The following is a 55,566-nucleotide window of genomic DNA, read 5'->3' on the forward strand; positions in this document are numbered from 1 at the left end:
TCCCCACCCGGCCCCACCCCCCCCGGGTCCCCCCTTTTTTTTTTCCGCCTCGGGCGGGGTGGGGCGGGCCGCCCTCCACCCCACGCGGGGGGCTACCTCTGCCTGATCCGCAGGAAGGTGACGGAGTTCGCCGGGAAGGTGTACGTGAACCGGTCGGCGACTCCGGTGAAGGTGGACGTGACCGGGGCGACCGCGGTGGACGTCTCGGTGTTCACCGCGTCCGGCGCGGCCGCGAGCGTGGTCACCTTCGCCTTCCTCGACACCTCGGCGCCCCCGAGGTCGATGGCCGTACGGGCCGCCGCCGACTGGGCGTTGACGACCTTGACGATCAGGTCGCCGGTCTTCTTGTCCCTGGTGACGACCTGCCGGAACGGCTCGGCCGGCCTGTCGTCGGTGAAGCTGCCCCACTCCTGCCCGTCGAGGGAGAGGGTGACCTGCCGCCCCCGCACCTTGATGCCGACGTCGTAGGTCCGGCCGGTCTGCACCGACCCCGGCTTGGCGATCAGCGTCGACTTGCCGCCGCCCACGGCCTGCTCGACCGCGGTCTGGGTGTTGTTCCAGCCGCCGATGTTCCACCAGTAGTAGGTGCCGGTGTCCTTGACCCCGAAGGCGACGAGGAAGCCCTCCTTGCCGGATTTCTTGGTGGCCTTCACGTGCAGGTCGTAGTCGTGCCAGGAGGGGTCGCCGGCGGAGACCATGGTGTTCTCGGCGGTGTCCGAGGTCTCGACGTACTGCCCGTCCTGGACGGCCCAGCTGCCGGTGCCGGTGTGGGTCCACTGCGCCGCGTCACCGGAGAAGTCGTCGCTGAGCAGGGTGTTCCCGTCGGCGTCCGTCACCTTCACGTCGTCGTAGGCGGCGCTGGTGTTCCAGGTCGACAGGCCGACGGCGCCGCTGATCGGGGCGAGCAGGGAGGGGGTGCCGGTGGCCGTGGAGGGGACGACCCGGTCGCCGACGTTGTTCATGAAGAGCTTCTGGACCTCGTAGTCGGCCGAGCCCCAGGAGGCGTGGTTGTTGAACCACACCATGTCCGGGCGCCACTGCACGTAGTCCTCGTTGGCGAACAGCGGCGCGTAGGAGGCGAGCTTGACGACGTCCGCGTTGCGTTCGAGGCCGGTCATGTAGGCGGCTTCGGCGAGGCCGTTCTTGAAGGTGTTGCCGCCGGATGCGTACTCGCCGAGGAAGACCTTGGGTCCGCTCCGGTCGTAGGAGTCGTAGCGGTCGTTGTTCTGCAGGAACCACTGCGGGCTGTTGTAGTAGTGCTCGTCGACCATGTCGACCTTGGCGTCCTTGTTGAGCTGCCAGACCGTGTCGAAGGTGGTGCCGGAGTCGTCCGGGCCGGCGTTGGAGATGACCTGCATGTACGGGTACGCGGCCTGGACGGCGGCCCGGAACCGCGTGAAGCGGGCGAAGAAATCGGTCGGCAGGTTCTCCTCGTTGCCGACCTCGATGTGGGTGAGGTGGAAGGGCTTGGGGTGGCCCATCTCGGCGCGTTTCCGGCCCCACTCGCTGGTCACCGGCCCGTTGGCGAACTCGATGAGGTCGAGGGTGTCCTGGATGTGCCGCTTCAGCAGCGCCTCGTCGTCGACGGCCTTGTTCTGGCCGCAGCCGGTGACCAGGGCGGGGACGACGGGCAGCGGCATGGCGCCGATGTCCTCGGCGAAGCGGAAGTACTCGTAGTAGCCGAGGCCGTACGACTGGTTGTAGCCCCAGAAGTTGGCGTTGGTGGCGCGGGTCTCGACCGGGCCGATCGTGTCCTTCCACTGGTAGGACCGCTTGCGCTGGTAGCCGGAGGCCGCGCTGTAGTCCTGCATCGAGCCGGTGTTGACCAGGCAGCCGCCGGGGAAGCGGACGAAGCCCGGGTGCAGGGCGGCGATCTTCTCGGCGAGGTCCTTGCGCAGGCCGTTGGGCTCGTGCCGGTAGGTGTCGCGCGGGAAGAGGGAGACCATGTCGACCGCGGCCGCGTCCGGGGCGGCCACGGTGAGGCGGCCGGCGGAGCTGGTGCGGGTGGCGGTGAAGGTCGCCCTGTACCGGGCCCAGCCGTTCTTCCTGACGGCCACCCGGCGGGCGGTGGCGAGCGTGCCGCCGGAGTCCGCGAGGCTGACGGTGAGGGTCGTACGGCCCTCGGCGCGGGCCCAGACCGAGAAGTCGTACCTCTTGCCGTCCTCGACCCGGATCCCGGTGTTGTAGCCGGAGTTGGTGACGGCCGAACCGGCGGACAGGGCGAGGTAGTGGCGGTTGCGGTCGTCGAGGCGGCCGGAGTCGTCGACGACCTGGGCGGTGCCGGTGACCGTCCAGGCGGTGAGCGGGGTGTACGACTTGTTGTCGTCGGTCGTGTACTCGAAGGACCGGTTCTGGACCAGTTCCGCGTAGAGGCCGCCGTCGGCGGCGCGGTTGATGTCCTCGAAGAAGACGCCGTACATCGTCCTGTCGATCTCGGCGCCCCGGGCCGCGGGGTCGACGGTGATCGCGTAGTCGGTGACGTCCTCGGCGTGTGCGGGGGCCGGGACCAGGCCGGCGGCGAGCAGGAAAGCGCTTGCTCCAAGGCCGAGTCTCAGCCGGGTGCGGTTGGTGCGTGACATGGATACTCCGCGGCTCGTGAAGGAGTTGACCTGGATCGACCAGGCGGAACCAGGTTCATTCAGGTTCGAAATATCGGACAGCGGTCAGCACTTCGAACGGAAAGATAGGTACGGGGCATGAGCGCGTCAATGGGGCGGACGTCGGCCGGCTCCGGAACGGGCGACACGGCGGGCGTAGGGTCGGGGGATGCAGACCCTGCTGCCGTACCTGATCCTGGTCGCCGGACTGGCCGTCACCCTCACGGCTTTCACCTGGCTCGCGGGGTACATCCGGCGGCGGGGCACGGCGGGTGGCGGGCTGAGCGGGGCGCTGGCCGCGTACGAGGAGGCGTTCCGGGCGACCGGCCACGCCTCGCACCACGAGATCCGGCAGCAGGCCGAGCGCAAGGCGCCGACCGGCTCTCCCCGACCGAAGAAGCCATGACCGAAACGATGACCGAAGGCATGACCGTGGATGATTTCTGGCCGGTGGCGGATGTGCTCGCGCATCTGGCCGGGCGGTGGCGTGTCGAGCGGAGCGTGCGGGATCTGGCGAGCGGTGACGAAGGGTGGTTCGAGGGGGCCACGGTGTTCCGCGCACTGGACGGGGGCGGGCTGCTGCACGCGGAGTCGGGGACGTTCACCTGGCAGGGGGTGGCGCGGCCGGCCGAGCGGACGCTCAGGTTCCTGCCGGGGCCGCGGCCCGGGACGGCCGACGTGCGGTTCGCCGACGGGCGCCCCTTCCACGACCTGGACCTGACCTCGGGGCGGTATGTCGCCGACCACCCGTGCGCGGCCGACCTCTACCGGGGCGAGTTCACCGTCCGGGACACCGACCGGTGGCGCACGGTGTGGCGGGTCGGCGGCCCGGCGAAGGACCTGGTCCTGACCACCGACTACGTGCGCGAGGCCTGAGACCGGACGAGCGGATCGGACGTCGGCCCACCCCGTCACATGGGCCCGGCCGGCCACGCGGCGCCGCACCCCGGCCGACCGCAACCCCGGCCGACCGCGCGGTGCGGCCCTCCCGGCGGAGCGCTCAGATGCGTGAGGCCTGCGCCGGCGACACGTCGAACCGCAGGTTCCAGCGGCCTCCGTGGCCCGTCACCGTGGTCGTGGACAGCGGGCGTACGTCGATGTTCCAGTAGGTCGACGGCGGCGCCTTGAGGGCGTAGACGAGTGCGGCGCGGATCACCGAGGGCTCGGCGACGGCGACGATCCTGCCGCCGTCGTCCACCGGGCGGGTGTCGAGCCAGCCGCCGACCCGGGAGATGAACGACAGCAGCGACTCGCCGCCGTGCGGGGTGGCGCGCGGGTCGGAGAGCCAGGCGTCCACCTGGTCCGGCTCCCTGGCCATCGCCTCCCCCAGCGTCAGCCCGCGCCAGCGGCCCATGTCGCAGTCGCGCAGGGCGAGCTGGACCAGCGGGGCGTACCCCAGACCCTCGCCGGTCGCGCGGCTGCGCGGAGTCGGCGAACAGTAGCGCAGCTCGGCCGCCGCGAGCGGTAGCAGGTCGGCGGCGACGCGCTGCACCTCGTCCCAGCCCGCCTGGTCCAGGGGGCGGGCGTCCTCGAAGCGCTCGGCGAGCAGCGGTGAGCTGCGTGCGGCCGCGACGAACGTGACCCGAAGTGACATGCGGCGATGGTGTGACGCTTAAGTGCGCAGGTCAAGGGCTCTTGGTACGTGAATTACGCGAGGTGGGGGAAACGTTACCCAAAGGTCAGGAGGAGTCCGACAAGTCAACCGGAATGTCACTTCGGCGCCTCGTAGTAGAGCGCCATCCACTGGTCCGGGTGTTCGAGCGGGGCAAATCCGAGCTTCCCGTAGACCCCGTGGGCGTCGTGCGTGGCGAGCAGCACACGCCGGATTCCGTACGGCCGCAGGTGCTCGCGGATCGCCCCGACCATCGCCGTGCCGACGCCCTTGCCGCGCACCGACGGGTCGACGTACACGTCGGCGAGCCAGGCGAACAGCGCATGGTCGGTGACCACGCGCGCGTACGCCACCTGCTCCCCGGTGACCGTGTCGTACACCCCGAAGTTGAGGGAGCCCGTCATCGCCCGCCGCTGCTGCTCCAGCGGGCGGCCGGTCGCCCAGTAGGCGTCGGTGGACAGCCAGCGGTGGACGCGTTCGACGTCCACCCGGTCGGTCTCGGCGGAGAACTCGTAGCCCTCGGGGAGGCTGGGTGCGTCGCTCATGGGGGGATCCTCGCCGGTCGGCGGCGCCGGCGTCGACCGGATTTCAGGGTCCGTCAGGGTCCGGGGCGCAGTACCTCGTCGCAGGCCGTCCGCAACCGTCGTACGCCCTCCAGGAGCTCCCCCGTCCCGGCGACCGCCGCGAAGCTCAGGCGGACGTGGGCGGCCGGGGGTTCGGCGCTGAAGTAGGGGCGGCCGGGGGTGACGGCGACGCCCGCGCGCAGGCCGGCGGCGGTCAGGGTCCCGTCGTCGACGCCGTCGGGGAGGCGGAGCCAGAGGTGGTAGCCGCCGGAGGGGATGTGCGGGAGGGCGAGTTCGGGGAGGTGGTGGGCGAGGGCGCCGGTGAGGGCGTCCCGGCGGGTCTTCAACGCGGCCGACAGGGCACGCAGATGGCGGGGCCAGGCCGGGGAACCGACGAGTTCGAGGGCGGCCTCCTGGAGGGGGCGGGGGACGAAGAAGGTGTCGACGATCTGGATGGCGCGCAGGCGTTCGAAGACCGGGCCGCGGGCGGCGAGCGCGGCCACCCGGAAGCTCGGCGAGGTGGCCTTGGTCAGCGAGCCGACGTGGACCACGACTCCGTCGGGGTCGTCGGCGGCGAGCGGGCGGGGCAGCGGGCCCGCGTCGGTGTGGACCAGCCGTCGTACGAAGTCGTCCTCGATCACGAACGCGCCGACCTCACGGGCGATGCGCACCACCTCGGCGCGGCGGTCGGGGGCGAGGACGGCGCCGGTCGGGTTCTGGAAGAGTGGCTGGCAGACGAAGACCCGGGCACCGGTGGCGCGGAACGCGTCGGCGAGGAGGGCGGGCCGCACCCCGTCGGGGTCGACCGGGACCGGGACCGGGCGCAGTCCCGCGGCCCGGGCGATGGCGAGCATGCCGGGGTAGGTGGGGGACTCGACGAGGACCGGGGCGCCGGGCGGGGCGAGCGCGCGCAGGGCGGTGGCGAGGGCGGACTGGCCGCCGTTCGCGATCAGCACCTCGGCGGCGGTGACCGCGCCGCCGATGTCCCGCGCGAACCATTCGCGCAGCTCGGGCAGCCCGTCGAGGGGCGGCCGGGCCCAGGCGCCGGGCCGGCGGCCGGCCCGCGCCAGGGCCGCCGCCATCGCGCGCTCGGGTTCCAGGGAGGCATGGAGGTAGCCGCCGCTGAGTTCCAGCACGCCGGGCGGCGGGGCGGCGAGGCAGACGGTGACCCCGGACGCGTCGACCGTGCGCGGTACGACGTCGAGGGCGCCGTCGGCGCTGAGCGCCACCTCCTGCCAGGAGGTGTCCCCGGTGGGCACGGCCGTGGCACGCGGCCTGGCCTTGAAGGCGCCGGCGCCTGGCCGGGTGACGACCAGCCCCTCCGCGACCAGCTGGGCCAGCGCCCGTGAGACGGTCACCGGGCTCACCCGGAACCGCTCGACGAGCGCCCGGCTGGACGGGAGCTTTCCTCCCGGGGAGTAGCGGTCGAGATCCCGTCGCAGCTGTTCTGCCAGTTCGAGGACACTGCTACGCTCATGCATGAGAGTACAGAGTAGCGCTACCGAGCCGAGTTCGATAGCGGTCGGCACTCCCCCGGCCGCCCCCGCCTCCCACCGCGCCGGCACCCTGCAGGCCGCACTCGGTGTCGTCGCCTTCTCCCTCACCTTCCCGGCCACCGCCTGGGGCCTGGAGGGCTTCGGGCCCTGGGCGCTGGTGGCGGTGCGCAGTGTCCTCGCGGCGGCCCTGGCAGGCGGCTGCCTGCTGTTCCTCCGGGTACGACTGCCCGAGCGCCGGCACTGGGCGGGGCTGGCGGTCGTCGCGGCCGGAGTCGTGCTCGGCTTCCCGATGCTGACCACGCTCGCCCTGGAGACCTCCACCACCTCGCACGCGGCCGTCGTGGTGGGCCTGCTCCCGCTGACCACCGCCCTCTTCTCGGCCCTGCGCACGGGCGTGCGCCCCTCCCGCACCTTCTGGGCGGCGGCCCTCGCCGGCGCGGCGGCCGTGCTGGCGTTCACCGTCGCCCAGAGCGGCGGGGCGCTCACGACCGCCGACGGCTACCTCTTCGCGGCGCTCGTGGTGTGCGCGGCCGGCTACACCGAGGGCGGCCGGCTGGCCCGGATGATGCCGGGCTGGCAGGTCATCGGCTGGGCGCTGGTGTGCTGTCTGCCGCTGACCGTGCCGGCCGCGGTGGTCGCGCTGTCGTACGAACCGGTCGTCTGGAACGCGCACGGCGTGGCCGGTGTGCTGTGGGTGGCGGTGGGCTCGCAGTTCCTCGGCCTGGTGGTCTGGTACCGGGGCATGGCCGCCGTCGGCATTCCGAAGGCCAGCCAGTTGCAGTTGGCGCAGCCGCTGCTCACACTGGTGTGGTCGGTGCTGCTGCTGGGCGAGCACCTCACCGCGGCCGCTCCACTCACGGCCGCCGCCGTGCTCGTGTGCATCGCCGTCACCCAACGATCGCGATCGTGAGGAGGCCCTGGAGATGCGTGCATCCGAGGGCGACCAGCTTGTCCAGCACGGCAGGGTGGTCGGACAGCACGACCAGGTCTCGGAAGTCGTCCAGGTCCTGGGCCCCGAGGGCACTCCGCCCTACCGGGTCCGCTTCGAGGACGGCCACGAGGCCATCATGTCTCCCGGTCCCGACTGCCAGGTCAGGCACCAGGAGACCCACCACCACCAACCATAGGCGCGGCGACGGGGTCGCCGGCCGCGCGCCGGTCAGCTAGGCGGGAGCGCCGGCTGCCGGTAGTGGTCGGCGACCACCCGTGACAGTGCCCCGACCGGATCGGCGGCCACGTCCTGGGCCGCGAAGTACACATGCCCGCCGACCTGCGTGTACCGGTCGGCCAGGGTGAGATGCCGGGACAGCTCGGCCGGGTCCTGCCAGGCCGAGGGCGCGCCGGCGGCCCCGGCCCGGTACAGCGCCTCACCGATGTAGAGCCGGGTCGCGGAACCCTTGGCCACCCCCGCCCACCAGTCGACGACCTTGGCGTAGTCGGCGGCCGCGTTGCCGATCTGCCAGTACACCTGCGGGACGACGTAGTCGATCCAGTTCTTCTGCACCCACTTCCGGGTGTCCGCGTACAGGTCGTCGTACGTCTCCACGCCCGCCTTGGTGTCCGAGCCCCGGGAGTCGGTGGTGGCGTTGCGCCACACCGCGAACGGGCTGATCCCGAACCGGGTGCCGGGCCGGAGCTTCTTGATCCCGGCGGCGGTCTCGGTCACCAGTTTGTCGATGTTGTCCCGGCGCCAGGCCGCCCGGGAGGAGAAGTCGCCGCCGTGGGTGTCGTAGGCGTCGTCGTCGTCGAAGGTCTGGCCGGCCACCGGGTACGGGTAGAAGTAGTCGTCGAAGTGGACGGCGTCCACGGGGTACTTGGCGACCGCGTCCAGGATCGCCTCCTCCACGAAGGCGCGCACGGCCGGGATGCCCGGGTTGTAGTAGAGCTTGCCGCCGTACGGCACCATCCAGTCCGGGTGCTTGCGGGCGGGGTGCGAGGCGACCAGCTTGCCCGGGTCGGTGTGGTTGGCGATCCGGTAGGGGTTGAACCAGGCGTGCAGGTCCAGGCCCCGGGCGTGCGCCTCTTCGACAGCCGCGGCGAGCGGGTCCCAGCCGGGGTTCTTGCCCTGGGTGCCGGTGAGGTACTGGGACCAGGGCTCGTGGGACGAGGGCCAGAACGCGTCGGCGGTGGGCCGCACCTGGAACATCACCGTGTTGAGCCGGTAGTCGACCGCCTTGTCGAAGAGGGCGGTCAGCTCCTTGCGCTGGGCGGAGGCCGACAGCCCGGTCCGCGAGGGCCAGTCGCGGTTGGAGACGGTCGCCAGCCACATGCCCCGCATCTCGGTGGCCGCGCGCCGGGGCCGGGCCGCGGCCGCCACCCCCGATGCCGTCACCCCCGGTGCCGCCAGCGCCAGCGTCGACAGCGTCGCCACCGCAAACGCCCTGCGAGACACTTGTGCCATCGTGACACCCTCTAACTCTCCGGATCCGTACGGTCACGGATCGCCTCCGCGCCACAGGATGCCCGCACCCGCACGATCGATCATCGATACTTACGGGTAACGTGCACGAACGGAGCAGGCACCGGATCCGGAGGTCCTGCCGGCCGCCCGTAGATCAGCGAAGGGGACGATGTGACCGACATCGAGAAGGTCGGAGTCGTGGGCTGCGGCCAGATGGGAGCGGGCATCGCCGAGGTGTGCGCCCGCTCCGGTCTGGACGTGAAGGTCGCCGAGACCACCGGCGAAGCCCTGGAGATCGGCCGTACCCGGCTGTTCAACTCCCTGGCCAAGGCCGCCGAGCGCGGCAAGATCAGCGAGGAGGAGCGGGACGCCACGCTGGCGCGGCTGAGCTTCACCACGGACCTCGGCGAGTTCGCCGACCGCGACCTGGTGGTCGAGGCCGTCGTCGAGAACGAGCAGGTGAAGACGGAGATCTTCCAGGTGCTCGACCAGGTGGTGACCCGCCCCGACGCGATCCTGGCCTCCAACACCTCCTCGATCCCGCTGGTGAAGCTGGCGGTCGCGACCTCCCGTCCCGACCACGTGATCGGCATCCACTTCTTCAACCCGGCCCCGGTGCAGAAGCTGATCGAGCTGATCCCGGCGCTCACCACCTCCGAGGGCACCATCAGCCGCGCCCAGGTCTTCGCCGAGAAGGTGCTCGGCAAGCACGCGATCCGCGCCCAGGACCGCTCCGGCTTCGTGGTCAACGCGCTGCTGGTGCCGTATCTGCTCTCCTCCATCCGGATGTTCGAGTCCGGCATCGCGAGCCGCGAGGACATCGACAACGGCATGGAGATGGGCTGCGCCCACCCGATGGGCCCGCTGAAGCTGTCCGACCTGATCGGCCTGGACACCATCGTCTCCATCGCCAACAGCATGTACGCCGAGTACAAGGAGCCGCTGTACGCCGCTCCCCCGCTGCTCCAGCGCATGGTCGAGGCGGGCCGGCTGGGCCGGAAGACCGGTTCGGGCTTCTACACCTACGGCTGAGCACACCCCCGCTGACTACAGGGAGCGATGCTCCACGGGCCCGGCACCGTCATCGGTGCCGGGCCCGTGTGTTTCACACACCGTGTGCGCCCCGGGCACGCATATGCCCTTCGCACACTCTCCCCACGCGCTCACCAGGCGAGTTCACTCTTCATGCGCATGCAAAGGGATGCGGAACGACATCTTCGACTACGCAAAGGAGTGGACCCGTGGCCACCGAACCAGAGCATCCCGTGGTCCAAGGAGAACTCGCAGAGTTACGTCGCCGCCTCGATGTGGCCTACGCCCAGGTCGAGGGCGGGCTGAACCTGCTCAGCCACCGCACCAAGGAGACGGCCAAGGAACTGGACGACCTGAACACCCGCCTCGCCCTGCTGGAGAACGCCCGCTGGCCCCTGCCCTCGATCGCCGCGCTCACCGCACTGGGCGCCCTCGTCGTCACCGTCTGGCAGGCACTGGCCCACTAGTCGCCGGCAAGGCGCATGTGGTGCAGCAGGAGTAACGCGGCCGCCATGTTGGCGGCCGGGACCTCCCCACGGGCGATCATGTCCGGGACGAGCTTGAGGGGGACCCACTCCCGGCGGTCCGACTCGAAGTCGTCCACGGGGTGTCCGACGTACTCGCCCTCGTCGGACCAGTAGATGTGGTGCCGGGCGTCGGTGAGGCCGTTGGACGGCTCCACGGTCATGAGGTGGTGCAGGGTTCCCGGCCGCCAGCCGGTCTCCTCCTCCAGTTCCCTGGCGGCCGCGACGGCGATGTCCTCCCCGTCCTCGACCACCCCGGCCGGGAGTTCCCACCCCCAGCTGTCGGTGATGAAGCGATGGCGCCACAGGAGCAGGACCTCACCCGCCTCGTTGACCACCGTCGCCACGGCCACGGGCCGCAGCCGTATCAGGAAGTGGTCGAGATGCCGGCCGTCCGGCAGCTCGACATCTGCGAGATTGACGCTGAACCAGCGGTTTTCATACACAGTTTGTTCGTTCAGTTTCGTCCACTGCACGGTTCTGCCACCTTCCGCCGAGTAAGTGGCAATATCGCAGCAGGGACTCCTCAGGCCTACCGTGCGCCTCGCTCGACGGGGGTGTGGTCTACAGCGGTACGCGCAGTGCGCTGTCGATGAGCTCGGCGGCCTCGGCCGTTCCGGCCGAACCGCTGCGCACCAGGTGCTCGCGCACCGCGCGGAGTCTGTCACGCAGCCGCTGGGACTCCATTCCGCGGGCCTGTTCGGCCATCTGCACGGCCGTGGCCACCGCGTTGTCCGCGTTTCCCTGGCGCAGTTCGATGGTGCTGAGCATGGCCAGCCGGTGCACCCGGCCCCGGTCGTGGGCCGGGTTGTCGACGGCGGCCGCGGCATGCTCCCGGGCGGCGGCGAGTTCGCCGAGACTGAGCAGGGCCTCGGCCACCTGCACGTTGACCAGGCCGGGTTGGACATAGCCGGTCTCGTCGGGTTCATAGCCCCGCCGGATGCGTTCGGCGGCCGCCTCCGCCCGCCGGATGCAGGACAGCGCGCTCGTGCCGTCGCCGAGGTGGGCGTACGCCTTGGACTGCATCGCGTAGAGGTCGGAGGCGAGCGCCGGGGTGATGTGCTTGCCGGCGGCGCGCAGCGCGGCCTCCGCGAACGCGACGGCCTGCCGGAACTCCCGCATGAACAGGGCCTGGTTGACAAGGAGTGCGATGACGTAGGCGCCGAGCCCCCGGTCGCCGCTCGCCTTCGCCAGGCGAAGGGCCTGGTGGAAGTAACGCTGCGCGAGGCCGTGGGCGTCGGAGTCGTAGGCGCAGATCCCCACGATGGCGACCAACCCGCCGGTCGCCCGGTGCAGTTGACGCCCCGTGGCGTCCGTGTAGCTGCCGCGCAGCAGCGGTGCCGCCTCGGCGTTGAGGAAGCCGACGACCCGGGTGCGGGTCGCCATGCCGCCGGCCTTGCGGTACATCTGCTCGTAGTGGGCGCGGGCGGCCCGCAGCATCTCCAGGTCGGCCGGGGTGACCCGGTGCCGGCCGCCGCGCGAGACGTCCACGTCCTCAGGGGGGTTCTCCCACTCCCACACCGGCATCACGGCAGGCGTGCCGGTGACGGCGGGGGCGCCGAGTATGTGCGGGCGCTGCTGTTCGTCGGACCGCCACAGGGCGGTGGCCCGTTCGACGAACCCGGAGAGCGAGGTGGTGTGCGGGACGCTGGGCTCGCCGGGCACACCGAGGCCGATGTCGTCGAGGGTGACCGTGCGGTGCAGCCGGGCGGCGAGTACCTCGCAGATCAGGTCGGGCACCTGGCCGCGCGGCCGCTGGCCCTTCAACCAGCGGGCCACGGCGGTGTGTTCGTAGCGGAGCGAGAGTGCACGGGCGCGGCCCGCCTGGTTGACGTGGGCGGCGAGACCGGCGTGCGAGATCCCCGCCTCGTCCAGGATCGCGTCGAGCAGAGAGTTGGGCTGCATGGATGCCCCCCGAGTGGCCTGGTGTCGTCAGCGTAGTGCGTGGGTGTTCACACGGGGTGTGAACGGAGTGCGCGAATCCGCAGCGTACGCGCACTGTTGCGGAGCGTGTCGGACCGGTTGACTGAACTGCCTCGCAAGAGGCCGGCCGGGCCGCCGGCTCCCCCCTCGTACAGTGCGGTGGCCTGGCCGTCGGCTCGGCGGAACGACTAAAGAAGGGGCCGTTGTAGGTAGTTCGTCGGCTGCGGGTCGTATGTGGCTGATCGCGCAGTTCCCCGCGCCCCCGAGGTAAGCCGGTGCTGACGCTCGTTGCGAAGGACCAGGAGCGCGATGTCGTCGGTCGGGCGGCCGTTGGTGTGACGGAGCAGGGCGGTGAAGACCGCGCGGAGGATGGTCTGGGGCGAGACCAGGCGGTCTCGCCCCGCTTTAGTGAGCGCTTCCGGCAGGGAGAAGAAGTGGCCCTGCGGGCTTCTCGCGTCCTCCGCCCCGTCCGTGTAGAGGACGAGCGACTCGCCGTCGAGCAACTGGCCGCAGTCAGTGGCGGCCAGGTCCGTCGGCAGCGGGAAAGGCCCGAGGGGCGGTAGCGGATCGGCCCGTGACAGGGGCTCTACTCGCGCACCGCTCAGCAGGTACGGCCATGGGTGGCCGCAGTTGATCGCCCGGAGCTCGCCGTCTCCCGCGATCTCCAGGAGCAGTACGGTGACGAACTCCTCGGCGACCGGGTTGTCCGGGTCCAGGCCGCTGGCGGGGTGTTCCGCCCTGGCTCGTTCTCGTAGGTGTCTGGCCAGGGCGCGGTCCAGCCGGCCGAGGACGCGGCCCAGTTCGGGCTCGTCGTGGGCGGCCTCGCGGAAGCTGCCGAGGACGGCGGCGACGGTGCCGATGGCGGCGAGTCCGTGGCCGCGTACGTCGCCCATCACGACCCGTACGCCGTGCTCGGTGGCGACGGCCTCGTAGAGGTCGCCTCCGATGGAGGCGCCCCGGTCGGCGGAGAGCTGGGCGGCGGCGATGTTCAGCCCGGCGAGCCGGGGCGGCAGAGGCCGCAGCAGCACGCTCTGCGCGGCGCCGGCGACCTTGCGGGCCTGCCGTAGCTCCCTGAGCAGGGCCCGCCGGACATGGATTATCAGCCCGGTGCCGACCGCGAAGAACACGGCACTGGTGACGATGCGCGCGCCGAGCCCGTTCTGCTCGGCCAGCGGGCATCCGAACTTGTACGAGACCGCGACGGCCCCCCACACCGTGGGCAACCCCAGGGTGAGCGCACAGCGCGAGCGCCGAGAGCTGGTCCGGGGCCGCCTTCTGTGGGGAACCCCAGCCTTGATGCGGATCATGCCGATGGCCCCCAAGTAGGCCCTGACAGAACAGACGGACCGACCCCGAAAGGCCGGTCCGATTCTGTCGACGGCATGCCCCGAAAGGGCCATGTCCGGGTTGGATCTCACCCAAATGAGTGACCAATAACAGGACACCCGCATTTATGCAGGTGGCAGCACCCGCCAACGCCCTGATGGACGCGCCCCTCAAGGGGCACTGGGGGTACCCCCGGCCGAAGGCTGGGGGAGGAACTGCGCGACCAGCCACACACAACCCGCAGCCGACCGACGACAGTCCCCCTACGGCGGCTAGCCTCGCAGCACCGCTCCCGTACGCTCACCGGCAAGGGCGATGGCCGCATCCCGCGCGGCCGACGCCTCGTCCACGGTCAGCGTCCGGTCACCCGCCCGGAACCGCAGCGCGTACGCCAGCGACTTCTTCCCGTCGCCGAGCTGCTCGTCGTTGACATACACGTCGAACAGCCGGATGCCTTCGAGCAGTTCACCCGCGCCGTCGCGCAGTGCGGCCTCGACCTCGGCGGCCGGTACCGGCTTGTCCACCACGAGGGCGACATCCTGCGTGGCCACCGGGAACGCCGAGATGCTCGGCGCCTGCGGCGTGCCGTCGCCGGCCTGCTCCAGCGCGTCCAGGTTCAGCTCCATCGCACAGGTGCGCGCGGGCAGGCCCAGCGCCTTGAGCACCCGCGGGTGCAGCTCACCGGCGTGGCCCACGACCCGCTCGGTGCCGTCGGCGACGACCACCAGCTCGGCGCACCGGCCGGGGTGCCACGGCCCGTACTGGCCGGACCGCACGATCAGCTCGGCGCCGGCCTCACGGGCGACCGCGCGCCCCGCCTCGACCGCGTCGGCCCAGTCGGCCGGACGGCCCTTGCCCCACCAGCCGGCCTGCTCGCGGGCGCCCGCGAGGACGGCGGCCACGTGCCGGGGCTGCTCGGGCAGCACGGCGTTCAGCGCGGCGAGTTCCTCGTCGGTCGGGCGGCGGTCGACCGGCGGATGACCGGCGACGCGCTGCTCCTCGCGCGGCAGGAAGACCAGGCCGGTCTCGAACAGCGCCAGGTCGTGGGCGCCCCGCCCGTCGTTGCGGCGCAGTGCCCCGAGCAGACCCGGCAGCAGCGAGGTGCGCAGCGCGGGCTCCTCGTCGTTGAGCGGGTTGGTCAGCCGGACGGCACGGCGGGCCGGGTCGTCGGCGGCCAGGCCCAGCTGGTCGAAGACCTGCTCGCTGACGAACGGGTAGTTCGGCGCCTCGACGTAACCGGCGCCGGCCAGCGCGCGGCCCACCCGGCGGTGCAGCCGCTGACGGTAGGTCAGACCCCGGCCGGACGGCGGCTTGGGCAGCGTGGAGGGCAGGTTCTCGTAGCCCTCCAGACGGATGACCTCTTCGGCCAGGTCGTTCTGTTCGAGCAGGTCGGGCCGCCAGGACGGCACGGTGACGAGCAGTTCGTCCTGCCCGTAGACGTCGCAGCCGACCTCCTGGAGGCGGCGGACGACGATCTCCCGGCCGTACTCGACACCCGCGACCTTGTCGGGGTGGTCCGCCGCGACCGTGATGGTGTGCGGCGCGGACGGCGCGATGGCCTCGGTGACGCCGGCCTCGGCGGTGCCGCCGGCGAGCAGCACCAGCAGGTCGACCGTGCGCTGCGCGGCTGCGGCCGCGGCCTGCGGGTCGACCCCGCGCTCGAAGCGGCGGGAGGCCTCGGAGGACAGCTTGTGACGGCGGGCCGTGCGGGCGATCGCGACGGCGTCGAAGTGGGCCGCCTCGATGACCACGTCGGAGGTGGCGTTCTCGGTGTCCTCGTGGTCGGCGATCTCGGTGTTGGCGCCGCCCATGACGCCCGCGAGGCCGATCGGGCCGCGGTCGTCGGTGATCACCAGGTCCTCGGCGTGCAGCTTCCGCTCGACGCCGTCGAGGGTGACGATCTTCTCGCCCTCGGCCGCGCGGCGGACGCCGATGGTGCCCTGGACCAGGTTGCGGTCGTAGGCGTGCAGCGGCTGGCCGAGCTCCATCATCACGTAGTTGGTGACGTCGACGGCGAGCGAGATCGGGCGCATGCCGACCTTCTGGAGCCGACGCTGGAGCCAGATCGGGGAGCGGGCCTCGGGGCTCAGCCCGGTGACGGTGCGCGCGGTGAAGCGGTCGCAGCCGAGCGGGTCGGAGACCTGGACCGGGTAGCCGAAGGCGTTCGGTCCGGGCACGTCCAGGAGCGCGGGGTCGCGCAGCGGCAGGCCGTAGGCGATGGCGGTCTCGCGGGCCACGCCGCGGATGGACAGGCAGTCGCCGCGGTTGGCGGTGACGGCGATGTCCAGGACCTCGTCGACCAGTTCGAGGAGCTCGATGGCGTCCTTGCCGACCTCGGTCTCCGGCGGCAGCACGATGATGCCGTGGGTGCCGTCGGAGCCCATGCCCAGCTCGTCGCTGGAGCAGATCATGCCGTGGGAGGTCTTGCCGTACGTCTCGCGGGCGGCGATCGCGAACCCGCCGGGCAGGACCGCGCCCGGCAGCACGACGACGACCTTGTCGCCGACGGCGAAGTTACGGGCGCCGCAGACGATCTCCTGCGGCTCCCCGGTGCCGTTGGCGGTGCCGACGTCGACCGTGCAGAAGCGGATCGGCTTCTTGAAGCCCTCCAGCTCCTCGATCGTCAGCACCCGGCCGACGACCAGCGGGCCCTTGAGGCCGTCGCCGAGCTGCTCGACGGTCTCGACCTCCAGACCGGCCGAAATCAGCTGGGCCTGCACATCGCGGCCGGTCTCGGTGGCCGGCAGGTCGACGTACTCCCGCAGCCAGGAAAGCGGGACCCGCATCAGATCTCCATCCCGAACGGCCGGGTGAACCGGACGTCACCCTCGACCATGTCTCGCATGTCCTCGACGTTGTGGCGGAACATCAGCATCCGCTCGATGCCGAACCCGAAGGCGAAGCCGCTGTACTTCTCCGGGTCGACGCCGCAGGCGATGAGCACCCGCGGGTTGACCATGCCGCAGCCGCCCAGCTCGATCCAGCCCTCGGAGGAGCAGGTACGGCAGGGGCGGTCGGGGTTGCCGACGGACTCGCCCTTGCAGACGTAGCACAGCATGTCCATCTCGGCGCTGGGCTCGGTGAAGGGGAAGAAGTTCGGCCGCAGCCGGGTCTCCATGCCCTCGCCGAACAGCGACTGGACCATGTGGTCCAGGGTGCCCTTGAGGTCGGACATGGTCAGGCCCTCGTCGACGGCGAGCAGCTCCACCTGGTGGAAGACCGGGGTGTGGGTGGCGTCCAGCTCGTCGGTGCGGTAGACGCGGCCCGGACAGATCACGTAGACCGGCGGCTCGCGGTCGAGCAGCGAGCGGATCTGGACCGGCGAGGTGTGGGTGCGCAGTACGGCACCGGACTCGGTGCCGCCGTTGGGGCCCTGCACGAAGAAGGTGTCCGCCTCGCCGCGCGCCGGGTGGTCCGGGCCGATGTTGAGGGCGTCGAAGTTGAACCACTCGGCCTCGACCTGCGGGCCCTCGGCGACCTCGTAGCCCATGGCCACGAAGATGTCCTCGATACGCTCCGAGAACGTGGTCAGCGGGTGCCGGGCACCGGCCGGGACGCGGTCGTAGGGCAGCGTGACGTCCACCGCCTCCTCGACCAGCACCCGGGCGTCACGCTCGGCCTCCAGTTCCTCCTGGCGGCCGGCGAGGGCCTTGTTCACGGCGCCGCGGGCCTGGCCGACCAGCTTTCCGGCGGCGGCCTTGGCGTGCGGGGGCAGGGCGCCGATCTCGCGGTTGGCGAGCGCCAGCGGGGAGGTGCCCCCGGTGTGGGCGACCTTGGCCTCCTGGAGCGCGTCGAGGGAGTCCGCGGCGGCGAAGGCGGCGAGCGCCTCGTCCCGCATGCGCTCGATCTCTTCCGGTTTCAACGCCTCGACCTCGACAGGGTCGTACGACTTATTGGGTGCCGACATCTCTTCCCGTACTTCCGATTGGCTGGCGGTGGTCCCCGAGACCGTTGGTGGGCCGTGTGAAGGACACAAAGGTGCCAAAGGCCGAGTCTAACGGGGTGGAGGAATGCGAAGCGCCCGCGGGCGGCTCAGGCGGTCTCCGTGATCACGGACGGTGTCTGTGATCTCAGGTGAGATACGCCGGTGCGCTCACGGGCAACGTAAATCGGAACTCGGCGCCGCCGCTCGCGGCGCGTCCGACGGTGATGGTGCCGCCGTGGGCCTCGACGATGCCCTTGACGATGTACAGCCCGAGGCCGGTGCCACCGCGCTTGCTGCCCCGCCAGAAGCGGGTGAAGACGCGGTTCATGGACTCCTCCGGGATGCCTGGTCCCTCGTCGCTCACGGTGACCGACGTGGCCGTGTTGTCTGGGTCTTCCCCTTCGCGTGGGGACGCCGAGGGCGTGACGTCAATGGTGACGGTTCCCTCGCCGTGCCGCACGGCATTTTCGATGAGGTTGCTGAGGACCTGGTCGACCTTGTCGGGGTCCGCCCACAGCGCGGGCAGCGGCTGCTCGATGCGGAGCAGGAAGCGGTCGGCGGGCTGCCCGGCGGCGACGTACGCCTGGATGTGCCGCCCGACGGCCGCGCCTATGTCGACGGGCTGCCGGCGCAGTTCAAGGCGTCCGCTGTCGATCCTGGAGATGTCCAGCAGCTCGGCGATGAGCCGGGTGACCCGGTCGGCGTCCGCGTCGACCGTCTCCAGCATCAGCCGCTTCTGGTCGTCGGTGAACCGTTCCCATTTGGCGAGCAGGGTGGCGGTGAACCCCTTGACGGAGGTCAGCGGGGAGCGCAGCTCATGGGCGACGGTGGCGATCAGCTCGGCGTGACTGCGTTCGGTACGGCGGCGGGCCTCGGTGTCCCGCAGGGACACCACGACCCGGCGGACCGGCCCGGTGGGCTCGGACCGCACGTAGGTGGCGGACACCAGCACCTCCCGGCCGCCGGGGAGCAGGAGGTTCCGCTCCGGCTGGCCGACCCGGATGGCGAGGCCGCCGTAGGGATCGGTGAGCTGCCACCAGCGCCTGCCCTCCAGGTCCTCTAACGGCAGGGCCTTCTCCAGCCGCTGCCCGAGGGCGTCGGCGGGGGCGGTGGCGGTGATCCGGGCGGCGGCGGCGTTGAAGCGGACGACGATGCCGTGCTCGTCGGCGACCACCAGGCCGTCGGGCAGTTCGTCGGGGTCGATGCCGAGCCCGGTGAGGTCGCCGTGCCGGGGTGCGGGTACGCGTCCGGTGCCGCGGCCGCCCGGCGCGTTGCTGGTGCCGACACTCATCCCCGTACTCCACCTCTCAGACGGCGCAGCAGGCCCCCGAGCTGGTCACCCTACTAGCTCTCGGTGACGGAACGGCACCCTCCGGAGGCACGCTGTGCACGGGCCGTTGCGTAGAGACATACGGCGGCGGCGGTGGCGAGGTTCAGGCTTTCGGCTTTCCCGTGGATCGGAACGCGTACGACGGCGTCCGCCAGCGCGCGGGTCTCCTCCGGGAGCCCCCAGGCCTCGTTCCCGAACACCCAGGCCGTGGGCCCGCCCATGGTGCCCTTGTCGAGCTCGTCGTCGAGGTCGTCGGTCCCGGCGCCGTCGGCGGCGAGGATCCGCACGCCGACGCCCTTCAGCCCGGCGACGGCCTGCTCGACGGGCACGCCGACGGCGACGGGCAGATGGAAGTGCGACCCGACGGAGGCGCGCACGGCCTTGGGGTTGTACAGGTCGACGGAGGCATCGGTCAGTACGACGGCCTCGGCACCGGCGGCGTCGGCACACCGCAGCACGGTCCCGGCGTTGCCGGGGTCGCGGACGTTGGCGAGGACGGCGACGAGCTTGGGGCGGGCGGCGAGGATGTCCTCGAACGGGGTGTCCAGGAACCGGCAGACACCGACCAGCCCCTGCGGGGTGACGGTGGTGGAGATGTCGGCGATGACCTCTTCGGAGGCGAGGTGGATCCGGGCGCCGACGTCACGGGCCGCCCCGACGATGTCCGCGTACCGCTCCGCGGCCTCGACGGTCGCGAACAGCTCGACGAGTGTCGGCAGATCACCGACCCGATGCCCCGCCGCCTCCCGCACGGCCTGCGGCCCCTCGGCGAGGAACAGCCGGTCCTTCCCCCGGAAGTTCCGCTTCTCAAGCCGCCGGGCGGCGGCGACACGCGCGGAACGGGGGGAGATCAGCTCGGGGCTGGGCATGTGCTGGTCACTTTCAAAGAGACGCATCGAGAAGCGCCCCCGAAGGGGCGCGGGGAACTGCGCGACCAGCCCCCACCAGGCCGCGGCCAAACACAAAGCCGTGGACCCCAACAACAGGACCCGCAAGCCCTAAAGCCTGCGGGTCCTCAAGTCACGTCGGCCAGGGCCAGCGCCAGCGTCACGCGGCCTTCGGCGCGTTGACGTCCGCCGGCAGCGCCTTCTGCGCGACCTCGACGAGCGCGGCGAACGCGCCGGCGTCGTTGACCGCCAGCTCGGCCAGGATCTTGCGGTCGACCTCGACGTTCGCGGCCTTCAGACCCTGGATGAAGCGGTTGTACGTGATGCCGTTGGCGCGGGCAGCGGCGTTGATGCGCTGGATCCACAGCTGACGGAAGTCGCCCTTGCGCTTCTTGCGGTCGTTGTAGTTGTAGACCAGCGAGTGGGTGACCTGCTCCTTGGCCTTGCGGTACAGGCGCGAACGCTGACCGCGGTAGCCGGAGGCCGCCTCGAGGATCGCCCGGCGCTTCTTGTGGGCGTTGACTGCCCGCTTGACGCGTGCCACTTGTTAACTCCTTGTAGCGGGGCCGCGGTTGGACTCACGCGGCCCGGAAACGACTGGGTCCCGGATCTGACTTCAGGGCGCCGGCCGGCGCCCGCGCGTCACTTGCCGAGAAGCTTCTTGATCTTCGCGGTGTCGCCCGGGGCCATCTGCGCGGTGCCGGTGAGGCGGCGCGTCACGCGGGACGACTTGTGCTCGAGCAGGTGGCGCTTGCCGGCGCGCTCACGCAGGACCTTGCCGGAGCCGGTCACCTTGAAGCGCTTGCTGGCACCGCTGTGCGTCTTGTTCTTCGGCATAGCGCCGTTATCTCCTCGTCGATGGCGCTCCGGTGCCCGGTCGCGAAACCGGGCACAGTGGAACGTCGCTCTTGTATCGGTTACATCCTGAGGCTTTCGCCCCTGGGTGCTGACCTGGGGCGGTTGCCCCGGGATCACGCCTCGGCAGGCTCCTCGGCGGGCGCCTCGGCCTCGATCTCGGCGTCGGCATCCAGCTCGGCGGCGTTCTGCGACTTGCCGGGGTTGGCCTTCGCTTCGGCCTTGCGGGCTTCCTGCGCCTGCCGGGCCTCGGCCATCGCCTCGGTCTTCTTCTTGTGCGGACCGAGAACCATGATCATGTTCCGGCCGTCCTGCTTCGGGTTCGACTCCACGAAACCGAGGTCCTGGACGTCCTCCGCGAGACGCTGCAGCAGTCGGTAGCCCAGCTCGGGCCGGGACTGCTCGCGACCACGGAACATGATCGTGATCTTGACCTTGTCGCCCTGCTTGAGGAACCGTACGACGTGACCCTTCTTGGTGTCATAGTCGTGCGGGTCGATCTTCGGCCGGAGCTTCATTTCCTTGATGACCGTGTGCGCCTGGTTCTTGCGCGCCTCACGGGCCTTCATGGCCGACTCGTACTTGAACTTGCCGTAGTCCATGAGCTTGCAGACCGGCGGGCGTGCGCTCGCCGCCACCTCGACCAGGTCGAGGTCGTACTCCTGCGCAAGCTCCAGTGCCTTGGCCAGGGGGACGATGCCCACCTGCTCGCCACTGGGACCGACAAGTCGCACCTCGGGAACGCGAATCCGGTCGTTGATGCGGGGCTCGGTGCTGATGGATCCTCCTCGGTAGCACCACGCGACGGTCTGGCGGACAGCCGCGTAACGTCTCTTCTCGTAAGACCTAACCGCACCGAAGCACAAAAAATGCCCCGGACGATCACAGGCAGGGCTCCTCGAACTACCGGAGCACCGCCGCGGGGATCGCGGGGCGCACTATCGGACGGAACGCCGTCGCCATAGCGGCGAAGCGACCGTCTGACCGGTGACCCGCCGCCCGGCAGGGCGGTCAGGTGGGAGTTCGAAGCCTCCACTTGTGGGCCGGGTCGGTGAGCCGTGAGGCATACCTGTTCGGCCGGTCGTCACACAAGGTTAGCAGCAAAGCCGAGAGAGGACCAATTGGGGCGTCCTGGGGCCTGGTCGGAGCCCTGCGCCCGCTGCGCCTATCGTGTGCGTCATGAGTGAAACGCCCCTTCCTGGCACCGGTGACGCCGGTCAGCCCGACTTCGACGAGATGACCCGCGACATCGCCGAGGTCCCCGCGGTCGAGGTGATCGTGACGGTCGCCGTCAACCTGATGAGCGCCGCGGCCGTGAAGCTCGGCCTCACCGAGGAGGGCGACAAGTACAAGGACCTGGACGAGGCCCGCAAGCTGGTCACCGCCCTCGCCGGGCTGCTCGACGCGTCCGCGACCGAGATCAGCTCCTTCCACGCGGCCCCGCTACGGGACGGCCTGAAGTCGCTCCAACTGGCCTTCCGCGAGGCCTCGATCGTCCCCGACGAGCCCGGACAGGGCCCCGGCGAGAAGTACACCGGCCCGGTCTACGGCTGACGGTCAGTTCCGCACGTACAAGGGCTCGCCCGGCGGCACGGCCCCGGCCGGCAGCAGCGCCAGGTCCAGGCCGCGGACCAGGCGGGCCCGCAGTGTCTCGTCGGCTGCGAGCCGCCCGGCGAGAGCCTGGGCGGTCTCGGCGGGCGGTGCGGCCGGGTCGAGGACCAGGGCGAGGGTGCCGTCGGCCTGACCCGGCCCGAGGTGGGCCCGGCGTACGGCGGGCTCGGCGGCCACCACCGTACGGACGGCCTCGATCACGGCCGGGTCGGCGAGCGGATCGACCGTGGTCCGCCCCTCCGCGAGCGCGAGCAGCGCCGGTCCGGTCAGTTCGAACGGCACCGGCCCCGCCAGGTCCAGCACCACGGTGTCCGCCTTCTCGTGCACGGCGGCCTGGAGCGCCTGGTGCAGGGGTACGGCGACGGGCCGCGCCGCCGGGTCCCAGCGGGCCAGCGACTCGGTGGAGGTGAAGGCGGGCAGGGCGGTGCGGTGACCGGCCTTCAGGGTCGGCACGGCCATGTCGCTGGTCTTCTCGCGGCGCAGCCCGTTCCCGTCCTCCTCCACCTCGCCGAGGACGGCCACCACCGGGACGAGCAGCCGGGCGCCCTTCAGCGCCGCCAGGACGGGTCCCACCGCCGTGCGGTCCTCGGCCCAGGCGGCCAGCGCGGCGGCCAGCCGGGGGTCGGCGGAGCCGTCGTCGGCGGAGTAGCCGGAGTCGGGAATGTTCTTGTTCGCCACGGTCCCCGACCCTATCGGGGGGATGCTGCTGCGGTTGTGCGGCCCCCGAAACCGGATCGACACGGCTTTCACGGAATTCTCAGATATCCCTGATCTGCTTCTAACGTCCGGCAAACGGATCGCACAGTCCCCGCCCCGAGCATCGCGGGCATGGAGTCCCCCAGAGCCACCCCAGGATCGCGGCGGACCCGCCGCCGTGCCCGGCCCAGGCGCCGGGCTCTTCTCTACATCTCCCTCGCCGCGGTCGCCGTCCTCGGCGTCACCGCGGCGGGGACCGTGTACGTGAAGGCGCACGCCCGCGACGGCGGCGCCGTATCCTCGGCTGCGTCGCCGAAGCCCTCTTCCCCTGCTTCCAGTTCCTCTTCATCGGCCTCGGCGAGCGGGGAGGCATCGGTGGAACCCGTGACGGAGCCGGCGGTGGACCGGGACGCGCTGCTGGGCACGGCGATGGAGACGGTGACCGTGCCGTCCGGGGCGAAGGTGTCGGCGGCCGTCCTCGATCTGGACTCGGGTGACAGCGCGGTCTACGGCGACGCCGCGTTCGACACCGCGAGCATCGTCAAGGTCGACATCCTGGCGACGCTGCTGCTCCAGGCGCAGGACGCGGGGCGGCATCTGACGGCGACGGAGAAGGCGTACGCCACGAAGATGATCGAGAACAGCGACAACACGTCCGCGTCGGAGCTGTGGGACGTCATCGGCAAGGCGGCGGGCCTGGACGCGGCGAACAAGCGCTTCGGGCTGACGGACACCGAGGGCGGCGACGGGGCGTTGTGGGGGTTGACCCAGACCACGGCGGCGGACCAGCTCACCCTGCTCCAGCAGGTGTTCGGGGACGACTCGCAGCTGAGCGAGGCCTCGCGGTCGTATCTCCAGGGCCTGATGAAGACGATCGAGTCCGACCAGCGGTGGGGGGTTTCGGCCGCCGCCGACGGTTCGGAGTTCGCGCTGAAGAACGGGTGGCTGGCGCGGAGTACGACCAAGCTGTGGGATGTCAACAGCATCGGGCGGGTGACGGTGGGCGGGACCGACTATCTGGTCGCGGTGCTGTCCAACGGGACGGTGAGCCAGGCGAAGGGGATCTCGCTGGTGGAGGCGGCGGCTAAAGCGGCGGTGGGGTCCTTGGCGGAGTCTTCTTCGGCTTCGCCGTAGGGGGAGGCTTCAGCGGTTCGTGGGCGGCTGCGGGCCGGTGGGGGGCTGGTCGCGCCCACGCGGCGGAGCCGCACATCGGCACAGCCCCGCGCCCCTGAGGGGGCGCTTGTCCTGAGGGCGTTTCAAAGTCCGGGGGGATCAGATCGTCCTGCGGCGGTTGCGCCACAGCACTCCCGCCGCCACCAGCAGCACGCCGCCCGCGCCGCCGGCCAGGGGGGCCGCCCAGTCCGTCGCGCTCGTCGTCTCTTTCGCCGTGTCCGGGCCCGGGCCGAAGTACTTCTTGCCGTACGACGCCGAAGTCAGGCTCCGCGTCTTCAGCTTGGCCGCGTCCTTGATCGCCGCCGCCGGGTCGATCATGCCGAAGCCCCGGGAGTCGTCACGGCCGCCGGACGGGGCGTCGCGGGCCGTGTCCTCCAGGAGCTTCTTGATCTGGGCCGGGGTGAGGCCGGGACGGGCGGCCTTGATCAGGGCGACGGCGCCCGACACGAAGGCGGAGGCGGCACTGGTGCCCCACCCCTCGTAGTACTTGTGGTCCGGGTCGGCGATGACGATGTCGACGCCGGGCGCACTGACCGTGGCGTACCAGCGGCGGGTGGAGAAGGCGGCGCGGGTGCCGAACTTGTCCACCGCGGTGGCGGCGATGACGCCCGGGTAGGCGGCCGGATAGGAGATGTGGTCACCCTTGTCGCCGCCGTTGCCGGCCGAGGCGACGACCACGACGTCCTTCTTCAGGGCGTACTGGATGGCCTCGTCCTCGCTGGGCTCGGGGTGCGCGGAGTCGGAGTCGTCGCCGAGGGAGAGATTGATGACGTCGGCGCCGTGGTCGGCGGCCCAGCGGATGCCCTCGGCGAGGGCGTTGCCCCGGGTGGAGCGGGCCTTGCCGCGGGCGCTGTCGCCGTCTTCGAGGATGACCCGGACGGGCAGGATCTTGGCTTCCGGGGCGACCCCCATCACGCCCTCGTCGTTGCCGATCCCGTGGCCGTGACCGGCGATGATGCCGGCCATGGCGGTGCCGTGCCGGGCCCAGGTGCGCTCACCGGGCCTGGCGCCGAAGCCGATCATGTCCTTGGCGGTGAGGACGTTGCCGACCAGGTCGGGGTGGTCGGCCTCGACACCGGTGTCCAGGACGGCGACGGTGACGCCCTTGCCCTTGGTGGTCCCCCAGGCCTCGTCGAGGTGCAGGGCGGACAGGCCCCACTGCTGGGCGCGGATGCTGTCGGCGTAGGCGGTCGTGGACGGCAGGAGGGCGAGCGAGCCGGCCAGCAGCAGGCTCACCGCGGCCCCGGTTGCGCGGCGCTTCATGAGGGCTTCTCCGTTGCCGGGCCTGCGGTGGTCTGCCGCAGTCGCCGTTCGATGCGGTCGGCCAGGCCCTGGGCCTCGTTGCCGAGGCCGGCCTGGGCCGCGGCCGTGGTGGCGCCGGACGCCTCCGCGTCGGCGGCGGACTGCGGGGTGTCGACGGTACGGCCGTCGGCCCAGCCGGAGACGGCGTAGGCGACGACCGGGGCGTCAGTGAGCACGGAGATCGTCCAGGAGGCGCGCTGGTGTCGGCCGAACCGCTCGGCGGCGGTGCCCTTCGCGGCGTACGGGAGGGGCATCAGGTCGGTACGGCGGTCCAGGTGCTCGTCCTTGAACCGCTTGGCGAGGGCGGTCATCGCGGCCGGGTCGGCCTTGGTGAACAGCAGCCCCACGGTCGTCACATAGCTCTGGGTGGCGTCGGTGTAGGTGGCCCGGATCAGGCGCTGGCAGCCGACGGGGGCGAGCGCCTTGCGCAGCAGCGGGTCGAAGGCGTCGGCACAGCCGGTGGCGGGGGCGACGGCGATCCGTGTCCAGGCGCGGTCGGCTCCGCCGGGGCCGGCGCCGGTGCCCAGCACGGTGGGCGGGAAGAGTTCGTCGACGGGCACGTTGTGCCAGATGCCGGCGGCCGCGCTGAAGCTGCTCGCCGCTGCCACGTCGCTGTCGTCGTCGACGATCCAGCTTCCGGTCACCGCACCGCCGATGAGGCCCAGGCCGAGCACCATGCAGGCGGCGGCAGCGGCGGTACGGGGCGCCACCCGACTGACCAACGACCGCCCCCAGCCCCGCTCGTCGTACCCTTCGGGCTCGCCGAACGTGACAACGGGCCGGTTGCTGCCGGGAGTTCCCGCGGCGGCGGTCCAGGACATCGCGGGGTCCGGCAACGGGCCGGGGCCCTGCGGCGAGGAGGCGGTGTCATGGGACGGCGGGGCCACGCCGGGGTCCGGGGGTGCCGTGGGCCGGGGCGGGAGCGGCGGGGTGGCCGGCTTGGGGGGCTTCGCCGGGCGGGGCGGCGGGGCCGCCGTCGGAGGCGTCGCGGGGCGCGGCGGGGCCGTCGGCATCGGGAACGTCCGCATGTGCGGGCTCCAGGCGGTCCCCGACTCCGGCGCACCGAAGGAGGCCGGGTAGTCACTGCGCGCCCGCTCGGGCCGCCTGGCCCCCGGCACGCCGGAGGAGCCCCGGACCGTCTCGCCGGCGGCCGCCGACCCGGCGGCACCGGTCCGCCCGTCCGACGACACCTCCGGTTCCTCCGCGGCACGGACAGGGCGAAGCGAGGCGGTCGACTCCGCGGCGGACTCGGGACGCCGCTCCGACAGCCCGGGCCCGTACGGCGGCCGGGACTGCGCACCGCGACCGCCCTCCCTTGCGGGAGACGCCGGCCGTTCGTTGCGGCGATCCTCTCCGGGCGTCACCGACGATTCGGTCCGGCGGACCCCCGGGCCCGGAAACACGGGCGGCACACTCCGGCCGCTCTCCCACCCGGAGGCACCGGACGGTGTGACGCCGCCGCCCTCCCGCCCCGGAGACACGAACGATTCGGGCCGGCGGTCCTCACGACCGGCCGACACGGACGGCCCGGAGCGACCGCCCTCCCACCCGGAAGCCGCGGTCGGTGTGACGCCGCCGGTCTCCCGGCCGGGGGACGCGGGCCGGCCGGTCTGTCCGGCGGGGGTGGCGGGCCGGCCGGTCTGTCCGGCGGGGGTGGCGGGCGGTGTGGTGCGGGCGGTTTCCCGGGGGGAGGTGGTGGGTGGGGTGTCCGGGAAGCGGGCCGAGGCGGGGGGTGGGGGCGCGGTGGGCGGGCTCTGCGGGGGGCGGAGGTCGGGGTAGCGGGGGCGTGTGATGCGTTCGGCGGACGTCGGGCGGGCGCCCGTCCTGTCCCCCGCACCCTGCTCGCCCTGCGCCACCGCACCGCCCCGACTCGTCCGGTCCTCACGACTCTGCTGCACGCCGGGCCGTCCCGGCAGCTGGTCCTGCCCGGTGGTGTCGGCCCTACCAGTGGATACGTCGGACCCGTGCGACCAGTTCACTCGGTTCGGCCGGTCGAAGAACCCCGGGCCGCCGGTCCGGCCGTTCGCGTCGGCGGTACCCGGCGCCGCATCCTGGCCGGCCGCCCCGTCGGCCCCGCCGTCGGCGGTCGGCGCGGGATCGGGCGAAGGGCGTCGCGGGATCGGGGCGTGCCGCGCTTCCGTGCTCATGCGCCCCCCGTTTCCTCGTGCCCGGGCCAACTCCGCGTACGGGCCGGCGTGCTCCCCGGCGCGAAAGACGTCCGCCCCCGGGCACGCATACCCGCACGCGCGGATCCGCATCCCGGCGCGGGTCAGGCGGCCGGGGTCGTTCCGCCGTACGTGCGCGTCACTCTACGGGTTGTCCGAGGGCGAACGGGAACCAGTCCACGACCGCGGGGTATCTGCCCGTATCGTCCCCCTACCCTGCGGTAATCCTGTCTGGCAGGCTGCGTTCATGACTGCGCGCGCCGCCGACCGGGCCCGTTACGACCGGGCCACCGCCCATCTGGACGCCCCTCTCGCGATCGTCGATCTGGAGGCCTTCGACGCCAACGCGGACGATCTCGTGCGCCGGGCCGGCGGCAAGCCGGTACGGGTCGCGAGCAAGTCCGTACGCTGCCGGCACCTGCTGGAACGGGTCCTCGCGAAGGACGGTTTCGCCGGGATCATGTCCTTCACGCTCGCGGAGTCGCTGTGGCTCGCGCGCTCGGGGTTCGAGGACATCCTGCTGGCCTATCCGTCCGCCGACCGGGCCCGGTTCGCCGAGCTGGCCGCCGACCCCAAGCTGGCCGCCGCCGTGACGGTGATGATCGACGACCCCTCACACCTCGACCTGATCGACACGGCCCGCGCCGGCGGGAACGAAGTGGTGCGGGTCTGCCTGGAGTTGGACACCTCGCTGAAGCTGCTCGGGGGCCGGGTGCGGGTCGGGGCCCGGCGTTCGCCGCTGTACTCCCCCGCCCAGCTCGCCGACCTGGCGCGGACCGTGGCCGGGCGGCCGGGCTTCAAGCTGGTCGGGATCATGGCGTACGAGGGGCACATCGCCGGGGTCGGGGACCGTGTCGCCGGCCGGCCGCTGCGCTCCCGAGCGGTCCGGCTGATGCAGGCCACCGCCCGCCGTGAGCTGGCCGAGCGGCGCGCCGCGGTGGTGCGGGCGGTCCGGGCGGTGACGCCGGACCTGGAGTTCGTCAACGGCGGCGGCACGGGCAGTGTGCAGACCACGGCGGCGGAGGACGCGGTCACCGAGATAGCGGCCGGGTCGGGCCTGTACGTGCCCCGGCTCTTCGACAACTACACGTCGTTCACCGGCCGGCCGGCCGCCCTGTTCGCCATGCCGGTGGTCCGGCGGCCCGGTGTCGGGGTCGTCACCGTCCTCGGCGGCGGCTACCCGGCCTCGGGCGCCGCGGGCCCCGACCGGCTGCCGGTGCCGTACCTCCCGCAGGGGCTGTCGTACGACCCTCAGGAGGGCCCCGGCGAGGTGCAGACCCCGCTGCTCGGCTCCGCGGCGGACGACCTGCTGATCGGCGACAAGGTGTGGTTCCGGCACGCCAAGGCGGGCGAGCTGTGCGAGCGGTTCGCGGAGCTGCAGCTGGTCGAGGGCGACCGGGTGACGGCGACGGTGCCGACGTACCGCGGGGAAGGTCACACCTTCCTCTAACCCTCCGGCTTCCGGTCCACCGGACGGATGCCGCTGGTGATCTCGTCCATGTCGGACAGCGGTGGTCCGTCCGGGCCGGCGTCGAAGACGAACCGGACGACGACCGGGGCCGGGATGCCGGTGCGGGAGGGGAAGGCGAGGGACTGGACGTAGCCGCCGGGTCCCTCGGCCGTCCTGACCCGCCAGCGCACCAGGTATCCGTCGCCGCCGGCGACCGCGACCCGCCCGGCCTTGACGACCTGGTGGGACCGGATGCCGCCGAAGGGCCGCCGGCCGCCGGAATCGTGGCCGTAGGCCGTCTCCGCCGCGTCCGGTACGTCCCGTTCGGCGACGGTCCGCGCGGAGCTGCCGTCGGCGCTGCCCGCCGTACGGCTGATGACCTCGCCGTGCCGGCACCGGCCGGTGTCGGCCGGGCAGTCGTAGGTGCCGTCGGTGGTCATCACGACGTCGTCCTGGGCGAGGTACGAGGGGCTGGTCCAGCCGGTCGGGACCGGCAGGGTGATGCCGTTGAGCTGGTCGACGACCAGGGGCGGGGGCGGCGGGCCGGTGGGGGCGGTGTTGATCGCGGTGTCCGTGCCGGCGTGCAGCCCGTCGGTGCGGAGCACGGTGGCGCCGCCGACGATCGCCGTCGCCAGGACCGCCCCGGCGGATATCAGCGCGACCGCCTTGGCGCGTCCGGACGCCCCGGCCGCCGTCGGGGTCGGCGGCGCGGGGAGGCCGGACGGGGTGCGCCGGTGCGCGGTCCAGGTTCTGCCGTCCCACCAGCGCTCCAGGTGCGGGGCCTGTGGGTCGGAGTACCAGCCGGGCGGCGGCGTCATGCTCACTCCCGCACTGTAGAGCGGGAGTTGAGGCGGCTCCTACAGGGGTGTGACGTACGCCCCGGAGATCCCGCCGTCCACCAGGAAGTCGCTGGCGTTGACGAACGAGGAGTCGTCGCTGGCCAGGAAGGCGACGGCGGCGGCGATCTCCTCGGCCTCGGCGAACCGGCCCAGCGGGATGTGGACGAGGCGGCGGGCGGCCCGCTCGGGGTCCTTGGCGAACAGCTCCTGCAGAAGCGGGGTGTTGACCGGTCCCGGGCAGAGGGCGTTGACGCGGATGCCCTCGCGGGCGAACTGGACGCCCAGTTCGCGGGACATGGCCAGAACTCCCCCCTTGGACGCGGTGTACGAGATCTGTGAGGTCGCCGCGCCCATCCGCGCCACGAAGGACGCGGTGTTGATGATGGAGCCCTTGCCCTGGCGCCGCATGTAGGGGATGGCGGCCTTGCAGCACAGGTAGACGGAGGTGAGGTTGACCTCCTGGACGCGCTTCCAGGCCTCCAGGCCGGTCTCCAGGATGGAGTCGTCGTCGGGCGGCGAGATGCCGGCGTTGTTGAAGGCGATGTCGACGCTGCCGTAGGTGTCGAAGGCCGTCTTGAAGAGGGCCTCGACCTGTTCGGCGTCGGTGACGTCGACCTTCACGAAGAGTCCGCCGACCTCCTCGGCGGCGGCCTTGCCGCGGGTGTCGTCGACGTCGCCGCAGACGACGTGCGCGCCCTCGGAGGCGAGCCGCCGTACGGTGGCGAGGCCGATGCCGCTGCCGGCTCCGGTGATGACGGCGGTGCGGCCGACAAGTCGGCGGCAGACGATGTCAGGGGTCTCAGCGGTCACTGTGCGGGGCCCTCCGTGCTGATGAAGACGTTCTTGGTCTCGGTGAAGGCGGTGAGCGCGTCCGGGCCGAGCTCGCGGCCGATCCCCGACTGCTTGTAGCCGCCGAAGGGGGTCCAGTAACGGACGCTGGAGTGGGAGTTGACGGACAGGTTGCCGGCCTTGACGGCCTGGGAGACGCGCAGTGCGCGGCCGACGTCACGGGTCCAGAGGGAGCCGGAGAGGCCGTAGTCGGTGTCGTTGGCGATGCGGATCGCGTCGGCCTCGTCGTCGAAGGGGATGACGGCGGCGACGGGTCCGAAGACCTCCTCGACGGCCACGCGCGCGTGCGGGTCGACGCCGGTCAGGACGGTCGGCGGGAACCAGAAGCCGGGGCCCTCGGGGGCCTTGCCCCGGATGCCGGGCGCGTCGGTGTCGACGTAGGAACGGACGCGGTCCAGCTGGGACCTGGAGATCAGCGGGCCCATGTCGGTCTTCTCGTCGGCCGGGTCGCCGACGGTGACGGACTCGATCGCGGGGGCGAGGAGTTCCAGGAAACGGTCGTGGACCTGCCGTTGGACGAGGATGCGGGTGCGGGCGCAGCAGTCCTGCCCGGAGTTGTCCAGGAAGGACATGGGGGCGGCGGCCGCGGCGGCCTCGATGTCGGCGTCGGCGAAGACGATGTTGGGGCTCTTGCCGCCGAGTTCGAGGGTCACGCGCTTCACCTGGTCGGCGCAGAGCGCCATGATGCGCTTGCCGACGCGGGTGGAGCCGGTGAACACGATCTTGGCGACGCCGGGGTGGCGGACCAGGGCCTCGCCCGCGATGTCGCCCCGGCCGGGCAGCACCTGGAAGAGGTGCTCGGGCAGCCCAGCCGCCAGGGCGAGTTCGGCGAGGCGGAGCGCGGTGAGGGGGGTGGTCTCGGCGGGTTTCAGGAGCACCGCGTTGCCAGCCGCGAGGGCGGGGGCGGTCCCCCAGGCCGCGATCGGCATGGGGAAGTTCCAGGGGGCGATCACGCCGACGACCCCGAGGGGTTCGAGGAGGGTGATGTCGAGGCCGCCGGGGACCGGGATCTGGCGCCCGGTCAGCCGCTCCACTCCGCCGGCCGCGTAGTCGAGCAGGTCCCGGACGTTGCCCGCCTCCCAGCGGGCGTTGCCGACGGTGTGCCCGGCTTCGCGGACCTCCAGCCGGGCGAGCTCCTCACGGTGGTCGTCGACGACGACGGCGAACCGGCGCAGCAGCCGGGCCCGGTCGGCGGGCGCGAGCGCGGCCCACCGCCGCTGGGCCTCGGCGGCCCGTCGTACGGCGGTGTCCACGTCCTGCTCCACGGCCCCCGGGACGGTCGCGATCACCTCCTCCGTGGCCGGGTTGAGGACGTCGAGTTCGTACTGGTGTGACAAGTGGTGCCTCACATGCGTTCGAAGGAGCGGCGCAGCTCCCAGTCGGTCACCGCGGCGTCGAAGGCGGCCAGCTCGACGCGGGCCATGTTGCGGTAGTGCGCGACGACCTCGTCGCCGAAGGCGGCCCGGGCGATGGGGCTGTTCTCCCAGAGCTCGGCGGCCTCCCGGAGCGTGGTCGGGACGTGCGCGAAGTCGGCGGTGTAGGCGTTGCCGGGGCAGGGTTCGGGGAGTTCGAGCTTCTGCTCGATGCCGTACAGCCCGGCCGCGACCAGTCCGGCGACGGCGAGGTGCGGGTTGACGTCGCCGCCGGGCAGCCGGTTCTCGAAGCGCAGTGAGCGGCCGTGGCCGACGACTCTCAGCGAGCAGGTGCGGTTGTCGTGGCCCCAGGCGACCGCGGTCGGGGCGAAGGAGCCCGGCTGGAACCGCTTGTAGCTGTTGATGTTGGGCGCGTAGAGGAGCGAGAAGTCACGGAGGGCGGCGAGCTGTCCGGCGAGGAAGTGCCGCATGACCTCGGACATGCCGTCCTGGGCGGCGAAGACGCCTGCGCCGTCCGCGTCCGTCAACGACAGGTGGATGTGGCAGGAGTTGCCCTCCCGCTCGTTGTACTTGGCCATGAAGGTGAGGGAGACGCCCTCCTGGGCGGCGATCTCCTTGGCGCCGGTCTTGTAGACGGCGTGCTGGTCGCAGGTGACCAGGGCCTCGTCGTAGCGGAACGCGATCTCGTGCTGGCCCGGGTTGCACTCGCCCTTGGCGGACTCGACGGTGAGGCCGGCGGCGGCCATCTCGTTGCGGATCCGGCGCAGCAGCGGCTCGATCCGTCCGGTCCCCAGCACCGAGTAGTCGATGTTGTACTGGTTGGCCGGGGTCAGCCCGCGGTAGTTGGCGTCCCAGGCGGCCTCGTACGTGTCCTTGAACACGATGAACTCCAGCTCCGTACCGACCTGTGCGGTGTAGCCGAGTTCGGCGAGGCGCTCCAGCTGGCGGCGGAGGATCTGCCGGGGCGCGGCGACGACCGGGGAACCGTCGTTCCAGGCGAGGTCGGCGATGAGCATGGCGGTGCCCGCGTTCCAGGGCACCCGGCGGAGGGTGGCGAGGTCGGGGTGCATGGCGAAGTCGCCGTAGCCGCGGTCCCAGGAGGACATGGCGTAGCCCTCGACCGTGTTCATCTCGGTGTCGACGGCGAGCAGGTAGTTGCAGCCCTCGGTGCCGTGGCGCAGGACCTCGTCGAGGAAGAAGCGGGCGGCGAACCGCTTTCCCTGCAGGCGCCCTTGCATGTCGGGGAAGGCCAGGACGACAGTGTCGATCTCACCGCTCGCGACGAGGGTGTGCAGTTCCTCGACGCTGAGCGGGGGTGTGCGGTCTGCCACGGGAGGACTCCTTGGGCTTCATCGCGCTGCTGCGGCCGGGCCGGGAGCTCTAAGGTATTGCTGAGAACCATTGCTTGGGAAGGGGGTACGGCCATATGTCGCTGGATGCGGACGGCGCCCTCGACGACCCGTTGACGCCGGTGCTGCGACCGGTACGGGCGGGCAACGGCTTCGAGGAGGCGCTGGAGCAGATCCTCCAGGTCGTCCGGCTGGGCCTGGTCCCGGGCGGCGAGCGGCTGCCCGCCGAGCGGGAGCTGGCGGAGCGGCTGGGGATAAGCCGGGTGACGCTGCGCGAGGTACTGAAGGTGCTCCAGGACCAGGGTCTGGTGGAGTCCCGGCGCGGGCGGTACGGCGGCACGTTCGTGCTGCCGCGCACCGACGCGGGCGGCGAGGACGAGCTGCGGCGCCGGATCGCCGAGGTCGACATCGAGGACGTGCTGCGCTTCCGCGAGGTCCTCGAGGTGGGCGCGGCCGGGCTGTGCGCGGCACACGGGCTGTCGGACGACCAGGCGGACCGTCTGCGCGACGCCCTGGCCCGCACCCACGAGGCACCGCTCACGGACTACCGCCGCCTGGACACCCTGCTCCACCTCACGATCGCCGAACTGTGCGGCTCGCCGTCCCTGACCGCCCAGTACGCGGCCGTACGGGCGACCGTCAACGACCTGCTCGACTGCATCCCGCTCCTGGTCCGCAACCTGGAGCACTCGCAGCGCCAGCACATCGCCCTGGTGGAGGCGGTCCTGGACGGGGACGCGGACGGCGCCCGGGAGATGATGCGGGAGCACTGCGCGGGGACGGCCGCTCTGCTCCGGGGCTTTCTGGCGTAACGGCCGGTCGCCGTGCCATAAAGGTGTGGACGCACACCTTTGGAAGCACACCTTTGAGGGAGGGGCCATGGCCGGACGGCCGCTGATCGGCGTGAGCACATATCTGGAGGCCGGGACGCGCTGGGGCGTCTGGGAGCTGGAGGCGGCCCTGCTGCCGGCCGGCTACCCACGGCTGGTCCAGCGGGCGGGCGGCCTGGCCGCGCTGCTGCCACCGGACGACCCGGGGCACGCGGCGGCGACGGTGGCCCGCCTGGACGGCCTGGTGATCGCGGGCGGCCCGGACGTGGAGCCGGTCCGCTACGGCGCCGAACCCGGCCCCCGCACCGGCCGCCCCGCCCGCGCCCGGGACGCCTGGGAGCTGTCCCTGATCGACGCGGCACTGACGGCGGGCACCCCGCTGCTCGGGATCTGCCGGGGCATGCAGCTCCTGAACGTCGCCCTCGGCGGCACCCTCGTCCAGCACATAGACGGCCACGCGGAGGCGCCGGGCGTCTTCGGCAGCCACGAGGTGAAGCCCGTTCCCGGCACGCGGTACGCCGACACCGTCCCGGAGGAGACGGCCGTCCCCACCTTCCACCACCAGGCGGTGGACCGTCTCGGCGACGGCCTGCTGGCCTCGGCCCACGCCGCCGACGGAACGATCGAGGCGATCGAGCTCCCCGCCGAGCGCGGCTGGGTCCTCGGCGTGCAGTGGCATCCGGAGATGGGCGAGGACCTGCGCGTGATGCGGGCACTGATCACCGCCGCGACCTGACCCGGGCCGGCGCCGCGTCGCCCGTGTTTCCAGACCCGCTCCTCTTCACCTAACCGAGTCGGGTGGTGGGTGCGCGGAGGTCCCTCACCCCCGGGTCAGGGAAAGCAGTTCGCGGGCCGGGCCGGTCGGGCGGTGGCCCGTCGGCCAGACCGCTCGCAGGTCGCGCCGTAGCGCGATGCCCTCCACCGGGATGCTCACCAGCCGCCGCATCGCCAGTTCCTCGCCCACCGCCAGTTCGCTCAGGACGGCCGGGCCCGCGCCGCTGACCGCCGACGCCTTCACCGCCGTCGTCGACGACAGCTCGATCAGCGGGCGGGCCAGACCGCCCAGCGCCGCGTCGAGGACCTGGCGGGTGCCGGAGCCGCGTTCGCGCAGGATCAGGGGGGTCGTCGCCAGCTCCTCGGCCGCCAGCGGGCGCCGGCGGCGGGCCCACGGGTGCGCGGGGGCCGTCACCACGATCAGGCGGTCGTGGGCTATCACCGTCGAGTCCAGGCCCTGCGGAACGGTCAGCCCCTCCACGAAGCCCAGGTCCGCCTCGTCCGCGAGCAGCCGTTCGGCCACCGCCGCCGAGTTGCCCGCGAGCAGGGACACCGCCGTGTCGGGGCGCTGCGCGCGCAGCGCGAGCAGCCAGCCGGGGAGGAGGTACTCGGCGATGGTCATGCTCGCCGCGACCCGCAGGCGCGAGTCCCGTCGGTCCCGCAGCGCCTGCGCTCCCGCGTCGAAGGCCTCCGCCGCCTCCACCACCCGCCGCGCCCAGTCGGTCACCAGCGCCCCCGCGTCGGTGAGCCGCGAGCCGCGCGGTGAGCGGTCGACGAGGGCCACCCCCAGCTGCCGTTCCATCGAGCGGATCCGGCTGCTGGCCGCCGGCTGGGTGATGCCGACCTCCCGGGCCGCCGCCCCGAGGCTGCCCAGCCGCGCCACCGCCAGGAGCAGCTCCAGCGCACCGAGATCCGGCACGCGGTGCGCCAGCGCGCCGCCTGCCGCCCGGTCCCCCGTCTCACCCGTCTCGCCCGTCTTGCTCATAAGACCAGCTTATGCCCCCATAGACACGGACTCCCTGGTCGCGGCCCCGCGTCGGAGGGACGGTGGGTTCATGGTCACCGCAGTCCGGAATCTCGGCCCCAACTGGTACGCCTCCGTCATGGGCACCGCAGCCCTCGCCCTCGGCGGCGCCGCGCTCGGCGTCGACGGCCTGCACGAGGTGTTCGTCGCTGTCTGGGCACTGTCCCTGCTGCAACTCGTGGTCCTGCTCGTGGCGCGGGCCCTGCACTGGACCCACCATTCCGACCAGGCCCGCGCCCACCTTCGCGACCCCGCCGTGGCTCCCTTCTACGGCTGCCTCGCCATGGCCCTGCTCGCGGTCGGCGGCGGTGCCCTCACCCTCGGGCGGGACTGGATCGGCGAGCCCGCGGCCGTGGCCCTGGACGCCGTGCTGTTCGTCGCCGGTACGGCCGTGGGGCTCGCGGCCGCCGTCGCCGTGCCGTACCTGCTGGCCGTACGGCACCGGGTCCAGCCCGCTCAGGCCACCCCGGTGTGGCTGCTGCCACTGGTCGCGCCCATGGTGTCGGCCGCGCTCGGACCGCGGCTGGTCCCGTATCTGCCGCCCGGGCAGCCGCGCGAGACCCTGCTCTACGGCTGCTTCGCGCTCTTCGGGCTGAGCCTGCTGGCCACGCTGCTGATGCTGACGCTCGTCTTCGCCCGGCTGGTCACCGGCGGTCCGCTGCCCCTCGCGCTCACCCCCACGATCTTCCTGGTGCTGGGCCCGCTCGGGCAGTCCACCACGGCGGTCGGTGCCTTCGCGGACGTCGCCCCCGGGGTGGTACCGGCCCCGTACGCCGCCGGTTTCGGCCTCCTCGCCGTGCTCTACGGCGTTCCGATCATGGGGTTCGCGCTGCTGTGGCTGGCGCTGGCGGTCGCGCATGTGGTGCGGGCGCGGCGGCATGGGATGCGGTTCACCATGACGTGGTGGGCCTTCACCTTCCCGGTGGGGACGTGCGTCACGGGCGCCGCCGCGCTGGGCCGGCACACCGGGCTCGCGGTGTACGACTGGCTGGCGGTGGGTCTGTACGCCCTCCTCGTCGCCGGCTGGCTCGCGGCCGCCGCCGGCACCGTACGCGGGCTGCTCAGCGGCGAACTGCTCGCAGGGCCCCGTCCAGCAGCCGTGGCGCCTCGGTCAGTGACGGGCCGTACCACGTCAGGTGCCGTCCGCTGACCAGCGCGCAGGGCAGGCCGGGGAAGGCCTCCGGGCCGTCGCCCGCGGTGAAGCGGTAGGGCTCGTCCGGGAGGACGACCAGGTCGGGCCGCGCGTCGTTCAGTTCCCCGACCGGGACGCGGGGGTAACGCTCGGGGTGGGCGGCGTACAGATTCTCGATCCCGAGCCGCTTGAGGACGTCCCCCGCGAAGGTGTCCCTGCCGAGGATCATCCACGGCCGCCGCCAGATCGGGACGACCGCGGTCCTGCGAGGCTCGGGCACCGGCGCCGACCAGGCCTCCTCGGCCTCGTCCAGCCAGCGCGGGCGGGTACGCGCCCCGCACGCGGTCAGCACTCGGGCCAGCTCCCCGAAGGCCTGCGGTACCTCCCGTACCTCCGTGACCAGCACCTCCACGCCGGCCGTCCGCAGGGCGTCGAGGTCGGGAGCGCGGTTCTCCTCCTCGTTAGCGATCACCAGGTCGGGGGCGAGGGCAAGGATCCGGTCGAGCCCGGGGTTCTTGGTACCGCCGACACGGGTGACGTCGAGGTCGGCCGGATGGGTGCACCAGTCGGTGGCACCGACGAGGACTTCGGGGAGCGTTTCCGCGACCGCCTCGGTGAGCGAGGGGACCAGGGAGACCACGCGCATCAGCGGGGGCGGTCCTGGACCGCCTCGATGTGTTCCGCCACCGCGACCACGATCACCCTGGTGTCCGGGACCGTCGCCCGCCAGCGGTGCCGGACCCCGCCGGTGAGGTAGAGGGTGTCGCCGCGGCCGAGGCGGTAGGCGCGGCCCTCGGCCTCGATCTCCACCGCGCCGTCGGCGACGTACATCAACTCGTCGTTGCGGTGCTGGAATTCGCGGCCGGCGTCGTGGTCGCCGGTGAACTCCGAGGCGTGCAGTTGATGGTGGCCGCGCACCAGGGAGCGCACCTTGCGGGCGAAGTCCGGCTCGGTGGCGTCGGCGCGTACGACGTCCACGCTGCACGCCGGGTCGGCGGCGGCGAGGAGTTCGACGGCCGTGGTGCGCAGGGCGTCGGCGAGCTTCTCCAGGGAGGTGCGGCTGGGCCGGGCCCTGTCGTTCTCGATCTGGCTCAGGAAGGGCACCGACAGGCCGCTGCGTTCGGCCACGGCGGCGAGGGTGAGCTCCAGCGCGCGGCGGCGCCGCCGGACTGCCGCGCCCACCCGCACGGGCTGCTGGTCTTTGTGGTCGCCCATCGCTCCGGCTCCCTCCTTCGCTCGTCGTTCCTGTCTTCCGGGTGCCCCGCTTCGGCCGGGCCCCTCTGTTGGGTTCTCTGCACCCTACGCATGTTCGGCAAACCGTTTCAGGCGGGCGTCACATCCCCGTCACGTCGGGTGAGCGCGACCCTCACAGTTCGCGCCAGTAGACGAGCTCGCCGGACTCGCCGGGCGCGGACCCCTCCTTCGGGACGAAGACGCTGACCAGGAGGGCCGGACGGCCGTCGGGGTCGGTGAGCAGCGTGGCCGACGGATTGGCGAAGGCGCGGCTGCCGCCGGGGGTGCGCAGGCCGAGCCGGTCGGCCCGCCCGGAAGCGGGGTCGTAGGCGTAGACCGACCAGCTGCCGAAGTCGTCGCGCAGGCGCTGGCCCTCGATCAGGACGAGGGAGCGCCCCACCAGTTCAATGCGTGAGCGGTCCCCGATGTTCCCGGCGGTGCCCCAGGCCAGGAGAGCCAGGTCGAGACGCTGATCCGGGCGGGCCCGCCAGACGGTGAAGTCCCTTAGCGTGGCCCGGAGTTGGCGGTCGGTGGCACAGTCTGCGCGGTAGTGGCCGGTCAGTTCCACGGTGTCGCCGTGGACCGCGGTGATGTCCGGAGTGCCCTCGGCACAGCGGGACAGGGTGCGCGGCGCGTCGAACGCGCGGTCGGCCGTTCCGGTCAGCAGCGTGGTGAGGCTTGGGTAGTGCCGTAGCGCTATGTGGTTGGCCGGATCCTTTTCGTAGGCGAGGACCCATCCGCCGGTGCCGTCGGCGTGCAGGGAGGGCTGGCTGGTGCCCGGCCCGAAGTCGTGGCGGCGGGTCCAGGTGCGCAGGTCGGTGGAGGTGGCGACGGCCGTGTGGAAGCGGCCGTCGGCGAGGGTGGTGTGGTAGACGGCGAGGTAGCCGCCGTACGCCCCGGGTATCGGGGTGATGTCGGCGGTGTCCATGGTCCGGCCGGTGTCGTCCCGGGCGTCGAAGACCGCGCCGTCCGCCCGTGTCACGTCCCCGGCGAGCGCCTCGAACCGGGCGGTGGCGACCGACGCCGGGTCCGGGTTCGCCTCGGAGAGCTGCGGCACGGCCACGGCGGCCGTCAGCAACAGCAGGAGAGGCAGAAGCCGGCGGATCACGGGCTGCTCACAGGAACGGGCGGGACCGGGGCGTCAGAGTACGGTCCCCGGCCCCGCCCGAAGCAGCCCGAAGGAGGTGGGCTTCGCCACACGGACGGTGCGGCTTGGAACGGCCCCCTCCCTCTCGCTCACTTAGGGATCGGCGCCCACTGGTCGACGAGTCCCGGGTTGCGCTTCAGCCAGGCCCGCACCGCGTCCTGTTCCTTGCCCTGGCCGGCCTTCTGGATCCCGGCCTCCAGGCCGGTGAGCTGTTGCTCCGTCATCGAGAAGTCCTTGAGCCACTTGCCGATCTCGGGGTTGTCCCCGGCGAATCCCTTGCGGGACAGGGTGTGCACGCCGTCACCGGAACCCCAGGCGCCCTGGGGGTCCTTCAGCTTCTTGAGGTGGTAGTCGCTGTAGGCCCAGTGCGGGGACCACAGGGTGACCAGGATCGGCTGCTGCTTGGCGTAGGCCCGCTTGAGCTCGGCGAGCATGGCGGGCGTGGAGCCGTCGACGACCTGGTAGCTGCCGTCGAGGCCGTACGCCTTGAGGACCTTGGACTTGAGCAGGCCCATCATGCCGGCGCTGGGCTCGATGCCGACGACCTTCCCGCCGAACTCCGAGGCGTGGTTCTTCAGGTCGGCCAGGGAGTTCACGTCCTTCACGTAGGAGGGGACGGTCAGCTCCAGGGAGGTGGGGCCGTACCACGAGCCGAGGTCGTCGAGCTGCTTGCCGTACTTCTTCCAGTACTCGGCGTGCGTGGTGGGCAGCCAGGAGTCGGTCTCGAAGTCCAGCTGGCCGGTGGCGAGGCCGGTGTAGAGGGGGCCGGCCGCGTACTGGCTGGTGGTGACCTTGTATCCGCGCTCCTCCAGGAGTTCCTTCCACAGGAAGGTGGAGGCGATGCCCTCGTCCCAGGGGATGTAGCCGATCTTGATCTCCTTGCCCTGGCCGATGTTCGTGGCGGAGGCCCGGGTGCTGTCGGACGAGGAGCCGAAGATGCCCAGACCGCTCGCGACCAGGGCGAGGACGACCACACCGACGACGGCGACCGCCGGGCGGGGGCGGTAGGTCCAGGGGGTGGGGCGGACCTTGGCGGCGGCGCGGCGGCCCAGCGGGGACAGCTGGGTGCCGAGCGCGCTGGTCATGCGGTCGAGGTAGATGGCGAGGACGACGATGCCGACGCCCGCCTCGAAGCCGAAGCCGATGTCGAGCTGGCCGATGGCCTCGTTGACGGCGCCGCCGAGGCCGCCGGTGCCGACCATGCCGGCGATGACGACCATCGACAGGCCCAGCATGATCACCTGGTTGACGCCGGCCATGATGGTCGGCAGCGCGAGCGGCAGCTGGACCCGCAGCAGGGTGTCGCGGGGTGTGGTGCCGAACGCCTCGGCGGCCTCGACCAGTTCGGCGTCCACCTGGCGGATGCCCAGCTCGGTCATGCGGACGCCGGGGGCGAGCGCGAAGATCAGGGTGGCGATCACGCCGGCGGCGGTGCCCAGGCCGAAGAAGAGGATCGCCGGGATGAGCAGGACCATCGACGGCATGGTCTGCAGCAGGTCCAGGACCGGTCGTACGGTGGCGCTGACCGCCCGGGAGCGGGCCGCCCAGATGCCCAGCGGCACCGAGATGACCAGCGCGATCACCGTGGCGACCAGGACCAGCGCCAGGGTGGACATCGCGCGGTCCCACAGGTCGAGGGAGTCCACCAGGGCGAAGCCGGCGAAGGCCAGGACGCCCGCGGTCAGTCCGCGCAGCCACCAGGCCAGGACCGCGAAGATGCCTGCCAGCAGCAGGGGTGCGGGGGCGGTGAGGACGCCATCGATGCCGTCGTACATGCCCTCGACGACCGCGCGGATCGCGTCGAAGAGCCAGGACATGTGCGCGACCAGCCAGTTCACACCGGAGTCGACCCAGTCGCCGAGATGCAGCCTAGGCACGGGCGGTCACCTTCTCTCCGCCGTCGCAGACGACGGGTTCGCCCATGTCCTCCGCGAGGAACCCGACCAGACGCGCTCGCGGTACGACGCCCACGACAGCGTTGTCCCGGTCCAGGACGGCGACCGGGTGGGCCAACCGGGCGCTGAGCGCGCACAGTTCGGTGAACGGGGTGTCCGGGGTCGCGGTGGCGCAGCCGCAGTTCGCCTCGTCGCCGGTCACGTCGGTGTCCATGACGGCGGCGGCGGTCAGCACCCTGGAGCGGTCGACGTCCTGGGTGAAGGAGGCGACGTAGTCGTCGGCGGGGCGCAGCAGGATGTCCTCGGCGGTGCCGGTCTGGACGATGCGCCCGTCGCGCATCACGGCGATGCGGTCGCCCAGGCGCATGGCCTCGTTGAGGTCGTGGGTGATGAAGACGATCGTCTTCTTCAGCGTCTTCTGCAGTTCCAGCAGCTGGTCCTGCATGTCGCGGCGGATCAGCGGGTCCAGGGCGCTGAACGACTCGTCCATGAGGAGCAGATCGGCGTCGGTGGCCAGGGCGCGGGCCAGGCCGACGCGCTGCTGCATGCCGCCGGACAGCTCGTCGGGCCAGGAGTCCTCCCAGCCGGCCAGTCCGCACAGGGCGAGCGCCTCGTCGGCGCGGCGAGCGCGCTCGGCGCGGGGCACGCCCTGCACGGCCAGGCCGTAGGCGGCGTTGTCGCGGACGCTGCGGTGCGGGAAGAGCGCGAAGTGCTGGAAGACCATGCTGATCTTCTTCGAGCGCAGTTCGCGCAGTTCGCGGTCGGTGAGCGCGGTGAGGTCCTGGCCGTCGAAGCGGACCTGTCCCGCGGTCGGTTCCAGCAGGCCGTTGAGCATGCGCAGCAGGGTGGACTTGCCGGAGCCGGACAGGCCCATCACGACGAAGATCTCGCCGGGGTCGACCCGGAAGGAGGCGTCGATCACGGCGGCGGTGGCGCCGTCGGCCCGCAGCTCCTCCCGGCCGGCTCCGTGGCGGAGCCGTTCCACGGCGGTATCCGGTCGTCTGCCGAAGACTTTGTACAGGTGCTCGGTCTCTAGCCTGGGTGACACGCGAACCTCTCTCGGGGGCACCAAGCCTTGGAAACGCAGGCCCCGGCGCCTCGGGGACATGGGACAGAAGCCGCGCCTGCCCGGGTCCACGCAGGTCAAACGCAGCAGTGGGCCAGGTCACGAGGTCTCCACAAGCCGTACCCCGGCACGGGGACCCCGTGACCGTCCGTGCCGTACGGCCGCGGAGCGCCCCGTCGCTGTCGGTGCCGTACGGCATGATGCGAGGCGTGACCGCACGACTGATGCTTCTCGACACCGCCTCGCTGTACTTCCGCGCCTACTTCGGCGTCCCGGACTCCGTGAAGGCTCCGGACGGCACGCCGGTGAACGCCGTGCGCGGGCTGCTGGACTTCATCGACCGGCTGGTCAAGGACCACCGTCCGGACCGGCTGGTGGCCTGCATGGACGCCGACTGGCGGCCGCAGTGGCGGGTCGACCTCATCCCCTCCTACAAGGCCCACCGGGTCGCCGAGGAGCGCGCGACGGGACCGGACCAGGAGGAGGTGCCGGACACCCTCTCCCCGCAGGTGCCGGTCATCGAGGAGGTGCTGGACGCGCTCGGCATCGCCCGGGTCGGTGTCGCGGGCTACGAGGCGGACGACGTGATCGGCACGTTCACCGCACGCGCCGACGGCCCGGTCGACATCGTCACCGGCGACCGTGACCTCTACCAGCTGGTGGACGACGGGCGCGGGGTGCGGGTGCTGTACCCGCTCAAGGGGGTCGGCACGCTGCAGATGACGGACGAGGCGTGGCTGCGCGAGAAGTACGGGGTGGACGGCGCCGGGTACGCGGATCTGGCGCTGCTGCGCGGCGACCCGAGCGACGGCCTGCCGGGGGTGCCGGGCATCGGCGAGAAGACGGCCGCCAAGCTGCTCGCCGAGTTCGGCGATCTGGCCGGGATCATGGCCGCCGTCGACGACCCGAAGGCCAGGCTCACACCGTCGCAGCGCAAGCGGCTGGACGAGGCCCGGCCCTATGTGGCCGTGGCGCCGACGGTGGTCCGGGTCGCCGGGGACGTGCCGCTGCCGGACGTCGACACCGTCCTGCCGAAGGCCCCGCGCGATCCCGCCCGGCTGGACGCGTTGTCGGCTCGCTGGGGGCTGGGCGGCTCGCTGCACCGGCTGCTGCTGACACTCGGCGGGTGAGTGTCAGAGAATTGTTCTGGCAAAACCCGCTCATCAAGTGTTCATGGAAGAGGTGTTAACTACGAAGGAGATGCTAACTTAGGTAAACCTAACCAGTGGAGCAGGGAGGTCGGTCATGGCAGAGCGCCCGGGACGTAAGCCGCGTAAGCCCCATTCCGCCCAGGTGGTGCGCACCGAACGGCTGACCCCGCATATGCAGCGCGTCGTTCTCGGCGGCGGCGGACTGGCCGGCTTCGCCGCGGACACCTGCACCGATCATTACGTGAAACTTCTTTTCGGGCCGGAAGGCGTCACCTATCCGGAGCCCTTCGACGTGGAGCGGATCCGCGCCGAGTTCCCACGCGAGCACTGGCCGGTGACCCGGACCTACACGGTGCGTTCCTGGGACGCCGAACACCGCGAGCTGAGCCTGGACTTCGTCGTGCACGGCGACGAGGGCCTGGCCGGACCCTGGGCGTGCCGTGTCCAGCCCGGCGAGACCGTGCGTTTCATGGGTCCCGGCGGCGCCTACGCCCCGGCCGCGGAGGCCGACTGGCATCTGCTCGCCGGCGACGAGAGCGCGCTGCCCGCGATCGCCCGCTCCCTGGAGTCCCTGCCCGCCGGGGCGAAGGCCTTCGCCTTCATCGAGATCTCCGGCCCCGAGGAGGAGCAGAAGATCGACTCCGATGTGGAGGTGGTCTGGCTGCACCGGGGCGCCCGGCCCGTGGGCGAGGCCCTGGTCGCGGCCGTACGGGGGATGGAGTTCCCGGAGGGCCGGGCACACGCCTTCGTCCACGGCGAGGCGAGCTTCGTGAAGGACCTGCGGGCGCTGCTGCGCGTCGAGCGCCAGATGCCGCGCGAGGACCTGTCGATCTCCGGCTACTGGCGCCTCGGCCACAACGAGGACGGCTGGCAGGCCTCCAAGCGCGACTGGAACGCCCGTATCGAGGCGGAGCAGGAGGGCGGCAGGGCCGCCGCCTGAGACCGCGAGGCCACGCGACCGCACGGCGGTCGAGCCGTGCACCGTTGAGACCGGCGGCACCCGCGGGTGCCGCCGGTCCCGTGTCGGTCACACCGAGCGCTGGTACGACCGGAACGTCCCTATCGACAGCCACACGGCCGCGACCGCCAGCGCCAGCAGCGCGCCGCCGCGGCCCAGCACCGCACCCCAGTCGGGATCCGCGGACATGGCCGAACGCCCGGCCACCATCGCCCAGTTGAGCGGGTTGAAGTCGGCTGTGTGCCGCATCCAGCCGGGCATCTGGGACGGCGCCATGAAGGCGCTGGACAGGAAGGTCAGCGGCAGCAGCAGGAAGGTGTTGATCCCGATGATCGACTCCCGCTCCCGCACCAGCATGCCGAGCGCGTTGGACAGTGCCCCGAAGACGGTGCCGAGCAGTACGGCGGCCACCACCAGGACCGCGATCCCCCCGATCCCGCCCGGGTAGTCGGCGCCGCCCAGCAGGCCGAGCAGCACGATGATCAGCGACTGGCCGGCGGTGACCAGGCCGTTGTTCACCACGTTGCCGTTCATCAGCGCGGCCCGGCTGACCGGTGTGGTCAGGAAGCGGTTCAGGGTGCCGCGCTGGATCTCCTCCAGGGTGCCCATGCCCGCCCACATGTTGGAGCTGAGGGCGCTCATCACGACCACGCCCGGCACCAGGTAGTCGAGGTAGCTGGTGGTGCCGAAGCCGCCCAGCTCGACGACCTTCTTGAAGAGGTTGCCGAACAGGAACAGCCAGATCACCGGCTGGATCAGGGTGATGACGGCGTACGCCGGCTGGCGGGCGAAGACCAGCAGCTGGCGCTGGGTCATGTACCAGGTCTGGGACAGGGCGTTGCTCATCGGGCACCTCCGGCCAGGGCGAGCGCGTCGGTGGTGTCGGCCTCGGCGTAACGGCGGCCCGCGTAGCGCAGATAGACGTCGTCGAGGGAGGGACGGGCGACGGTCGCGGCCAGCACGGTCACCCCGGCCCGCTCCAGCGCGGCGAGCAGCGCGGGCATGGCGGCGGCCCCGTCGTCGGCGCGGGCGCTGATCCGGCGGCCGTCGAACAGCGCCTCGTGCACGCCGGCCAGTCCGGTCAGGGCGCCCGTGAGCAGGGTGCGGCCGGCCTCGCCGGGTGCCTCGCGCAGCTCCACATGGACGGCGTCGCCGCGCAGTTCGCCCTTGAGGGAGTCGGGGGTGCCCTCGACCACGACCCGGCCGCGGTCGACGATCGCGATCCGCTCGGCGAGCCGGTCGGCCTCTTCCAGGTAGTGGGTGGTGAGCAGGATGGTCAGGCCCTCCTGACCGGCCAGCCGGCCGATCTCGTCCCACATCGCGGTGCGGGCCTCGGGGTCGAGGCCGGTGGTGGGCTCGTCGAGGAAGAGCACCTCGGGACGGTGGACCAGGCCGAGGGCCACGTCGAGGCGGCGCCGCATTCCGCCGGAGTAGCCCTTGACCGGGCGGCCGGCGGCCTCGGTGAGGGTGAAGCGGTCCAGCAGCTCGTCGACCCGGCGGTTCAGCCCGGCCCCGCGCAGGCCGTAGAGCCTGCCCTGGAGTTGGAGGTTCTCGCGGCCGGTGGCGACCGGGTCGGCGCCGGAGTTCTGGGCGACCACGCCGATCGCCCGGCGCACCCGGTCCGGATGGCGCAGTACGTCGTGGCCGGCCACGGTGGCGGTGCCCGAGGCGGGGCGGGCCAGAGTGGTGAGGATCTTGACCGTGGTGGACTTGCCCGCGCCGTTGGGCCCGAGGAGCCCGAAGACGGTGCCGGGTTCGACGGTGACGTCCATGCCGTTCAGCGCGGTGACGTCACCGGGGTAGGTCTTGATCAGCTGGCGCGCCTGCACTGCGGGCGCACGGGTGTTCATGACAGGGCTCTCCTGAATGAGCGGATGACAGATGACAGGGGATGACAACTGATCCGCCTGAGGAGTGCCGGGCTATCCTGGGTGTGCCGCACCTCGATCGCCCGGATCTGCCTCACGGCGGGTTCAGCTCGGGGTTCGAGACCCCGGCGGAGCTGCTGCAACAGCTCTGCCGGGGTCTGTTTCTGTTACGGGTCCACCTCCGTGAACTCCGGCGGGATCTCGCCGGTCTCATGGAACCGGCGCCAGCCCTCGACGCCCGGCAGCGAACCGTCCCGTATCTCCCGCACGAAGCCGCGGACCCATGCGGTCTGCGCCTCCAGCATGTGCAGGTGGTACTCGACCTCGACGACGAACAGCCGGGGCAGTGTCTCGTGCAGCTTCTCCAGCACGGCCCGGCCGCCGGCGACCTCCACCTCCAGGGAGCTCAGCCGCTCCTCCAGCAGGCGCGCGACCTCGTCGGGCGGCAGGGCGCCCAGCAGCGAGAGCGCCGTCTCGAAGATCGGGTACTCCTTCACCGGGACGGCCACCAGGTCGGACAGCCAGTGGATCATCTCCTCGCGCCCGGCGTCGGTGATGCCGTAGACCGTGCGCTCCGGGCGGTTGCCCTGCCGCTCCACGTCGGCCACCTCGACGAAGCCGTGCTTCTCCAGGTTCTGCATGACCGTGTAGAGCGAGCCGTAGTTGATCCGGGTGCTGGTGTCCTTGCCCTGACGGCGCATGGTCTGGGCGATCTCGTACGGATGCATCGGCTTCTGCCAGAGGGTCGTCAGCACGACGAGCGCCAGAGGATTGCTGAGCTTGCGCCGCTTCACCGCCATGCCGACCACCTCGTCTCCGAATATCCGTGAGCGAACATATCGCGTCTCCACAACGAACGTCAACACACACGATGTATCGCGTCTGGAGCGGTTCCGCAAGGGCGTGAGGACTTGGGCCCGCCCCGGACATGCCGGTGTGACGCCGTCGAAACAGCGCGTCCCTAATTTCTGTCGCCCGACAGGAAATCCGCCTGACAGGCAGGTATCGCCGTGACGACCACCGACGACCGCTCCCTGAAGGAGTCCGACGACCACTCCCTGGAGGAGTTCGGCTACCGCCAGGAGCTGCACCGCAGCCTCGGCCGGTACGCCTCGTTCGCCGCCGGGTTCTCCTTCATCTCCGTACTGACGACCGTCTTCCAGTTCTTCGCCTTCGGGTACGCGTTCGGCGGCCCGGTCTTCTTCTGGGCCTGGCCGGCCGTGCTGATCGGCCAGTTGCTGGTGGCCGCCTGCTTCGCCGAACTCGCCGGGCGCTATCCGATCTCGGGCGCGATCTACCAGTGGTCCTCACGCCTGTCGAACCCGTCGTTCGGCTGGTTCGCCGGCTGGATCATGGTGATCGGGCAGATCGTGGTGGTCGCGGCGGCGGCGCTGGCCCTGCAGATGGTGCTGCCCGCGCTCTGGTCCGGCTTCCAGCTCATCGGCACGGACGCGGCACCGACCTCGGCCGACGGAGCCGCCAACGCGGCCGTCCTGGGTGTCGTCCTGCTGGTCCTGACCACCCTCGTGAACATCATGGACAACCGTGTGATGTCCGTCGTCAACCGGGTCGGGGTGACCGCCGAGATCATCGGCGCGGTCCTGATCATCGTGCTGCTGCTCACCCACTCCGAGCGCTCCCCCGGCATCACGTTCCACACCGGGACGGCCGCCGAGGGCGGCCTGCTGGGCGCCCTGCTGGTCGGTTCGTTCACGGCCGCCTACGTGATGATCGGCTTCGACAGCGCGGGCGAGATGAGCGAGGAGACGCACCAGCCGCGGCGGACGGCGCCGCGCACGATCCTCACGGCGTTGGGGGCGGCGGGGCTGCTGGGCGGGCTGGTCGTCCTCGGCGGTCTGCTGGCCGCGCCGAGCCTGACCGACGGGCGACTGGGAGTGGACGGACTGAGTTACGTCCTGACCAGCAGTCTCGGCGACGGGGTGGGGCGGGTGCTGCTGGCCGACGTGGTGGTGGCCATCGCGGTGGCGACGCTGGCGATCCAGACGGCGGCCTCGCGCATGCTGTTCTCCATGGCGCGTGACGGGCAGCTGCCGTTCGCCGGCCGGCTGGCGCGGGTGAATCCCCGTACGGGCATGCCGGGGGCGCCGGCCGTGGTGGTGGGGGTGCTGGCCGGTGCGCTGCTGCTGCTCAACTTCGCGTCGCCGGACGCGTTCCTGGCGATCGGGACGACGTGCATCGTGATGCTGTATCTGGCGTATGCGATGGTCACCGGGCCGCTGCTGGTGCGGCGGCTGCGGGGGGAGTTCCGTGTCGAGGGGACGGACGAGACCGGGGCGCCGTTGTTCTCGCTGGGGAGGTGGGGGGTGCCGGTCAACGCGGTCGCGCTGCTGTACGGGCTGGTGATGAGCGTGAATCTGGCGTGGCCTCGGGAGGCGGTGTACGACCCGAGTGGGGGCCACTGGTACTTCCGGTGGTTCACCGTGCTGTTCTTGACGGTGACGGTGGCGGTGGGTGCGGTCTGGCGGCTCACCCGGGCGGAGTCCCGAGCGGCGGTCGCTGTGCCGGAGGCTGTGGCGTAGTTGGTCGGGTGCGGGTGCGTGGGGGCTGGTCGCGCCCACGCGGCGGAGCCGCATATCGACACAGCCCCGCGCCCCTAAAGAAGGCATGTCACGCTTACCCTTAGCTGCAATGAGACGTAAGCCCCGCATCCCGCCCTCCCCCCTTCCCCAGCACAAAGGGGTGGACCCCGTTCGGGTGCGGTTGCCCGTCTCCGACGAGTGGGCCACCGTCGGTGAGTACCTCGTGGCCCGGCTTTCCGGAGCCGCGCCCGGCATGGTCGCGGAGATGCTGGACTCAGGGCTCGTCGTGGGCGTCGACGGACAACCGATCGCCGCCCACACGCCCTACGCCCCCGGCCTCCGCCTCTGGTTCCATCGCGACCTGCCCGCCGAAGTCCCCGTCCCCTTCGCCCTCGAAGTCGTCCACCGCGATGCCCATCTCGTCGTCGCCGACAAACCGCACTTCCTCGCCACCACCCCACGCGGCAGTCACGTCACCGAGACCGTCCTCGCCCGGCTGCGGCGGGAGCTGGGGATCCCCGCGCTGGGAGCCGCGCACCGGCTGGACCGGCTCACCGCCGGGCTCGTGCTGTTCACGGTACGGCCCGAGGACCGGGGCGCCTACCAGACGCTGTTCAGCGCACGGCGGGTGCGCAAGGAGTACGAGGCGATCGCGCCGTACGACCCCTCGCTCACCGTTCCCCTGACCGTACGCAGCCGGATCCTCAAGGAGCGCGGGGTACTGGCGGCGCGGGAGATCGAGGGGGAGCCCAACGCGGAGACCCTCGTCGAACTGGTCGAACGCAGAGGAGACCTGGGCCGGTACCGGCTCACCCCGCACACCGGGCAGACCCATCAGCTGCGCGTCCACATGAGCGCGTTGGGCGTGCCGATTCTCGGGGATCCGCTGTATCCCGAGGTGACCGGCCCCGTGCCGGCCGGTGACTTCCGGCGTCCGCTGCAACTGCTGGCGCGGAGGCTGGAGTTCACCGATCCGGTCACGGGGGTCGAGCACCGGCTGTGCAGCGGGCGGACGCTGCGGGCCTGGGAGTCGTACGAGGACTGGGCCGGTCTCTAGGCCGGTCAGTGGCCGAGCCACCAGCGGCGCAGCCGGGGCCAGATGCCGCGCGGCCTGGCCGCCGGTTCGGGCGTGAGCGACGGCGCGGGCGACGGCGCAGCCGGGACCACGGGTTCCGGCCGGGATGCCGTCGGCTGGGGCTCGGAGGCCGGTGCCGGTACTGCCGGGCGGGTGACGCCGACCTGCCAGTCGGTGCGCTGTGGCGGGACCAGCGCGGGGCTCGGCATGAGGGTCACGTCCTGCTTGGGCTTCGGATCGAAGCGCACCGGCAGTTCCACCAGGTGCCGGGACGCGATCGACGCGCGCCAGCGCAGCTCCTCCTCGTCGCAGTCGAGCTGGATGTCGGACAGCCGGGTCAGCAGCTGGTCGACCCCGACGTCCGCGATGGCACGGCCGATGTCCTGGCCGGGGCACTCGTGCGGGCCGCCGCCGAAGGCGAGGTGGGAGCGGTTGCCCTGCATGTTGGCGTTCAGGTCGGGGCGGACCCGCGGGTCGACGTTGCCCGGCGCGGGCGCGTACAGCAGTCCGTCGCCCTTGCGGATGCGCTGGCCGCCGAGCTCGGTGTCCTGCTTGGCGAAGTAGGCGAAGACCGTGCTGAACGGCGGTTCGTCCCACAGGGACTGCTCGATCGCCTCCGGCACCGTCATCTGGCCGCCGTTGAGCTGGGCGCGGAAGCCTGGCTCGGTGAGGACCATGCGCAGCGCGTTGGCGAGGAGGTTGGCGGTGGTCTCGTAGGCGGCGTAGAGAACGACCCGCAGGTGCTGGGCGACCTCGTCGTCGTTGAGTCCGGCCGGGTGGTTGACGAGGTGGCTGGTGAAGTCGTCCTCGGGGCGGGCCCGGCGGCGGGCGGTGAGCCGGGTCAGGCAGCCCATGACGTACTCGTTGCTGGCGATCGCGGTCTCGGTGCCCTTGAGCGCGTCCCGGGTGGCCTCCACGATCCGCTCGTTGTACTCCTCGGGCATGCCGAGCAGTTCGCACATGACCGCCATCGGCAGGTGCTCGGAGTACTGGGAGACCAGTTCGGCGCGGCCTCTCTCGCAGAACTCGTTGACCAGCAGCTGGGTGTAGCGGCCGATGAGACGGCGGATGCTGCGGTGGTCGATGGTGGTCATGGCGCCCTGGACCGCCGCCCGCAGCCGCAGGTGTTCGTCGCCCTCGGCGTGCGAGCAGATGGGCTGCCAGGCGATGTGCGGCATGAGCGGGTGGTCGGGCTTGACCATGCCCTCCCGCAGCGGGGTCCAGATGCGGCTGTCGCGGGTGTAGACGGCGGGGGTGCGGACCATCTGGAGGTTCTCGGTGAGTCCGAGGACCGCCCAGATCGGTACGTCGTCGTGGAGCAGGACGGGGGCCACCGCGCCGTGTTCCTCGCGCAGTTTCTCGTACAGCTCGCCCAGGTGGTCGGCGTCGGCGCCGTACAGCCGTTGCAGTCCGCCGGGTCCGCGGTCGTGCGCCGGGCAGCCGGGGGGCGGGGCCGGGTCCGTGCTGGCGCCGGCCGGGGAGGGGGATTCAGGCGTCACAGTGATCGCTCCGGTGGGGGTGTCAGGTGAGCGCGCCGGACATGGCGAGCGAGTGCAGGAAGCGCACCAGGGTCATCAGGACGTCCCGGCTGGAGGCCCGGCGGCGGGCGTCGCACTCCACGATGGGGATCTCGGGGGACAGGTCCAGCGCGGTGCGCAGTTCCTCGATGGGGTAACGGGGCCCGTCCGGGAAGGAGTTGACGGCGACGACGAACGGCACCCCGCGTTCCTCCAGGCGGCCCATCACGTCGAAGCTGACTTCCAGGCGCCGGGTGTCGATGAGCACGACCGCACCGAGCGCGCCTTCGAACAGGCCGTTCCACAGGAACCAGAACCGCTCCTGGCCGGGGGTGCCGAAGAGGTAGAGGACCAGCTGGTCGGTGATGCTGATGCGGCCGAAGTCCATGGCCACGGTGGTGGCGGTCTTCGAGTCGGAGCCGTAGTTGTCGTCGACCCCGATGCCGGCCTGGGTCATGGTCTCCTCGGTGGTCAGCGGTCTGATCTCGCTGACGGAACCGACCATGGTGGTCTTGCCGACTCCGAAACCGCCCACGATCACGATCTTCACCGCGGCCTGGGCGGTGTGCGGCAGCTGATCCTCGGTGCGGGGGCCGGGGATCGTTTCAGAGCTTTTGAAGTCCATGCATCACCGCTTCGAGAAGTGAACGGTCGGGGAGCGCCTGGCGGACGATCGGGGCTCGCGCCTGCACCAGTTCGGCCGTGATCAGCTCGGTGATCAGTGCCGTCATCGCACTGAACGGCAGATTGAGGTAGGCCGAGAGCTCGGCCACGGACAGCGGGGCGAGACAGAGCCGGAGCAGCGCCGCCTGCTCCGGTGTGACCGAGGGCGGTGGGTCGGCGCGCGCCACGATTAAGGTGACCAGGTCGAGTTCGGCCCGTGCGCCATCGGTGCCGCTGATGACGTAGAGCCGCTCGGGGTTCTTGTTGTCGCCGTCCTCGTCGCCGTTCTCGGGGGCCGGCGGCGTGGGCGGGAGCAGCGGCGGCTGGTGTTCCGGCCTGGGCTGACGCCGTTTGCGTTGCGGAGGAGTCATACGGTCTGCCCGTTCCGCCGGGGCGGACTGGTGAGATGGGCGCCGATGCGGACGACGAGGTCGCGCATCATCTCGCTCATCCGGCCGGGTTCGCAGGTCACGTCGGCGAGCACCGCGAGGTAGGCGTTGGCGCCGGCCGACATGAGGTAGAAGTAGCCCCGGTCGATCTCGATGAGGACGAGGTTCATGTCGCCGTTGCTGATCGGGAGTTCCTGGGCGACGGCGGTGGCCAGGCTCTGTACTCCGGCGCAGGCCGCGGCGAGCCGGTCGGCGGCGTCGGGGTCGCCGCCGTGCCGGGCGATGCGCAGTCCGTCGGCGGACAGCACGACGATCATCTCGACGCCTGGTACGCCGTCCGCGAGTTGCTTGAGCATCCAGTCGAAGTTGCCTCGCTGCTGGATCACTTGAGGTCCCCCTCGTCGTCGGCTTCGGGGCCGGCCTGGTCGTTGATCAGGTGCAGGTACTTGGTCGGGTTCCGGGTGAAGTCGGTGGGGTGGACACCCGGGTTGTTCTTCTTGAGCCCCTCCCAGAAGGCCTCGACCCAGAGGCCGGGTTCGCGGCGCTCCGGCTCCGGCTGCTCGGGCTCGGCTTCCTTGTGCTGCGACCAGATGGTCGGGGTGCCCTCGCGCTCGGCGCGCTCGATGGCGGCCTGTTCGGCGAGCCGCTGGCTGAGCGGGGTCTTCATCCGGCTGCGCCGCTGGGGCAGTCCGCCCGCGGTCCACTCGGTGACCTCGGGGACGTCGTCCTCCATGGAGATCCCGGCGGGGATGCGGGGGCTGGTGGGCCGGCGCTTCTTGGGAGGCCGCTTGGGGCCTTCGAGGGCGCCGAGTTCGGGCTTCGGGATGCCGGTGGCGCCGATGCCGTGCGCGATGCCGGGGGCCGGGTCGGTGGTCATCATGTCGCTGGGCACGATGAGGACGGCCCGGACACCGCCGTACGCCGAGGCGCGCAGCGAGACGTCCATGTCGTACGTGGTGCACAGGCGGCCCACGACGGAGAGGCCCAGGCGCGGGTTCTCGCCGAGGACCTGGATGTCCTTGCCCTGCTTGGCCTTCTCCAGCATGCCCTCGATCCGGCCGCGGGCCTCCTCGTTGAGGCTGACGCCGGCGTCCTCGATCTCGATGCACACGCCGGACTGCACCTCGACGGCGGTGACGTGCACCTTCGTGGAGGGCGGCGAGTAGCGGGTGGCGTTGTCGAGGAGTTCGGCGGCCGCGTGGATGAGCGGTTCGACCGAGGTGCCCTTGATGTTGACCTGGCAGATGGAGTGCAGCTCGATGCGCCGGTACTCCAGGATCCGGGACATGGCGCCGCGCAGCACGCTGTAGAGGGCGACGGGGTTGGGCCACTGACGGCCGGGACGGCCGCCGCCGAGGACGGAGACCGAGTCGGCGAGGCGTCCGATCAGCGCGGTGCCGTGGTCGATGCGCAGCAGGTCGTCGAAGACCTCGGGGTTGCGGCCGTGGTCCTCCTCCATCTCCCGCAGTTCGTGTGCCTGCTGGTGGACGATGGCCTGGACGCGCCGGGCGACGCTGACGAACGAGCGCTCCAGGGAGTCGCGCTGGAGGTCTTCCTCGTCGACGATGTCGAGCATGGTGCGGATCAGCCGGCGCTGCGACTCGGGTGCGTGGCGCAGCCGGGGGTCGAGATCGAAGACCTGGCGAATCACCTCTTTGGGGGACTCGCCGGCCTTCAGCCGGTAGAGCGCGGTCGGGAACACCTCTTTGCCGAGGCGCTCGATCTCCTGGTCGCTCGTGGTCAGGCGCTGTTCCAGATACGCGCTGTGACGGGCGTGCTCGGCCCTGGCGTTCTGGAGCCTACGGCCGCGGCGTACCGCTTCCGCCGCCGTCGCGAGCACCAGCAGCATGCCGACGGCCCCGCACACGCCGACGGCGGTCCGGGCGGGCTCCGCCACCAGGAGGACGGCTGTGGCGGTTGCCGCGGCCATCAGTATGGCGGGCAGCAACAGCACCCGCGCCAGGGAAAGTTCACGGCCATTGGGAGGCGATTGCACACTCACCATGTATGCCTTCTGAGACGAATCGGCTGGGTGTCGGGGGAGTTCGTGGGGGGAAGGTTCATGGAGCAGTCAGGATCTTCCGTATGATTGGGAACAGGCGCACGAATTCACCTCAACTCGGTGCGCCGCGGGCGAGCTTAGTCCGACCGGATCAACGCCGTGTCATATTCGGCAAGCACCTGAAAACGCCCAAACGACTGGAGTACCCTCGGTCGTTTTGTACGAACGGCATGTGTTCGCACACGTTGCGTGACGGCGTACACGCGTACGAAGGTGACTCACCGTGACGGGTGAAACAGGCCTCCGAACCGAAACCTCCGCCGGGTCCGGACACCCCGATCCGCGGCGCGGCCGCCCGGTTCAGACCCCCGCGATCCGCAGTGCGGCGTCGGCCGTGGCGCGGGCGAACTCGTCGACGGGGCGTTCCGGCTCGGAGCGGTGGATCAGGATGACGCCCTCGATCAGTCCGAAGACAAGATCGGTCCGCAGCTCCAGCTCCCCCTTGGCGAGCCCCCCGCCGGCGGCCGTCGCGGCGATCAGCTGCCGGTAGGCGTCCTTGAGTTCGGCCCGCACGGCGTGGAACCCGGCGAACCGCTCGGTGTGCACCTCGGGCAGCAGGTACAGCGCGCCCAGGTTGTGCGGCCCGGTGCACAGCAGCTCCACGTCGGCCCGGCACAGCGCCCGCAGCCGCTCCTCGGCCGGGGTCGCGTCGTCGGCGAGCAGCTCACGCGCACAGTCCAGCGACGGCGTGACGGTGGACTCAAGCAGCTCGGCGAGGAGTTCCTCCTTGCCGGAGACGTAGTGGTACATCGACGCCTGCCGCATGCCCGCCCGCTCGGCGACGGCCCGGGTGGTGGTGGCCGCGTAGCCGCGGGTGGTGAACAACTCGGCCGCGGCCACGAGCAGTTCGGCCCGCGGGTCCAGGCCGCTGTCCGGCCGCTGCGCCGCCCGCGGCCGGCCGACCCGGCGGCCACTGCTCGTCCCCATGCGTTCGATCCTCGCACACGGCACCGTACGACGATCA

53 protein-coding genes are annotated in these 55,566 nt (G+C 71.7%); 16 read left to right on the top strand and 37 right to left on the bottom strand.

Annotation, left to right across the window (positions count from 1 at the left end; genetic code table 11):
* Window positions 1-92 precede the first annotated feature (92 nt).
* The gene (locus tag ACFWXC_RS18210) at window positions 93-2,579 is read right to left on the bottom strand and encodes an alpha-L-arabinofuranosidase C-terminal domain-containing protein (protein ID WP_384479786.1); all 2,487 of its coding nucleotides are present in this window, start codon (window positions 2,577-2,579) and stop codon (window positions 93-95) included.
* Between the two features lie 187 nt (window positions 2,580-2,766).
* Between ACFWXC_RS18210 and ACFWXC_RS18215 the strand changes: the two genes are divergently transcribed.
* Window positions 2,767-3,003 (top strand): hypothetical protein, encoded by a 237-nt coding sequence (locus tag ACFWXC_RS18215; protein WP_384479788.1) that lies wholly within the window; start codon window positions 2,767-2,769, stop codon window positions 3,001-3,003.
* A 26-nt stretch (window positions 3,004-3,029) separates the two neighbouring features.
* Complete coding sequence (locus ACFWXC_RS18220; protein ID WP_384480026.1) at window positions 3,030-3,473, top strand: DUF6314 family protein; 444 nt, start codon at window positions 3,030-3,032, stop codon at window positions 3,471-3,473.
* A gap of 124 nt (window positions 3,474-3,597) precedes the next feature.
* On the opposite strand, the gene ACFWXC_RS18225 is transcribed toward ACFWXC_RS18220, so the two are convergent.
* The 3 genes from ACFWXC_RS18225 to ACFWXC_RS18235 all read right to left on the bottom strand — a co-directional run bounded on the left by ACFWXC_RS18225 (window position 3,598) and on the right by ACFWXC_RS18235 (window position 6,253).
* The gene (locus ACFWXC_RS18225; protein WP_384479789.1) at window positions 3,598-4,191 is read right to left on the bottom strand and encodes a histidine phosphatase family protein; all 594 of its coding nucleotides are present in this window, start codon (window positions 4,189-4,191) and stop codon (window positions 3,598-3,600) included.
* Window positions 4,192-4,307: 116 nt separating this feature from the next.
* Window positions 4,308-4,754, bottom strand: coding sequence for a GNAT family N-acetyltransferase (locus tag ACFWXC_RS18230; RefSeq protein ID WP_384479791.1), 447 nt, complete (start codon window positions 4,752-4,754; stop codon window positions 4,308-4,310).
* A gap of 53 nt (window positions 4,755-4,807) precedes the next feature.
* Window positions 4,808-6,253: a PLP-dependent aminotransferase family protein gene (locus ACFWXC_RS18235; RefSeq protein WP_384479793.1), complete on the bottom strand. Its 1,446-nt coding sequence runs from the start codon at window positions 6,251-6,253 to the stop codon at window positions 4,808-4,810.
* On the opposite strand from ACFWXC_RS18235, the gene ACFWXC_RS18240 reads away from it, so the two are divergent.
* Window positions 6,252-7,178 carry a DMT family transporter gene (locus tag ACFWXC_RS18240; RefSeq protein WP_384479795.1) on the top strand — a complete coding sequence of 309 codons (927 nt, stop codon included), beginning with the start codon at window positions 6,252-6,254 and terminating at the stop codon, window positions 7,176-7,178. The two genes, ACFWXC_RS18235 and ACFWXC_RS18240, sit on opposite strands and share 2 nt — an antisense overlap.
* Before the next feature lie 13 nt (window positions 7,179-7,191).
* Entirely contained in the window at window positions 7,192-7,395 is a 204-nt protein-coding gene (locus tag ACFWXC_RS18245; RefSeq protein ID WP_384479797.1) for a DUF1918 domain-containing protein, read from the top strand.
* Between the two features lie 32 nt (window positions 7,396-7,427).
* Here the strand turns inward: ACFWXC_RS18245 and ACFWXC_RS18250 are convergent, their stop codons facing one another.
* Window positions 7,428-8,669: a glycoside hydrolase family 10 protein gene (locus ACFWXC_RS18250; RefSeq protein ID WP_384479799.1), complete on the bottom strand. Its 1,242-nt coding sequence runs from the start codon at window positions 8,667-8,669 to the stop codon at window positions 7,428-7,430.
* A 171-nt stretch (window positions 8,670-8,840) separates the two neighbouring features.
* Here ACFWXC_RS18250 and ACFWXC_RS18255 point away from each other — a divergent pair, with 171 nt between their 5' ends.
* A complete protein-coding gene (locus ACFWXC_RS18255; RefSeq protein WP_384479801.1) occupies window positions 8,841-9,701 on the top strand; it encodes a 3-hydroxybutyryl-CoA dehydrogenase in 861 nt (286 codons plus the stop codon).
* Window positions 9,702-9,910: 209 nt separating this feature from the next.
* Entirely contained in the window at window positions 9,911-10,168 is a 258-nt protein-coding gene (locus tag ACFWXC_RS18260; RefSeq protein WP_360490172.1) for a hypothetical protein, read from the top strand.
* Here the strand turns inward: ACFWXC_RS18260 and ACFWXC_RS18265 are convergent.
* From ACFWXC_RS18265 to infC, 10 genes are all read right to left on the bottom strand, one after another.
* Window positions 10,165-10,701, bottom strand: a complete 537-nt coding sequence (locus ACFWXC_RS18265; RefSeq protein ID WP_351735842.1) for an NUDIX hydrolase — start codon at window positions 10,699-10,701, stop codon at window positions 10,165-10,167. The genes ACFWXC_RS18260 and ACFWXC_RS18265 overlap by 4 nt on opposite strands.
* 88 nt (window positions 10,702-10,789) lie before the next feature.
* A complete protein-coding gene (locus ACFWXC_RS18270; RefSeq protein ID WP_384479804.1) occupies window positions 10,790-12,130 on the bottom strand; it encodes a transcriptional regulator in 1,341 nt (446 codons plus the stop codon).
* Between the two features lie 206 nt (window positions 12,131-12,336).
* Window positions 12,337-13,455 (bottom strand): PP2C family protein-serine/threonine phosphatase, encoded by a 1,119-nt coding sequence (locus ACFWXC_RS18275; RefSeq protein ID WP_384479806.1) that lies wholly within the window; start codon window positions 13,453-13,455, stop codon window positions 12,337-12,339.
* Window positions 13,456-13,746: 291 nt separating this feature from the next.
* Window positions 13,747-16,260, bottom strand: a complete 2,514-nt coding sequence (gene pheT, locus ACFWXC_RS18280) for a phenylalanine--tRNA ligase subunit beta (protein WP_384479808.1) — start codon at window positions 16,258-16,260, stop codon at window positions 13,747-13,749.
* Entirely contained in the window at window positions 16,260-17,381 is a 1,122-nt protein-coding gene (gene pheS / locus ACFWXC_RS18285) for a phenylalanine--tRNA ligase subunit alpha (RefSeq protein WP_384479810.1), read from the bottom strand. Before pheS ends, pheT begins: the two co-directional genes overlap by 1 nt.
* Window positions 17,382-17,544: 163 nt before the next feature.
* On the bottom strand, window positions 17,545-18,690 hold the full coding sequence (locus tag ACFWXC_RS18290; RefSeq protein WP_384479812.1) for an ATP-binding protein: 1,146 nt from the start codon (window positions 18,688-18,690) through the stop codon (window positions 17,545-17,547).
* A gap of 53 nt (window positions 18,691-18,743) precedes the next feature.
* Window positions 18,744-19,598, bottom strand: coding sequence for a TrmH family RNA methyltransferase (locus tag ACFWXC_RS18295; protein ID WP_384479814.1), 855 nt, complete (start codon window positions 19,596-19,598; stop codon window positions 18,744-18,746).
* A 178-nt stretch (window positions 19,599-19,776) separates the two neighbouring features.
* Entirely contained in the window at window positions 19,777-20,160 is a 384-nt protein-coding gene (gene rplT / locus ACFWXC_RS18300; protein WP_018549117.1) for a 50S ribosomal protein L20, read from the bottom strand.
* A gap of 98 nt (window positions 20,161-20,258) precedes the next feature.
* On the bottom strand, window positions 20,259-20,453 hold the full coding sequence (gene rpmI, locus ACFWXC_RS18305; RefSeq protein WP_384479816.1) for a 50S ribosomal protein L35: 195 nt from the start codon (window positions 20,451-20,453) through the stop codon (window positions 20,259-20,261).
* Between the two features lie 134 nt (window positions 20,454-20,587).
* Window positions 20,588-21,250, bottom strand: a complete 663-nt coding sequence (infC, locus tag ACFWXC_RS18310; RefSeq protein ID WP_384480028.1) for a translation initiation factor IF-3 — start codon at window positions 21,248-21,250, stop codon at window positions 20,588-20,590.
* A gap of 400 nt (window positions 21,251-21,650) precedes the next feature.
* Here infC and ACFWXC_RS18315 point away from each other — a divergent pair, with 400 nt between their 5' ends.
* A complete protein-coding gene (locus ACFWXC_RS18315; RefSeq protein WP_351700433.1) occupies window positions 21,651-22,025 on the top strand; it encodes a DUF1844 domain-containing protein in 375 nt (124 codons plus the stop codon).
* A gap of 3 nt (window positions 22,026-22,028) precedes the next feature.
* Here the strand turns inward: ACFWXC_RS18315 and ACFWXC_RS18320 are convergent, their stop codons facing one another.
* Window positions 22,029-22,760: an SseB family protein gene (locus ACFWXC_RS18320; protein WP_384479819.1), complete on the bottom strand. Its 732-nt coding sequence runs from the start codon at window positions 22,758-22,760 to the stop codon at window positions 22,029-22,031.
* Between the two features lie 150 nt (window positions 22,761-22,910).
* Between ACFWXC_RS18320 and ACFWXC_RS18325 the strand changes: the two genes are divergently transcribed.
* Entirely contained in the window at window positions 22,911-23,912 is a 1,002-nt protein-coding gene (locus tag ACFWXC_RS18325) for a serine hydrolase (protein ID WP_384479821.1), read from the top strand.
* Between the two features lie 138 nt (window positions 23,913-24,050).
* Here the strand turns inward: ACFWXC_RS18325 and mycP are convergent, their stop codons facing one another.
* Both mycP and ACFWXC_RS18335 read right to left on the bottom strand, forming a co-directional pair.
* Complete coding sequence (gene mycP / locus ACFWXC_RS18330) at window positions 24,051-25,214, bottom strand: type VII secretion-associated serine protease mycosin (protein WP_384479823.1); 1,164 nt, start codon at window positions 25,212-25,214, stop codon at window positions 24,051-24,053.
* Window positions 25,211-26,443, bottom strand: a complete 1,233-nt coding sequence (locus ACFWXC_RS18335) for a hypothetical protein (RefSeq protein ID WP_384479824.1) — start codon at window positions 26,441-26,443, stop codon at window positions 25,211-25,213. Before ACFWXC_RS18335 ends, mycP begins: the two co-directional genes overlap by 4 nt.
* 1,222 nt (window positions 26,444-27,665) lie before the next feature.
* On the opposite strand from ACFWXC_RS18335, the gene ACFWXC_RS18340 reads away from it, so the two are divergent.
* A complete protein-coding gene (locus ACFWXC_RS18340; RefSeq protein ID WP_384479826.1) occupies window positions 27,666-28,868 on the top strand; it encodes an amino acid deaminase/aldolase in 1,203 nt (400 codons plus the stop codon).
* Here ACFWXC_RS18340 and ACFWXC_RS18345 read toward each other — a convergent pair.
* From ACFWXC_RS18345 to ACFWXC_RS18360, 4 genes are read right to left on the bottom strand one after another with little or no spacing between them, the layout of a single operon-like run.
* The gene (locus ACFWXC_RS18345) at window positions 28,865-29,686 is read right to left on the bottom strand and encodes a DUF2510 domain-containing protein (protein ID WP_384480030.1); all 822 of its coding nucleotides are present in this window, start codon (window positions 29,684-29,686) and stop codon (window positions 28,865-28,867) included. The two genes, ACFWXC_RS18340 and ACFWXC_RS18345, sit on opposite strands and share 4 nt — an antisense overlap.
* A gap of 39 nt (window positions 29,687-29,725) precedes the next feature.
* Window positions 29,726-30,517 carry a 3-oxoacyl-ACP reductase gene (locus ACFWXC_RS18350; protein ID WP_384479828.1) on the bottom strand — a complete coding sequence of 264 codons (792 nt, stop codon included), beginning with the start codon at window positions 30,515-30,517 and terminating at the stop codon, window positions 29,726-29,728.
* Window positions 30,514-31,893, bottom strand: coding sequence for an aldehyde dehydrogenase family protein (locus ACFWXC_RS18355; RefSeq protein ID WP_384479830.1), 1,380 nt, complete (start codon window positions 31,891-31,893; stop codon window positions 30,514-30,516). Before ACFWXC_RS18355 ends, ACFWXC_RS18350 begins: the two co-directional genes overlap by 4 nt.
* Window positions 31,894-31,901: 8 nt before the next feature.
* Window positions 31,902-33,260: a glutamine synthetase family protein gene (locus ACFWXC_RS18360; RefSeq protein WP_384479833.1), complete on the bottom strand. Its 1,359-nt coding sequence runs from the start codon at window positions 33,258-33,260 to the stop codon at window positions 31,902-31,904.
* A 95-nt stretch (window positions 33,261-33,355) separates the two neighbouring features.
* Here ACFWXC_RS18360 and ACFWXC_RS18365 point away from each other — a divergent pair, with 95 nt between their 5' ends.
* Together ACFWXC_RS18365 and ACFWXC_RS18370 are read left to right on the top strand one after the other, a co-directional pair.
* Window positions 33,356-34,090 carry a FadR/GntR family transcriptional regulator gene (locus ACFWXC_RS18365; RefSeq protein ID WP_384479835.1) on the top strand — a complete coding sequence of 245 codons (735 nt, stop codon included), beginning with the start codon at window positions 33,356-33,358 and terminating at the stop codon, window positions 34,088-34,090.
* A 67-nt stretch (window positions 34,091-34,157) separates the two neighbouring features.
* Window positions 34,158-34,844, top strand: a complete 687-nt coding sequence (locus ACFWXC_RS18370) for a gamma-glutamyl-gamma-aminobutyrate hydrolase family protein (protein ID WP_384479837.1) — start codon at window positions 34,158-34,160, stop codon at window positions 34,842-34,844.
* Between the two features lie 84 nt (window positions 34,845-34,928).
* Here ACFWXC_RS18370 and ACFWXC_RS18375 read toward each other — a convergent pair whose 3' ends face one another.
* Window positions 34,929-35,867: a LysR family transcriptional regulator gene (locus tag ACFWXC_RS18375; RefSeq protein WP_384479838.1), complete on the bottom strand. Its 939-nt coding sequence runs from the start codon at window positions 35,865-35,867 to the stop codon at window positions 34,929-34,931.
* A 70-nt stretch (window positions 35,868-35,937) separates the two neighbouring features.
* Here ACFWXC_RS18375 and ACFWXC_RS18380 point away from each other — a divergent pair, with 70 nt between their 5' ends.
* Window positions 35,938-37,056, top strand: coding sequence for a TDT family transporter (locus ACFWXC_RS18380; RefSeq protein WP_384479840.1), 1,119 nt, complete (start codon window positions 35,938-35,940; stop codon window positions 37,054-37,056).
* Here ACFWXC_RS18380 and ACFWXC_RS18385 read toward each other — a convergent pair.
* The 5 genes from ACFWXC_RS18385 to ACFWXC_RS18405 all read right to left on the bottom strand — a co-directional run bounded on the left by ACFWXC_RS18385 (window position 36,968) and on the right by ACFWXC_RS18405 (window position 42,361).
* On the bottom strand, window positions 36,968-37,684 hold the full coding sequence (locus tag ACFWXC_RS18385; RefSeq protein ID WP_384479842.1) for a helical backbone metal receptor: 717 nt from the start codon (window positions 37,682-37,684) through the stop codon (window positions 36,968-36,970). The genes ACFWXC_RS18380 and ACFWXC_RS18385 overlap by 89 nt on opposite strands.
* Window positions 37,684-38,253: a helix-turn-helix domain-containing protein gene (locus ACFWXC_RS18390; RefSeq protein ID WP_384479844.1), complete on the bottom strand. Its 570-nt coding sequence runs from the start codon at window positions 38,251-38,253 to the stop codon at window positions 37,684-37,686. Before ACFWXC_RS18390 ends, ACFWXC_RS18385 begins: the two co-directional genes overlap by 1 nt.
* 151 nt (window positions 38,254-38,404) lie before the next feature.
* Window positions 38,405-39,379 (bottom strand): hypothetical protein, encoded by a 975-nt coding sequence (locus ACFWXC_RS18395; protein WP_384479846.1) that lies wholly within the window; start codon window positions 39,377-39,379, stop codon window positions 38,405-38,407.
* Between the two features lie 128 nt (window positions 39,380-39,507).
* Window positions 39,508-41,295 (bottom strand): ABC transporter permease/substrate binding protein, encoded by a 1,788-nt coding sequence (locus ACFWXC_RS18400; protein WP_384479848.1) that lies wholly within the window; start codon window positions 41,293-41,295, stop codon window positions 39,508-39,510.
* Window positions 41,288-42,361 (bottom strand): glycine betaine/L-proline ABC transporter ATP-binding protein, encoded by a 1,074-nt coding sequence (locus tag ACFWXC_RS18405; RefSeq protein ID WP_384479850.1) that lies wholly within the window; start codon window positions 42,359-42,361, stop codon window positions 41,288-41,290. Before ACFWXC_RS18405 ends, ACFWXC_RS18400 begins: the two co-directional genes overlap by 8 nt.
* A 218-nt stretch (window positions 42,362-42,579) precedes the next feature.
* Here ACFWXC_RS18405 and ACFWXC_RS18410 point away from each other — a divergent pair, with 218 nt between their 5' ends.
* Complete coding sequence (locus ACFWXC_RS18410; RefSeq protein WP_384480032.1) at window positions 42,580-43,509, top strand: 5'-3' exonuclease H3TH domain-containing protein; 930 nt, start codon at window positions 42,580-42,582, stop codon at window positions 43,507-43,509.
* A gap of 115 nt (window positions 43,510-43,624) precedes the next feature.
* A complete protein-coding gene (locus tag ACFWXC_RS18415; protein ID WP_384479851.1) occupies window positions 43,625-44,470 on the top strand; it encodes a siderophore-interacting protein in 846 nt (281 codons plus the stop codon).
* A gap of 87 nt (window positions 44,471-44,557) precedes the next feature.
* On the opposite strand, the gene ACFWXC_RS18420 is transcribed toward ACFWXC_RS18415, so the two are convergent.
* The 3 genes from ACFWXC_RS18420 to ACFWXC_RS18430 all read right to left on the bottom strand — a co-directional run bounded on the left by ACFWXC_RS18420 (window position 44,558) and on the right by ACFWXC_RS18430 (window position 47,156).
* Window positions 44,558-45,334, bottom strand: a complete 777-nt coding sequence (locus ACFWXC_RS18420; RefSeq protein ID WP_384479853.1) for an ABC transporter permease — start codon at window positions 45,332-45,334, stop codon at window positions 44,558-44,560.
* A complete protein-coding gene (locus tag ACFWXC_RS18425; protein ID WP_384479855.1) occupies window positions 45,331-46,338 on the bottom strand; it encodes an ATP-binding cassette domain-containing protein in 1,008 nt (335 codons plus the stop codon). Before ACFWXC_RS18425 ends, ACFWXC_RS18420 begins: the two co-directional genes overlap by 4 nt.
* 185 nt (window positions 46,339-46,523) lie before the next feature.
* A complete protein-coding gene (locus ACFWXC_RS18430; RefSeq protein ID WP_384479857.1) occupies window positions 46,524-47,156 on the bottom strand; it encodes a PadR family transcriptional regulator in 633 nt (210 codons plus the stop codon).
* A 204-nt stretch (window positions 47,157-47,360) separates the two neighbouring features.
* On the opposite strand from ACFWXC_RS18430, the gene ACFWXC_RS18435 reads away from it, so the two are divergent.
* Window positions 47,361-48,896, top strand: a complete 1,536-nt coding sequence (locus ACFWXC_RS18435) for an amino acid permease (protein ID WP_384480034.1) — start codon at window positions 47,361-47,363, stop codon at window positions 48,894-48,896.
* Window positions 48,897-49,005: 109 nt separating this feature from the next.
* Window positions 49,006-49,953 (top strand): RluA family pseudouridine synthase, encoded by a 948-nt coding sequence (locus ACFWXC_RS18440; RefSeq protein WP_384479859.1) that lies wholly within the window; start codon window positions 49,006-49,008, stop codon window positions 49,951-49,953.
* Window positions 49,954-49,958: 5 nt separating this feature from the next.
* Here the strand turns inward: ACFWXC_RS18440 and ACFWXC_RS18445 are convergent, their stop codons facing one another.
* The 6 genes from ACFWXC_RS18445 to ACFWXC_RS18470 all read right to left on the bottom strand — a co-directional run bounded on the left by ACFWXC_RS18445 (window position 49,959) and on the right by ACFWXC_RS18470 (window position 55,529).
* Entirely contained in the window at window positions 49,959-51,470 is a 1,512-nt protein-coding gene (locus tag ACFWXC_RS18445; RefSeq protein WP_384479861.1) for a cytochrome P450, read from the bottom strand.
* Between the two features lie 22 nt (window positions 51,471-51,492).
* Complete coding sequence (locus ACFWXC_RS18450; protein WP_360490105.1) at window positions 51,493-52,113, bottom strand: ATP/GTP-binding protein; 621 nt, start codon at window positions 52,111-52,113, stop codon at window positions 51,493-51,495.
* Window positions 52,094-52,522, bottom strand: coding sequence for a DUF742 domain-containing protein (locus ACFWXC_RS18455; RefSeq protein WP_384479863.1), 429 nt, complete (start codon window positions 52,520-52,522; stop codon window positions 52,094-52,096). The genes ACFWXC_RS18450 and ACFWXC_RS18455 overlap by 20 nt, the downstream gene beginning before the upstream one ends.
* Window positions 52,519-52,926: a roadblock/LC7 domain-containing protein gene (locus tag ACFWXC_RS18460; protein ID WP_351700336.1), complete on the bottom strand. Its 408-nt coding sequence runs from the start codon at window positions 52,924-52,926 to the stop codon at window positions 52,519-52,521. The genes ACFWXC_RS18455 and ACFWXC_RS18460 overlap by 4 nt, the downstream gene beginning before the upstream one ends.
* Complete coding sequence (locus tag ACFWXC_RS18465; protein ID WP_384479866.1) at window positions 52,923-54,545, bottom strand: sensor histidine kinase; 1,623 nt, start codon at window positions 54,543-54,545, stop codon at window positions 52,923-52,925. Before ACFWXC_RS18465 ends, ACFWXC_RS18460 begins: the two co-directional genes overlap by 4 nt.
* A gap of 357 nt (window positions 54,546-54,902) precedes the next feature.
* Entirely contained in the window at window positions 54,903-55,529 is a 627-nt protein-coding gene (locus tag ACFWXC_RS18470) for a TetR/AcrR family transcriptional regulator (RefSeq protein ID WP_384479868.1), read from the bottom strand.
* Between the last annotated feature and the right edge of the window lie 37 nt (window positions 55,530-55,566).

The sequence above is a fragment of the Streptomyces sp. NPDC058683 genome (assembly GCF_042716195.1).
GTDB lineage: Bacteria > Actinomycetota > Actinomycetes > Streptomycetales > Streptomycetaceae > Streptomyces.

Bases quoted from the DNA above. Each gene is read 5' to 3' on its own strand.
- ACFWXC_RS18450 (WP_360490105.1), bottom strand. From the start codon at position 52,113: ATGGACTTCAAAAGCTCTGAAACGATCCCCGGCCCCCGCACCGAGGAT.
- pheT (WP_384479808.1), bottom strand. From the start codon at position 16,260: ATGCGGGTCCCGCTTTCCTGGCTGCGGGAGTACGTCGACCTGCCGGCC.
- ACFWXC_RS18390 (WP_384479844.1), bottom strand. From the start codon at position 38,253: ATGGGCGACCACAAAGACCAGCAGCCCGTGCGGGTGGGCGCGGCAGTC.
- ACFWXC_RS18315 (WP_351700433.1), top strand. From the start codon at position 21,651: ATGAGTGAAACGCCCCTTCCTGGCACCGGTGACGCCGGTCAGCCCGAC.
- ACFWXC_RS18270 (WP_384479804.1), bottom strand. From the start codon at position 12,130: ATGCAGCCCAACTCTCTGCTCGACGCGATCCTGGACGAGGCGGGGATC.
- ACFWXC_RS18230 (WP_384479791.1), bottom strand. From the start codon at position 4,754: ATGAGCGACGCACCCAGCCTCCCCGAGGGCTACGAGTTCTCCGCCGAG.
- ACFWXC_RS18370 (WP_384479837.1), top strand. From the start codon at position 34,158: ATGGCCGGACGGCCGCTGATCGGCGTGAGCACATATCTGGAGGCCGGG.
- ACFWXC_RS18210 (WP_384479786.1), bottom strand. From the start codon at position 2,579: ATGTCACGCACCAACCGCACCCGGCTGAGACTCGGCCTTGGAGCAAGC.
- ACFWXC_RS18470 (WP_384479868.1), bottom strand. From the start codon at position 55,529: ATGGGGACGAGCAGTGGCCGCCGGGTCGGCCGGCCGCGGGCGGCGCAG.
- ACFWXC_RS18380 (WP_384479840.1), top strand. From the start codon at position 35,938: ATGGTCACCGCAGTCCGGAATCTCGGCCCCAACTGGTACGCCTCCGTC.
- pheS (WP_384479810.1), bottom strand. From the start codon at position 17,381: ATGTCGGCACCCAATAAGTCGTACGACCCTGTCGAGGTCGAGGCGTTG.
- ACFWXC_RS18375 (WP_384479838.1), bottom strand. From the start codon at position 35,867: ATGAGCAAGACGGGCGAGACGGGTGAGACGGGGGACCGGGCGGCAGGC.
- ACFWXC_RS18425 (WP_384479855.1), bottom strand. From the start codon at position 46,338: ATGAACACCCGTGCGCCCGCAGTGCAGGCGCGCCAGCTGATCAAGACC.
- ACFWXC_RS18440 (WP_384479859.1), top strand. From the start codon at position 49,006: ATGAGACGTAAGCCCCGCATCCCGCCCTCCCCCCTTCCCCAGCACAAA.
- ACFWXC_RS18455 (WP_384479863.1), bottom strand. From the start codon at position 52,522: ATGACTCCTCCGCAACGCAAACGGCGTCAGCCCAGGCCGGAACACCAG.
- ACFWXC_RS18235 (WP_384479793.1), bottom strand. From the start codon at position 6,253: ATGCATGAGCGTAGCAGTGTCCTCGAACTGGCAGAACAGCTGCGACGG.
- ACFWXC_RS18290 (WP_384479812.1), bottom strand. From the start codon at position 18,690: ATGAGTGTCGGCACCAGCAACGCGCCGGGCGGCCGCGGCACCGGACGC.
- ACFWXC_RS18245 (WP_384479797.1), top strand. From the start codon at position 7,192: ATGCGTGCATCCGAGGGCGACCAGCTTGTCCAGCACGGCAGGGTGGTC.
- ACFWXC_RS18325 (WP_384479821.1), top strand. From the start codon at position 22,911: ATGGAGTCCCCCAGAGCCACCCCAGGATCGCGGCGGACCCGCCGCCGT.
- ACFWXC_RS18365 (WP_384479835.1), top strand. From the start codon at position 33,356: ATGTCGCTGGATGCGGACGGCGCCCTCGACGACCCGTTGACGCCGGTG.
- ACFWXC_RS18420 (WP_384479853.1), bottom strand. From the start codon at position 45,334: ATGAGCAACGCCCTGTCCCAGACCTGGTACATGACCCAGCGCCAGCTG.
- ACFWXC_RS18215 (WP_384479788.1), top strand. From the start codon at position 2,767: ATGCAGACCCTGCTGCCGTACCTGATCCTGGTCGCCGGACTGGCCGTC.
- ACFWXC_RS18415 (WP_384479851.1), top strand. From the start codon at position 43,625: ATGGCAGAGCGCCCGGGACGTAAGCCGCGTAAGCCCCATTCCGCCCAG.
- rpmI (WP_384479816.1), bottom strand. From the start codon at position 20,453: ATGCCGAAGAACAAGACGCACAGCGGTGCCAGCAAGCGCTTCAAGGTG.
- ACFWXC_RS18295 (WP_384479814.1), bottom strand. From the start codon at position 19,598: ATGCCCAGCCCCGAGCTGATCTCCCCCCGTTCCGCGCGTGTCGCCGCC.
- ACFWXC_RS18465 (WP_384479866.1), bottom strand. From the start codon at position 54,545: ATGGTGAGTGTGCAATCGCCTCCCAATGGCCGTGAACTTTCCCTGGCG.
- ACFWXC_RS18240 (WP_384479795.1), top strand. From the start codon at position 6,252: ATGAGAGTACAGAGTAGCGCTACCGAGCCGAGTTCGATAGCGGTCGGC.
- ACFWXC_RS18250 (WP_384479799.1), bottom strand. From the start codon at position 8,669: ATGGCACAAGTGTCTCGCAGGGCGTTTGCGGTGGCGACGCTGTCGACG.
- ACFWXC_RS18385 (WP_384479842.1), bottom strand. From the start codon at position 37,684: ATGCGCGTGGTCTCCCTGGTCCCCTCGCTCACCGAGGCGGTCGCGGAA.
- ACFWXC_RS18430 (WP_384479857.1), bottom strand. From the start codon at position 47,156: ATGGCGGTGAAGCGGCGCAAGCTCAGCAATCCTCTGGCGCTCGTCGTG.
- ACFWXC_RS18225 (WP_384479789.1), bottom strand. From the start codon at position 4,191: ATGTCACTTCGGGTCACGTTCGTCGCGGCCGCACGCAGCTCACCGCTG.
- ACFWXC_RS18410 (WP_384480032.1), top strand. From the start codon at position 42,580: ATGCGAGGCGTGACCGCACGACTGATGCTTCTCGACACCGCCTCGCTG.
- ACFWXC_RS18275 (WP_384479806.1), bottom strand. From the start codon at position 13,455: ATGATCCGCATCAAGGCTGGGGTTCCCCACAGAAGGCGGCCCCGGACC.
- ACFWXC_RS18340 (WP_384479826.1), top strand. From the start codon at position 27,666: ATGACTGCGCGCGCCGCCGACCGGGCCCGTTACGACCGGGCCACCGCC.
- mycP (WP_384479823.1), bottom strand. From the start codon at position 25,214: ATGAAGCGCCGCGCAACCGGGGCCGCGGTGAGCCTGCTGCTGGCCGGC.
- ACFWXC_RS18345 (WP_384480030.1), bottom strand. From the start codon at position 29,686: ATGACGCCGCCGCCCGGCTGGTACTCCGACCCACAGGCCCCGCACCTG.